This window comes from Streptomyces sp. NPDC101165 (genome assembly GCF_044768135.1).
In the GTDB taxonomy this organism is placed as follows: Bacteria; Actinomycetota; Actinomycetes; order Streptomycetales; family Streptomycetaceae; genus Streptomyces.
On record NZ_JBIWPG010000005.1, the window covers coordinates 135,847 to 193,021 of the forward strand.

51 protein-coding genes (1 of these 51 cut by a window edge) are annotated in these 57,175 nt (G+C 70.4%); 36 read left to right on the forward strand and 15 right to left on the reverse strand.

The window, feature by feature from the left end; all coding sequences use genetic code 11:
* The first annotated feature begins 171 nt into the window (after window positions 1-171).
* Window positions 172-1,206 carry a chaplin family protein gene (locus tag ACIRVH_RS12110; protein WP_403951284.1) on the forward strand — a complete coding sequence of 345 codons (1,035 nt, stop codon included), beginning with the start codon at window positions 172-174 and terminating at the stop codon, window positions 1,204-1,206.
* A gap of 71 nt (window positions 1,207-1,277) precedes the next feature.
* Here the strand turns inward: ACIRVH_RS12110 and ACIRVH_RS12115 are convergent, their stop codons facing one another.
* On the reverse strand, window positions 1,278-1,466 hold the full coding sequence (locus ACIRVH_RS12115) for a DUF5703 family protein (RefSeq protein WP_014671721.1): 189 nt from the start codon (window positions 1,464-1,466) through the stop codon (window positions 1,278-1,280).
* A 47-nt stretch (window positions 1,467-1,513) separates the two neighbouring features.
* On the opposite strand from ACIRVH_RS12115, the gene ACIRVH_RS12120 reads away from it, so the two are divergent.
* Window positions 1,514-2,218 carry a hypothetical protein gene (locus ACIRVH_RS12120; protein WP_403951288.1) on the forward strand — a complete coding sequence of 235 codons (705 nt, stop codon included), beginning with the start codon at window positions 1,514-1,516 and terminating at the stop codon, window positions 2,216-2,218.
* A 106-nt stretch (window positions 2,219-2,324) separates the two neighbouring features.
* Here the strand turns inward: ACIRVH_RS12120 and ACIRVH_RS12125 are convergent, their stop codons facing one another.
* Both ACIRVH_RS12125 and ACIRVH_RS12130 read right to left on the reverse strand, forming a co-directional pair.
* Complete coding sequence (locus ACIRVH_RS12125) at window positions 2,325-4,505, reverse strand: helix-hairpin-helix domain-containing protein (RefSeq protein WP_403951291.1); 2,181 nt, start codon at window positions 4,503-4,505, stop codon at window positions 2,325-2,327.
* Window positions 4,502-5,485, reverse strand: a complete 984-nt coding sequence (locus tag ACIRVH_RS12130; RefSeq protein ID WP_403951294.1) for an aldo/keto reductase — start codon at window positions 5,483-5,485, stop codon at window positions 4,502-4,504. Before ACIRVH_RS12130 ends, ACIRVH_RS12125 begins: the two co-directional genes overlap by 4 nt.
* A 174-nt stretch (window positions 5,486-5,659) precedes the next feature.
* Between ACIRVH_RS12130 and ACIRVH_RS12135 the strand changes: the two genes are divergently transcribed.
* A complete protein-coding gene (locus ACIRVH_RS12135; RefSeq protein WP_403951297.1) occupies window positions 5,660-6,715 on the forward strand; it encodes an LLM class F420-dependent oxidoreductase in 1,056 nt (351 codons plus the stop codon).
* A gap of 201 nt (window positions 6,716-6,916) precedes the next feature.
* Entirely contained in the window at window positions 6,917-7,705 is a 789-nt protein-coding gene (locus ACIRVH_RS12140) for a ferritin-like domain-containing protein (RefSeq protein ID WP_403951300.1), read from the forward strand.
* Window positions 7,706-7,712: 7 nt separating this feature from the next.
* Here ACIRVH_RS12140 and corA read toward each other — a convergent pair whose 3' ends face one another.
* On the reverse strand, window positions 7,713-8,708 hold the full coding sequence (gene corA, locus ACIRVH_RS12145; protein ID WP_403951303.1) for a magnesium/cobalt transporter CorA: 996 nt from the start codon (window positions 8,706-8,708) through the stop codon (window positions 7,713-7,715).
* A gap of 62 nt (window positions 8,709-8,770) precedes the next feature.
* Between corA and ACIRVH_RS12150 the strand changes: the two genes are divergently transcribed.
* The 4 genes from ACIRVH_RS12150 (at window position 8,771) to mshC (ending at window position 12,244) form a co-directional block, all read left to right on the forward strand.
* Entirely contained in the window at window positions 8,771-9,457 is a 687-nt protein-coding gene (locus ACIRVH_RS12150; protein WP_403951305.1) for a histidine phosphatase family protein, read from the forward strand.
* A 91-nt stretch (window positions 9,458-9,548) separates the two neighbouring features.
* A complete protein-coding gene (locus tag ACIRVH_RS12155; protein ID WP_403951308.1) occupies window positions 9,549-10,139 on the forward strand; it encodes a DUF3090 domain-containing protein in 591 nt (196 codons plus the stop codon).
* Window positions 10,103-10,921, forward strand: coding sequence for an SCO1664 family protein (locus ACIRVH_RS12160; protein ID WP_403951310.1), 819 nt, complete (start codon window positions 10,103-10,105; stop codon window positions 10,919-10,921). The genes ACIRVH_RS12155 and ACIRVH_RS12160 overlap by 37 nt, the downstream gene beginning before the upstream one ends.
* Window positions 10,922-11,014: 93 nt before the next feature.
* Window positions 11,015-12,244: a cysteine--1-D-myo-inosityl 2-amino-2-deoxy-alpha-D-glucopyranoside ligase gene (gene mshC / locus ACIRVH_RS12165; protein WP_403951312.1), complete on the forward strand. Its 1,230-nt coding sequence runs from the start codon at window positions 11,015-11,017 to the stop codon at window positions 12,242-12,244.
* A 70-nt stretch (window positions 12,245-12,314) separates the two neighbouring features.
* On the opposite strand, the gene ACIRVH_RS12170 is transcribed toward mshC, so the two are convergent.
* From ACIRVH_RS12170 to ACIRVH_RS12200, 7 genes are all read right to left on the reverse strand, one after another.
* Entirely contained in the window at window positions 12,315-13,364 is a 1,050-nt protein-coding gene (locus ACIRVH_RS12170) for a PAC2 family protein (protein WP_403951315.1), read from the reverse strand.
* A 168-nt stretch (window positions 13,365-13,532) separates the two neighbouring features.
* Window positions 13,533-14,204, reverse strand: a complete 672-nt coding sequence (locus ACIRVH_RS12175) for a FadR/GntR family transcriptional regulator (protein WP_094216795.1) — start codon at window positions 14,202-14,204, stop codon at window positions 13,533-13,535.
* 78 nt (window positions 14,205-14,282) lie between these two features.
* Window positions 14,283-14,735, reverse strand: a complete 453-nt coding sequence (locus ACIRVH_RS12180) for a phospholipase (RefSeq protein WP_403951317.1) — start codon at window positions 14,733-14,735, stop codon at window positions 14,283-14,285.
* A gap of 249 nt (window positions 14,736-14,984) precedes the next feature.
* Window positions 14,985-16,601: an FAD-dependent oxidoreductase gene (locus ACIRVH_RS12185; RefSeq protein WP_403951320.1), complete on the reverse strand. Its 1,617-nt coding sequence runs from the start codon at window positions 16,599-16,601 to the stop codon at window positions 14,985-14,987.
* 47 nt (window positions 16,602-16,648) lie between these two features.
* A complete protein-coding gene (gene glpK / locus ACIRVH_RS12190) occupies window positions 16,649-18,187 on the reverse strand; it encodes a glycerol kinase GlpK (RefSeq protein WP_403951322.1) in 1,539 nt (512 codons plus the stop codon).
* A gap of 81 nt (window positions 18,188-18,268) precedes the next feature.
* Window positions 18,269-19,063, reverse strand: coding sequence for an MIP/aquaporin family protein (locus ACIRVH_RS12195; protein ID WP_403951324.1), 795 nt, complete (start codon window positions 19,061-19,063; stop codon window positions 18,269-18,271).
* A gap of 368 nt (window positions 19,064-19,431) precedes the next feature.
* Window positions 19,432-20,196, reverse strand: a complete 765-nt coding sequence (locus ACIRVH_RS12200; RefSeq protein ID WP_145882783.1) for an IclR family transcriptional regulator — start codon at window positions 20,194-20,196, stop codon at window positions 19,432-19,434.
* Between the two features lie 298 nt (window positions 20,197-20,494).
* Between ACIRVH_RS12200 and metH the strand changes: the two genes are divergently transcribed.
* From metH to ACIRVH_RS12220, 4 genes are all read left to right on the forward strand, one after another.
* Window positions 20,495-24,010: a methionine synthase gene (metH, locus tag ACIRVH_RS12205; protein WP_403951327.1), complete on the forward strand. Its 3,516-nt coding sequence runs from the start codon at window positions 20,495-20,497 to the stop codon at window positions 24,008-24,010.
* A gap of 110 nt (window positions 24,011-24,120) precedes the next feature.
* Window positions 24,121-24,822: an HAD family hydrolase gene (locus tag ACIRVH_RS12210; protein WP_403951330.1), complete on the forward strand. Its 702-nt coding sequence runs from the start codon at window positions 24,121-24,123 to the stop codon at window positions 24,820-24,822.
* A gap of 433 nt (window positions 24,823-25,255) precedes the next feature.
* Entirely contained in the window at window positions 25,256-26,860 is a 1,605-nt protein-coding gene (locus ACIRVH_RS12215) for an ABC transporter substrate-binding protein (RefSeq protein WP_403951333.1), read from the forward strand.
* Between the two features lie 65 nt (window positions 26,861-26,925).
* Window positions 26,926-28,506, forward strand: a complete 1,581-nt coding sequence (locus ACIRVH_RS12220; protein ID WP_403951335.1) for an ABC transporter substrate-binding protein — start codon at window positions 26,926-26,928, stop codon at window positions 28,504-28,506.
* A gap of 82 nt (window positions 28,507-28,588) precedes the next feature.
* Here the strand turns inward: ACIRVH_RS12220 and ACIRVH_RS12225 are convergent, their stop codons facing one another.
* Together ACIRVH_RS12225 and ACIRVH_RS12230 are read right to left on the reverse strand one after the other, a co-directional pair.
* Window positions 28,589-29,260 (reverse strand): response regulator transcription factor, encoded by a 672-nt coding sequence (locus ACIRVH_RS12225; RefSeq protein ID WP_094216819.1) that lies wholly within the window; start codon window positions 29,258-29,260, stop codon window positions 28,589-28,591.
* 14 nt (window positions 29,261-29,274) lie between these two features.
* Entirely contained in the window at window positions 29,275-30,231 is a 957-nt protein-coding gene (locus ACIRVH_RS12230) for a RecB family exonuclease (protein ID WP_403951338.1), read from the reverse strand.
* Between the two features lie 177 nt (window positions 30,232-30,408).
* On the opposite strand from ACIRVH_RS12230, the gene ACIRVH_RS12235 reads away from it, so the two are divergent.
* From ACIRVH_RS12235 to ACIRVH_RS12245, 3 genes are all read left to right on the forward strand, one after another.
* Window positions 30,409-31,905, forward strand: coding sequence for a site-2 protease family protein (locus tag ACIRVH_RS12235; RefSeq protein WP_403951341.1), 1,497 nt, complete (start codon window positions 30,409-30,411; stop codon window positions 31,903-31,905).
* Window positions 31,906-31,943: 38 nt separating this feature from the next.
* Complete coding sequence (locus ACIRVH_RS12240) at window positions 31,944-32,846, forward strand: tRNA (adenine-N1)-methyltransferase (RefSeq protein ID WP_393476160.1); 903 nt, start codon at window positions 31,944-31,946, stop codon at window positions 32,844-32,846.
* A gap of 237 nt (window positions 32,847-33,083) precedes the next feature.
* Window positions 33,084-33,665, forward strand: coding sequence for a hypothetical protein (locus ACIRVH_RS12245; protein ID WP_403951344.1), 582 nt, complete (start codon window positions 33,084-33,086; stop codon window positions 33,663-33,665).
* 33 nt (window positions 33,666-33,698) lie between these two features.
* Here the strand turns inward: ACIRVH_RS12245 and ACIRVH_RS12250 are convergent, their stop codons facing one another.
* On the reverse strand, window positions 33,699-34,001 hold the full coding sequence (locus ACIRVH_RS12250; protein ID WP_403951345.1) for a ferredoxin: 303 nt from the start codon (window positions 33,999-34,001) through the stop codon (window positions 33,699-33,701).
* A 519-nt stretch (window positions 34,002-34,520) separates the two neighbouring features.
* Between ACIRVH_RS12250 and arc the strand changes: the two genes are divergently transcribed.
* From arc to prcA, 5 genes are all read left to right on the forward strand, one after another.
* Window positions 34,521-36,287: a proteasome ATPase gene (gene arc / locus ACIRVH_RS12255; protein ID WP_403951347.1), complete on the forward strand. Its 1,767-nt coding sequence runs from the start codon at window positions 34,521-34,523 to the stop codon at window positions 36,285-36,287.
* Window positions 36,288-36,519: 232 nt separating this feature from the next.
* Window positions 36,520-38,031: a depupylase/deamidase Dop gene (gene dop, locus ACIRVH_RS12260; RefSeq protein ID WP_403951350.1), complete on the forward strand. Its 1,512-nt coding sequence runs from the start codon at window positions 36,520-36,522 to the stop codon at window positions 38,029-38,031.
* 199 nt (window positions 38,032-38,230) lie between these two features.
* Window positions 38,231-38,449: a ubiquitin-like protein Pup gene (locus ACIRVH_RS12265; protein ID WP_403951352.1), complete on the forward strand. Its 219-nt coding sequence runs from the start codon at window positions 38,231-38,233 to the stop codon at window positions 38,447-38,449.
* A 202-nt stretch (window positions 38,450-38,651) separates the two neighbouring features.
* Entirely contained in the window at window positions 38,652-39,494 is an 843-nt protein-coding gene (gene prcB / locus ACIRVH_RS12270) for a proteasome subunit beta (RefSeq protein WP_403951354.1), read from the forward strand.
* A 61-nt stretch (window positions 39,495-39,555) separates the two neighbouring features.
* Complete coding sequence (gene prcA, locus ACIRVH_RS12275) at window positions 39,556-40,305, forward strand: proteasome subunit alpha (protein WP_403951357.1); 750 nt, start codon at window positions 39,556-39,558, stop codon at window positions 40,303-40,305.
* A gap of 60 nt (window positions 40,306-40,365) precedes the next feature.
* Here the strand turns inward: prcA and ACIRVH_RS12280 are convergent, their stop codons facing one another.
* A complete protein-coding gene (locus ACIRVH_RS12280; RefSeq protein ID WP_403951360.1) occupies window positions 40,366-41,382 on the reverse strand; it encodes a LacI family DNA-binding transcriptional regulator in 1,017 nt (338 codons plus the stop codon).
* Between the two features lie 143 nt (window positions 41,383-41,525).
* On the opposite strand from ACIRVH_RS12280, the gene ACIRVH_RS12285 reads away from it, so the two are divergent.
* The 16 genes from ACIRVH_RS12285 to ACIRVH_RS12360 all read left to right on the forward strand — a co-directional run.
* Window positions 41,526-42,785: an MFS transporter gene (locus tag ACIRVH_RS12285; RefSeq protein WP_403951361.1), complete on the forward strand. Its 1,260-nt coding sequence runs from the start codon at window positions 41,526-41,528 to the stop codon at window positions 42,783-42,785.
* A 9-nt stretch (window positions 42,786-42,794) separates the two neighbouring features.
* The gene (pafA, locus tag ACIRVH_RS12290; RefSeq protein WP_097255646.1) at window positions 42,795-44,156 is read left to right on the forward strand and encodes a Pup--protein ligase; all 1,362 of its coding nucleotides are present in this window, start codon (window positions 42,795-42,797) and stop codon (window positions 44,154-44,156) included.
* 143 nt (window positions 44,157-44,299) lie between these two features.
* On the forward strand, window positions 44,300-45,298 hold the full coding sequence (locus ACIRVH_RS12295; RefSeq protein WP_403951364.1) for an FKBP-type peptidyl-prolyl cis-trans isomerase: 999 nt from the start codon (window positions 44,300-44,302) through the stop codon (window positions 45,296-45,298).
* A 94-nt stretch (window positions 45,299-45,392) separates the two neighbouring features.
* Window positions 45,393-45,764, forward strand: coding sequence for an FKBP-type peptidyl-prolyl cis-trans isomerase (locus tag ACIRVH_RS12300; RefSeq protein ID WP_403951367.1), 372 nt, complete (start codon window positions 45,393-45,395; stop codon window positions 45,762-45,764).
* 147 nt (window positions 45,765-45,911) lie between these two features.
* Entirely contained in the window at window positions 45,912-46,889 is a 978-nt protein-coding gene (locus ACIRVH_RS12305; RefSeq protein ID WP_403951368.1) for a helix-turn-helix transcriptional regulator, read from the forward strand.
* A gap of 19 nt (window positions 46,890-46,908) precedes the next feature.
* Window positions 46,909-47,949, forward strand: coding sequence for a helix-turn-helix transcriptional regulator (locus tag ACIRVH_RS12310; protein WP_403951371.1), 1,041 nt, complete (start codon window positions 46,909-46,911; stop codon window positions 47,947-47,949).
* Between the two features lie 29 nt (window positions 47,950-47,978).
* A complete protein-coding gene (locus ACIRVH_RS12315) occupies window positions 47,979-48,239 on the forward strand; it encodes a hypothetical protein (protein ID WP_403951374.1) in 261 nt (86 codons plus the stop codon).
* 20 nt (window positions 48,240-48,259) lie between these two features.
* Complete coding sequence (locus tag ACIRVH_RS12320) at window positions 48,260-48,454, forward strand: hypothetical protein (RefSeq protein WP_403951377.1); 195 nt, start codon at window positions 48,260-48,262, stop codon at window positions 48,452-48,454.
* Between the two features lie 257 nt (window positions 48,455-48,711).
* Window positions 48,712-48,990, forward strand: a complete 279-nt coding sequence (gene tatA / locus ACIRVH_RS12325) for a Sec-independent protein translocase subunit TatA (RefSeq protein WP_403951379.1) — start codon at window positions 48,712-48,714, stop codon at window positions 48,988-48,990.
* A gap of 47 nt (window positions 48,991-49,037) precedes the next feature.
* A complete protein-coding gene (gene tatC / locus ACIRVH_RS12330; protein WP_403951381.1) occupies window positions 49,038-49,991 on the forward strand; it encodes a twin-arginine translocase subunit TatC in 954 nt (317 codons plus the stop codon).
* An 82-nt stretch (window positions 49,992-50,073) separates the two neighbouring features.
* Window positions 50,074-52,926 (forward strand): DEAD/DEAH box helicase, encoded by a 2,853-nt coding sequence (locus ACIRVH_RS12335; RefSeq protein WP_403951384.1) that lies wholly within the window; start codon window positions 50,074-50,076, stop codon window positions 52,924-52,926.
* Between the two features lie 429 nt (window positions 52,927-53,355).
* Complete coding sequence (locus tag ACIRVH_RS12340) at window positions 53,356-55,020, forward strand: sensor histidine kinase (RefSeq protein WP_403951387.1); 1,665 nt, start codon at window positions 53,356-53,358, stop codon at window positions 55,018-55,020.
* Window positions 55,017-55,421 carry a roadblock/LC7 domain-containing protein gene (locus ACIRVH_RS12345; RefSeq protein WP_145882813.1) on the forward strand — a complete coding sequence of 135 codons (405 nt, stop codon included), beginning with the start codon at window positions 55,017-55,019 and terminating at the stop codon, window positions 55,419-55,421. Before ACIRVH_RS12340 ends, ACIRVH_RS12345 begins: the two co-directional genes overlap by 4 nt.
* Window positions 55,418-55,834 carry a DUF742 domain-containing protein gene (locus tag ACIRVH_RS12350; protein ID WP_403951390.1) on the forward strand — a complete coding sequence of 139 codons (417 nt, stop codon included), beginning with the start codon at window positions 55,418-55,420 and terminating at the stop codon, window positions 55,832-55,834. The genes ACIRVH_RS12345 and ACIRVH_RS12350 overlap by 4 nt, the downstream gene beginning before the upstream one ends.
* The gene (locus ACIRVH_RS12355) at window positions 55,815-56,435 is read left to right on the forward strand and encodes a GTP-binding protein (RefSeq protein WP_403951393.1); all 621 of its coding nucleotides are present in this window, start codon (window positions 55,815-55,817) and stop codon (window positions 56,433-56,435) included. Before ACIRVH_RS12350 ends, ACIRVH_RS12355 begins: the two co-directional genes overlap by 20 nt.
* Window positions 56,436-56,479: 44 nt before the next feature.
* Window positions 56,480-57,175: the start of a cytochrome P450 gene (locus tag ACIRVH_RS12360; RefSeq protein ID WP_403951396.1), read on the forward strand. Its footprint extends 789 nt past the window's final position; the window shows 696 of its 1,485 coding nt (coding positions 1-696); it begins with the start codon at window positions 56,480-56,482; its stop codon lies beyond the right edge, outside the window.

Consider the following 57,175-nt stretch of genomic DNA (forward strand, 5'->3'; position numbering starts at 1 on the left):
CCCGGGGCCCACCCCCCCCACCCCCCCCGCCCGCCGACTGTCCCCGGGGCGCCCACGGCCGGGGGGCGGCCCGGGCCGGCCCGCCCGGCGCCCCGCGCCCGACGGGTCTTTTTCCGCGGAACTCATTTTCGTGGAATGCACGGAGAATCGAAGGCAGGGGGGAATCCAGAAATGCGACAGAGCACCCGCAAGGGTCTGATGACCATGGCGGCCGCCACCGGTGTGATCGCCGCCGCGAGTGGCTACGCCCAGGCCGACTCGGGCGCGGCCGGCTCCGCGACCGGCTCGCCCGGCGTACTGTCCGGCAACACGGTGCAGGCGCCGGTGCACGCGCCGGTGAACGTGTGCGGCAACACGGTGAACGTGGTCGGGCTCCTCAACCCGGCCGTGGGCAACAAATGCGCCAATGACGGCGGCAGCGACGCGGGAGGATACGGCGACTCGGGCGGCCACGGCGGCTCCGGTGGTTCGCACGCGAGCGGCCACACCAGTGACTCGCCCGGCGTACTGTCCGGCAACACGGTGCAGGCGCCGGTGCACGCGCCGGTGAACGTGTGCGGCAACACGGTGAACGTGGTCGGGGCCCTCAACCCGGCCGTGGGCAACAAATGCGCCAATGACGGCGGCAGCGACGCGGGGGGATACGGCGACTCGGGCGGCCACGGTGGCTCCGGTGGTTCGCACGCGGGCGGTCACACCAGCGACTCGCCGGGCGTCGGCTCGGGCAACACGGTCCAGGTGCCGATCGACGTCCCGGTGAACGTGTGCGGCAACAGCGTGGACGTCGTCGGGGCAGGCAACGCCACCACGGGCAACGACTGTGCCAACGGCGGCGGTCAGCAGAGCCGGCCGCCGGGTGGCGGGCACGGCAACCCAGGCGGTCCGGGCGAGCCGGGGCATCCCGGACATCCGGGTCAGCCCGGTCAGCCGGGCCACCCTGGGACCCCTGGCCACCCCGGCACGCCCGGTCAGCCCGGGCACCCGGGAACTCCGGGCCACCCGGGGACCCCGCCCGCCAACGGCGGCCACACCCCCCACGGCTCGTCCCAGGTCGAGCAGCAGGGCGGACACTCCAGCACGTACCTGAGCACCGACCAGCTCGCCCACACCGGTAGCGACCTGCCGCTGGGCCTCGCGCTGCCGGCCGGTGCGGGCGCGCTGCTCGCGGGCGCCGTGCTGTACCGCAAGGCACGGGCCTCGGCGTAGCGCGACAGCGGCCGGAAAACGGAGCGGGCCCTGCCAGGACGGCGGGGCCCGCTCCGTTCATGCGTGCTGTCTCACCACGTGGCCCGCACCTGGCGGATGATTCGCCGGCGCAACCGCACCCTGCGGCTGCCGTCTCGCAGCAGGCTCAGTCGGTCCAACTCCCAGTGTCCGTACTCGGCATGGTCCGTCAGCAGACGTGTCGCCTCCTTGCGGGACACCCCGCGCGGTACGTACACGTCGACAAATTCGTATTCCGGCATCGCATCTATTGTGCGGGCTGGTGCCCGGTACGGATAGCGTCTGCACTATGTCTGATGCTGCGCAGCCCACCGCTGCCGAGGTACGCGCCGCCGCCGAGGCGGTCAAGACCGCGCTCGACCGTCACCTGGCGGCGGTCGAACGCAGGTCGGGGGAGGACGACCCGGCCGTCTACGAGGCGTTCAACGAGCTGGCCGCGGCCGCCGAGGCGTACGACGAGCTGCTCTACGACCGCTACGACGAGGTCACGCCCTTCGAGATCCCCGGTGCGGACGACTCGCTGCCCCCGTACGCGGGCCCCGAGGAACCGAACGCGGTCAGTGTGCTGATCCGACGCGACTACTCCGTGGCGGAGCCCCAGCGGCTGCTGGCGCAGGCCCAGCGGGTCGAAGCGGTGGAGTACGAGGGCGCCGGCGGCGCGGGGGAGGACACCGCCGGTACGGTCCACGGGGCCCTGGGCGTCCTGTTCGGCGAGTTCGAACCGGACGAGATCGCTTCCCGGCACAAGGAGTTCGGCCTGGAGGAGGGCGACTCCACGCTCTGGGTCACGGCCGCGGACGAGCCGGCCGAGCCCGGGGAGTGGCTGGAGGCGCCGTTCGAGCAGGCCGACCCGCAGCGGGTGGTGTGCCGGTTCGACGTCAGCGCGGTGTTCGACGAGGACGTCTCCGACGACATCGACGAGGAGGACGACCTCGAGTTCGACGGCGAGGAGGACGAGGACGAGGACCTGGAGCCGATCGACGCCGAGCGGTGAGCTGAGGCGGCGGTGCCGTGGGGCCGGACATGCGTACGGCACCGCCGGAATCCGCCGCTGTGGACGATCGACCTTGTGACTGATCGCCGTTGCGGCGGAGAGGACGTCAGCCGGCCGACGGGACCTGCGTGCGCAGCAGCGACTGCAGCCGTGTCGTACGGGGCTTGGCCGAGACCTCGGCGACCGCCTTCGGCAGGGCCTGCTCCACACCGTGCACCACCGACAGGTGCCGCTCCGCCCGGCCGAAGGCCGTGTACACCCACGGTCTGCTGAGCGTCTGCGCGGCGTCGCCGGGCAGCACGACCACCGCGGCCGGCCAGCGGCCACCCACCGCCTGGTGCGCGGTCAGCGCCCAGCCGTGCCGTACGCACTGCTCCACCCGCTCCCGCGGTACGACGACGGGAGCGCCCGCGCACTCCAGGTGCAGCCCGTCGGCGTCGGCGTTCACCACCCGGCCCGGAACCGTACGGCCCGGGGCGGGGGAGTAGGCGATCCGGTCGCCGGCGTCGAAGCCGCCGAAGCGGCCGGGGCCCGGGTTGAGGCGTTCCTTCAAAGCGGAGTTGAGCTTCCGGGTGCCCGCCGCGCCGCCGTGGCCCGGGGTGATCACCACGGTCTGCTCGGCCGGAACACCGATGGCCCGCGGCACCGAGTCCGCGACCAATTGCACGGTGCGGTGCACGGCCTCGCCGGCGTCCCGCACCGGGACGATGACGATCTCCTTGCCGGGCGCCTCGACCTGGTTCAGCTCGCCGACGCCGATGCCGGAGACCAGCTCGCCGAGCGGACCGGGGTCCGGGGTGCGGGAGGCGATCTGCGGGCAGGCACGGGCCGCGAGCAGATCGGCGAAGACCCGCCCGGGTCCGGCCGACCACAGCACCACGGGGTCGCCGCTCAGCACCAGACGGGCGCCGTCGGGCAGCGACTCCACCAGCATCGCGGCGCTCTCCACGTCGAGTTGGGGCGCGTCGAGCACGATCAGCAGGTCGAGGTCCAGGGCGCCGTCCGCGTCCCGGCCGGGGCCCTCGGCACCGGACAGGAGACCGGCGACGGTGCCCACGGCCGCTTCCGCGCCCTCGCCCACCAGCGCGGCGAGGCGACGGCTGCCGTCGGCGGTGTGGCAGCCGGCGAAGGCCCGTAGACCGGCGGCGCGGGCGGCGCCGAGCAGGGCGGCCGGTTCGGCGCGGGCCGCCTCGGTGCCGGTGTGCAGCACCAGACCGTGCCCGGCAACCGCGCGGGCCAGCTCGGCAGCACCGCCGGACGCCCCGGCCGCGGCCGCCTCCCACCGCTCGGCAGCTTCCTTGGACGGCGAGTTGACCAGGCGGGCCAGGCCGTCGGCGAGGCTCTCCTCGGCGAGCGCGTACCGCTCCAGGCCGACGAGGACGCGGACCGGGCGCTCCGCCTCCTCGCCGTCCTCCTCCTGCGGGGCCGGGGCGCCGGGCTCCTCCAGGGCGTCCTGGAAGACCAGCGCCTCGCCCTCGGCAATCGTGTCCTGCACGGCCGCGTCCGCGTCGGGCACGCCCCGCTGGGCCAGGGCGGCGGTGAGCGCCGGCAGTTCCAGGGCGGTGTGCCCGGCCAGCGCCGCCTGCTCCAGCAGCCAGACGGTCACCGCGCGGACCCGCCGCTCGTCGTCCGGACCGCACGCCGCGCCGAGCAGCGCCCGGGCGAACCCGTCGGCCTGCTCCGGCCGTACGCCGTCGATCCGCAGCAGCTGCCAGGGGTCCTCCCGGAGCGCGGCGTCGGCGCCCTCGCCGAGGGCTGCCGCCACCTGGGCCGCGAGGGCCTCGGGCGCGCCGCCCTCGCGCAGCACGCTCCGCACGGTCTCGACGGCCTCGGCGGCGGGGGCAGCGGGTGCGGCGGCGGCCGGGGCGGGCTGCGGACGCCGTACGGGCTCCGGGGCGGGGCGGCGCGGGGCCGGCGCCGGCTCGGTGAAGGCCGTGGCGACCGGCTTCTCGCCGCTCTCCACCGCGCGGACCGCGGCGAGCAGGTCGGCGGCCTTGCCGCTCAGCTTGGTGCCGCTCTCGATGGGCCCCTTCCGCTCGGCCTTGCGCTGCTCGATCCGCTCCCGCTCGACCTGCTGCGCGGCCAGCTCTGCCTCGGCCTCCGACCGCCCGGGCGCGGCTTCGCCCTCGGCCGCCTCGCCGGCGGCGGTCTCGCCCTCCGCGGTCTCGGCGGCGGTGGTCCCACGGCTGTCGTCGGCCGCCGTGTCCTGCTCCGGGGTTTCCGGGCTCTCCGGCTTCTCCGGGGTCCCCGGCCCGGTGTCCTCCGTGGTCTCCGGCTCCGTGCTCACAGCGTGCTCCAGTCGTGATCGGGATAGCGGTGCACGGGCGCCGACACATCGTCGAGCGCCCGGCAGATCTCGTCAGGAAGACTAAGCGCCTCCACTGACAACGCCGCCGTGAGCTGCTGCGCGTTGCGCGCGCCGACGATCGGGGCGGCGACTCCGGGCCGGTCCCGGACCCAGGCGAGGGCCACCTGGAGCGGGGTGACCGCGAGCCCGTCGGCGGCCGTCTGTACCGCGTCCACGATGCGCGTCGCGGTGTCGTCCAGATACGGCGCGACGAACGGCGCCAGATGCTCGGAGGCGCCGCGCGAGTCCGGGGGAGTGGTGTGCCGGTACTTGGCGGTCAGCACGCCGCGGCCCAGCGGGGAGGAGGGCAGCAGGCCGACGCCCAGGTCGAGCGCGGCGGGCAGCACCTCCCGCTCGACGCCACGCTGCAGCAGCGAGTACTCCAGCTGTGTGCTGGCCAGCCGGGTGCGGGTGCCCGGTGCGGCGAGCTGCCAGGTGGCCGCCTTGGCGAGCTGCCAGCCGCAGAAGTTGGAGACGCCCGCGTACCGGGCGCGACCGCTGCTCACCGCCAGGTCGAGGGCCTGGAGCGTCTCCTCGAGCGGGGTGTCGGGGTCGAAGGCGTGGACGTGCCAGATGTCGACGTGGTCCGTGCCGAGACGGGCCAGCGAGGCGTCCAGCGCGGCGAGCAGATGGCCGCGGGAGCCGTCGAAGCGCCGGTCGGGGTCGGGGACGCTACCCGCCTTGGTCGAGACCACCAGGTCCCGGCGCGGCACCAGACCGTCCATCAACTGTCCGAGCAGATACTCCGCCTCGCCGTCGCCGTACACGTCCGCGGTGTCGACGAGGGTTCCGCCGGCCTCCCAGAACGCCTTCAGCATGTCCGCGGCGTCGTGCTCGTCGGTGTCCCGGCCCCAGGTGAGGGTGCCGAGTCCGATCCGGGACACGCGCAGGCCTGTGCGGCCGAGATGCCTCTGCTCCATGTGCGCGAGATTACTGGCCAGAACTGGTGCGGTGGGTTGCCTGTGGACAACTCCGTCCGGTGTGATCGGCCCGGCCGGGTGCCCTCCGATCCCCGGCATGCCCTGCCCGTCCGCCCCGAGCCCGCGCTATGGTCTCCGCCAAGGGACGTTACTCACGGGTAAGGGGAATCGGTCATGCAGCTCGGGATCAACCTCGGCTACTGGGGTGCCGGGATGGACGCGGACAATCTGGCCGTGGCGCAGGAGGCCGAACGGCTCGGGTACTCCGTGTGCTGGGCCGCCGAGGCGTACGGCTCGGACGCGGCCACGGTGCTCACCTGGGTCGCCGCCCAGACCGAGCGCATCGACGTCGGCTCGGCCATCTTCCAGATCCCGGCCCGCCAGCCGGCGATGACGGCGATGACCGCGGCGACGCTGGACTCGCTGTCCAAGGGCCGTTTCCGGCTCGGCCTCGGCGTCTCCGGGCCGCAGGTCTCCGAGGGCTGGTACGGCGTCAAGTTCGACAAGCCGCTGGCCCGTACGCGCGAGTACGTGGAGATCGTCCGGAAGGCGATGACGCGCGAGCGGCTGTCGTACGAGGGCGAGCACTGGACGCTGCCGCTGCCCGGAGGTCCGGGCAAGCCGATCAAGCTGACGGTGCACCCGGAGCGCGAGCACATCCCGCTGTACATCGCCGCCATCGGCCCCAAGAACCTGGAGCAGACCGGTGAGATCGCCGACGGCGCGCTGCTGATCTTCCCCTCGGCCGAACACCTCGAGGACACCGCCGTCAAGTACCTGCGGGCCGGCCGGGAGAAGGCCGGCAAGACCCTCGACGGGTTCGACATCTGCCCGACGCTGCCGCTCGCGGTCGGCGAGGACAAGGACGTGCCCCGGCTGGCCGACACCTTCCGCCCCTACACGGCGCTGTACGTGGGCGGCATGGGCAGCCGCAAGCAGAACTTCTACAACCAGCTCGCCCAGCGCATGGGGTACGAGAAGGAGGCCGCCGAGATCCAGGACAAGTACCTGTCCGGGGACAAGGAGGGGGCGGCGTCGGCCGTCCCGCAGGACCTCATCGACAAGACCACGCTGCTCGGCTCGGTGGAGCGCATCGCCGACCGCATGACGGCCTACGCAGCCGCCGGGGTCACCACCCTCACCCTCGCCCCCGCCGGCTTCACGCTGGACGAGCGGCTGGCCTCCCTGCGGGCCGGCACCGAGGCCATGGAGCGCGCCGGGCTCGCCTGACAGGGGGAGTTTTCTGCGGCCGTGGTGGGGGCTCGGGGGTCTTCCCCGCCACGGCCGTCACGGGGAACAACGCGCCGGGCGCCGCGCGGTTACGACCGCGGTGCTCCGCCTTTCGGCCGAGTCGATCCGCACAGCTGTTGCGGCTCCACTCTGTCCGCATTTGACTCGTTCTCTGCGGAATCCTGCAGAGAGGTGTCTGCCATGTTCTCGGCCAAGAGTCTGTTCCAGGAGATCCTCGAGGACGACGAGTCCTTCCGGCTCTTCTGCTCCGTCGCCGCCGGCGGGGAGTCCCAGGGCGGCTGGGAGAACGGCAGGATCTCCGCGCTGGTGCCGCAGAGCGAACGGGCGATGGCCCCCAAGATCGCCCGGCACGGCGCCGACGAGGACAAGCACGGGCGCATCTTCAACGCCCTGCTGAAGAAGCGCGGCCTCACCCCGGTCCCGGTCCCGCCCGAGACCGACTACACGATGCTCCTGGAGCGCGCGGGCATCGGTCTCGCCCACGAGAAGCTCCAGCGGGACGAGCCGCTCACCGTGCGGGACGTCATCGTCTACCTCTCGCACAGCCGGGTCACCGAGCAGCGGGCCTCCGAACAGATGGACATGCTCCGCAGGTACTTCGGCGACCATCCCGAGGTCGGCAGGGCGGTACGGATGATCTCGGACGACGAGGACAACCACCTCGCCTACGCCCACGAGGAACTGCTCCGCTTCGCCGCCGCCGGACACGGCCGGTTCATCCAGCGCACCCTGCGCGAATGCGCGCTCGCCGAGATCCGCGTCTACCGCGACGTCAGCCTCGCCGTGACGGCCCACATGGGCCGCGTCCTCGGCTGGCCGCGGGCCAAGTCTGCGGCCCTCGCGGCCGGTGTCCACGCCGTGTACGCCTACGACCGGCTGGCCGGCTGGCACCGCATGGTCAGCCTGCGCATGCCCGCGCGCCGCAACGCCCTCGGCGGGCCCGCCACCCCCGCCCCCGAGTACGCCTGAGCCGCGCTCACAGCCAGCCGCGCCGCTTGAAGGTCCGGTACAGCAGCACCTCCAGCGCGGCCATGAACAGGATCACCGCCGGATAGGACCACAGCCAGTGCAGCTCGGGCATGTGGTCGAAGTTCATGCCGTAGATCCCCGCCATCATGGTGGGGATCGCCGCCATCGCCGCCCAGGCCGAGATCTTCCGCATGTCGTCGTTCTGTCGCACGCTCATCTGCGCCAGATGCGCCGACAGGATGTCCGACACCAGTCGGTCCAGGCCCTCCACGGACTCGTTCACGCGCGCGAGGTGGTCGTTCACGTCCCGGAAGAACGGCCGCGCCTTCTCGTGCACGAAGGGCACCGCGATGCCGAGCGTTCCGGTACCCGCCAGCCGGGTCAGCGGCACCGCCAGCGGCACGGTGGCCCGGCGGAACTCCAGGATCTGCCGCTTGAAGGTGTAGATCCGGGACGCGGTGTGCCGGGTGCCGCCGCGCTCCGGCTGGAACACCTCGGCCTCCAGCTCTTCCAGGTCCGTCTGCAGCTCCGTCGCCACCTCCAGGTAGTGGTCGACGGTGGCGTCGGCGATCGCGTACAGCACCGCCGTGGGGCCCTTGGCCAGTATCTCCGGGTCCTCCTCCAGCCGGTGCCGCACGGCGGCGAGCGGCGAGCCCTCGCCGTGCCGCACGGTCACCACGAAGCCGTCCCCGATGAAGACCATGACCTCGCCGGCCGACACGGCGTCGCTCTCCTGCTCGTACACCACCGGCTTGAGGACCATGAACAGCGAGTCGTCGTACACCTCCAGCTTCGGCCGCTGGTGCGCCTTCAGGGCGTCCTCCACCGCCAGCGGATGCAGCGCGAACTCGTGGGTGACGAGATCGAACTCCCGCTCCGACGGCTCGTACAGCCCGATCCACATGAACCCGCCGGCCGCCCGCGCCTCGTCCAGGGCGTCCGACAGGTCCTCCGGGCCCTCGGTGCGGTGACCGTCCCGGTAGATGGCGCAGTCCACGATCACGGAGCGCATTCTCCCCTCGCCCGGCCGCCTGCGCATGTCGTGATGCGCTTACGCTGGGCGGCATGCCCACGCTGATCCTCGTCAGGCACGGACGGTCGACCGCCAACACTTCGGGTGTGCTCGCCGGGTGGACGCCAGGCGTCGCCCTCGACGAGCGGGGGGCCGCACAGGCCGCCGCGCTGCCCGGCCGCCTCCAGGGGCTGCCGATCTCCGAGGTCGTCGTCAGCCCCCTGGAACGCTGTCAGGAAACCGTACGGCCGCTGCTGGAAGCCCGGCCCGGGCTGCGCGCCCACACCGACGAACGGATCGGTGAGTGCCATTACGGCGACTGGTCCGGCCGCAAGCTCGCCGAGCTGAAGGACGAGCCGCTGATGGAGGTCGTCCAGGCGCACCCCTCGGCCGCGGCCTTCCCGGGCGGCGAGTCGATGCGGGCCATGCAGACCCGCGCCGCCGAGGCCGTACGCGAGTGGAACGCGCGCGTGGAGCGCGACCACGGCGCCGACGCCGTCTACCTGATGTGCTCGCACGGCGACATCATCAAGTCACTGGTCGCGGACGCCCTCGGACTGCATCTCGACCTGTTCCAGCGGATCTCGGTGGAACCGTGCTCCGTCACCGCGATCCGCTACACCCGCCTGAGGCCGTTTCTCGTTCGTCTCGGCGACACCGGCGATTTCGCCTCCCTTGCCCCGCGCGAGGAACCTCCGGGGGAAGACGCACCGGTCGGGGGCGGTGCGGGCGCACCGTGATCGTCGGGCGCAGTAGGGTGAAGCGACCCGCACAGTCCCCTTCACGCACGGCCCGCACCGCACCCACTCTCGAATCCAATGGAGACAGGACGTGTCCCGTCAGGTGTTCCTCTACGATCCGCCGGACCGCTTCGTGGCGGGCACGGTAGGACTGCCCGGACGCCGTACGTTCTTCCTCCAGGCCACCGCAGGCCCCAGGGTGACCAGCGTGGCTCTGGAGAAGACTCAGGTGGCCGCGCTCGCCGAGCGCATGGACGAGCTGCTGGACGAGGTCGTACGCCGTAGTGGCGGCAGCGCGGCCGTCCCCGCCATGGCCCCCACGGAGGTCGCCGACACCGCCCCGCTGGACACCCCCATCGAGGAGGAGTTCCGGGTCGGCACCATGGCCCTGGCCTGGGACGGCGAGGAACAGCGCATGATCGTGGAGGCCCAGGCCCTCGTGGAGCTGGACGCCGACACCGAGGAAGACCTCGCCGAGGCCGAGGAGCGGCTGCTCCAGGACGAGGAGAACGGGCCCCCCATGCTGCGGGTCCGGCTGACCGGCGTGCAGGCCAGGGCCTTCACCAAGCGCGCCCTGGACGTCGTCAACGCCGGACGGCCGCCGTGCCCGCTGTGCAGCCTCCCGCTCGACCCGGAAGGACACGTATGTCCGCGCCAGAACGGATACCGCCGCGGAGCGTGACCGCCGCCGAACTGCTCACCAGCGGTGAGCTGAAGGTGCGCGGCCGCATCCGCGAGGCGTCCAACGCGGCGCTGTTCTGCACGGTCGCCTACGACGGGCAGGAAGCTTCCTGCGTGTACAAGCCGGTCGCCGGCGAGCGCCCGCTGTGGGACTTCCCCGACGGCACCCTGGCCGGCCGCGAGGTGGCCGCCTACGAGGTCTCCGAGGCCACCGGCTGGGGGCTCGTCCCGGCGACCGTGCTGCGCGACGGTCCCTACGGCGAGGGCATGTGCCAGCTGTGGATCGACGTGAGCGCCGAGGCCGAGCTGCTCGCCCTGGTCGACGGCGAGGAGCCCGAGCCCGGCTGGAAGGCGATCGGGTTCGCCGAGGTCGGCGAGGGCCGCACCGCGCTGCTGGTGCACGCCGACGACGAGCGGCTGCGCCGCCTCGCCGTCCTGGACGCGGTGATCAACAACGCCGACCGCAAGGGCGGCCACCTGCTGCCCACCGCGGACGGCCGGCTCTTCGGCATCGACCACGGGGTCGCCTTCAACGTCGAGAACAAGCTCCGCACGCTGCTGTGGGGCTGGGCCGGTGAGCCGCTCACCCCGGACGCCGTCGAGGTGCTCCAACGGCTGAAGAAGACCCTTTCCGACGGCGGGGAGCTGGCCGTGCGGCTGGCCGGACTCATCACGACGGCCGAAATCGATGCCACGCGCGCGCGTGTCGAGGCGTTGCTGGCCGCCGGCCACCACCCCGAGCCGAGCGGGGAGTGGCCGGCGATCCCCTGGCCACCGGTGTGAGCACATCCGGGCCCGAGGTACAAGAGGGCCCGACAGGCCATCCGGCCCGATCCCGTTCGTATCGGCAGCTCGTGGCCGGTTAGGCTCATGTACATGCATGCCTGGCCCGCTTCCGAGGTCCCCGCCCTGCCTGGTCAGGGCCGCGACCTGAGGATCCACGACACCGCGACCGGCGGCCTCGTCACCCTCGACCCCGGTCCCGTCGCCCGTATCTACGTCTGCGGCATCACGCCGTACGACGCGACCCACATGGGTCACGCGGCGACCTACAACGCGTTCGACCTCGTTCAGCGCGTGTGGCTCGACACCAAGCGGCAGGTTCACTACGTCCAGAACGTCACCGACGTCGACGATCCGCTGCTGGAGCGCGCGGAGCGGGACGGCGTCGACTGGGTGGCCCTCGCCGAGCAGGAGACGACCCTCTTCCGCGAGGACATGACTGCCCTGCGAATGCTCCCGCCCCAGCACTACATAGGCGCTGTCGAGGCGATACCCGGCATCGTCCCGCTCGTGGAGCGGCTGCGCGACCTCGGCGCGGCCTACGAGCTGGAGGGCGACGTCTACTTCTCCGTCGAGTCCGACCCGCACTTCGGCGAGGTCTCCAACCTGGACGCGGCCGCGATGCGGCTGCTGTCCGCCGAGCGCGGCGGTGACCCGGACCGCCCGGGCAAGAAGAACCCGCTCGACCCGATGCTGTGGATGGCCGCCCGTGAGGGCGAGCCCAGCTGGGACGGCGGCTCGCTCGGCCGTGGCCGCCCCGGCTGGCACATCGAGTGCGTGGCCATCGCCCTCGACCACCTCGGCATGGGCTTCGACGTCCAGGGCGGCGGCTCCGACCTGGCCTTCCCGCACCACGAGATGGGTGCCTCGCACGCCCAGGTGCTCACCGGCGAGTTCCCCATGGCCAAGGCGTACGTGCACGCCGGCATGGTCGCCCTGCACGGCGAGAAGATGTCCAAGTCCAAGGGCAACCTCGTCTTCGTCTCGAAGCTGCGCCGGGACGGTGTCGACCCGGCCGCCATCCGGCTGTCCCTGCTCGCCCACCACTACCGCTCCGACTGGGAGTGGACCGACCAGGTGCTCCAGGACGCCGTGGACCGGCTCGGCCGCTGGCGCGCGGCCGTCTCCCGGCCCGACGGCCCGTCCGTCGACGCGCTGGTGGAGGAGATCCGCGAGGCCCTCACGAACGACCTGGACGCCCCCGCGGCGCTCGCCGCCGTGGACCGCTGGGCGGCCCGTCAGGAGGCGGAGGGCGGCACCGACATCGGCGCGCCCGGTCTCGTGACCCGGGCGGTGGACGCGCTGCTCGGCGTGGCCCTGTAACCGCAGGTACGACGAAGGGGCGGTTCCCGGCAAGGGAACCGCCCCTCTTTCGTTGTCCCGGTCCGTCGGCTCAGTCCTCCGACGTGTCCTCGTCGCCGCCCTCGGACGAGCCCTCCGCGGAGCCGCCGGCGGGACCGTCGGCGGAGCCCTCCGAGGAGCCTTCCGCGGCCCCGGAGGCTCCCGGCCTCGGCGGCCGGGGTGGCCGGGCCTTGCCGCCGGGGCTGTCCCGCAGGTACGAGGCGTCCCCGCCGTCCGCCGTGGCGTGCCCGCCCGGCGGGCTGACGTCCCGGCGCCGCAGATACCGCTCGAACTCGCGGGCGATCGCCTCGCCGGAGGCCTCCGGCAACTCGGCGGTGTCCCGGGCCTCCTCCAGCGTCTGGACGTACTCGGCGACCTCGCTGTCCTCGGCCGCCAGCTGGTCCACGCCCACCTGCCAGGCGCGCGCGTCCTCGGGCAGCTCGCCCTGCGGGATGCGCAGGTCCAGCAGGTCCTCCAGCCGGTTCAGCAGGGCCAGCGTGGCCTTCGGGTTGGGCGGCTGGGAGACGTAGTGCGGTACGGCCGCCCACAGCGACACCGCCGGGACGCCCGCGTGCGTGCACGCCTCCTGCAGGACACCGACGATGCCCGTCGGGCCCTCGTACTTGGTCTCCTCCAGGTCCATGCGGAGGGCCAGGTCCGGGTCGGACGTGACGCCGCTGACCGGGACCGGACGCGTGTGCGGGGTGTCACCGAGCAGGGCGCCCAGGACGACCACCAGCTCCACACCCAGCTCGTGCGCGAAGCCGAGCAGCTCGTTGCAGAACGAGCGCCAGCGCATGGACGGTTCGATGCCGCGGACCAGCACCAGGTCCCGCGGCTTCTCGCCGCCGACCCGGACCACCGACAACCTTGTCGTCGGCCACGTGATCTTGCGCACTCCGCCGTCCATGAACACCGTGGGGCGGTTCACCTGGAAGTCGTAGTAGTCCTCGGCGTCGAGCGCCGCGAACACCTCGCCCTTCCACTCGCGTTCCAGATGCGCGACCGCCGTGGAGGCGGCGTCGCCGGCATCGTTCCAGCCCTCGAACGCGGCCACCATGACTGGGTCGATCAGCTCGGGAACCCCCTCCAGCTCGATCACCCAGTGCCTCCTTCCGACGTGCCCTCGCCTGACGTCCCAACCTTACGGCGTCCGGCGGGGGCGTCCGCAGCCCCCCGGGCCGGGGGGATGCACGGATCACTGCCCCGTTCGCCACCTCGGAACACCCCGCCTGTCGACGGGGCGCCCGGCCCGCTTCGCACAGGAACGTCACAGGGTGCTGCGCAGCCACTGCTCAACGCTCGCGATGTGCACGGTGGCCCAGGAACGGGCCGCCTCCGCGTCCCGGTCGCGCAGTGCGGCGAGGATCGCCCGGTGTTCGCGCAGGGTGCGGCTCACCGCGTCCTCCTGGGTGAGTCCCCGCCAGATCCGGGCGCGGGTGGTCGGCCCCGACAGGCCGTCAAGCAGCGAGCACAGCACCGAGTTGCCCGCGCTCTGCACGATGCCCCGGTGGAACTCCAGGTCGCAGGCGACCAGCTCCTCCACCGAGGGCTCGGCGCCGAGCGCGTCCAACTGGGCCGACAGCGCATCCAGTTGCTGCTCGCTGATCCGCGAGGCCGCCATCGCGGTCGCGGCCGGCTCCAGGATCCGGCGCACGGCCAGGAACTCCAGCACCGTGTCGTCACGGTGGAAGTCCACGACGAAGCTCATCGCCTCCAGCAGCAACTGCGGATCGAGGCTGGTGACGTAGGTGCCGTCGCCCTGTCGCACGTCCAGGATCCGGATCAGCGACAGGGCCCGTACGGCCTCCCGCAGCGAGTTGCGGGACAGGCCGAGGTCGGCGGCGAGTTCGCTCTCCTTGGGCAGGCGGTCGCCGGGGCGCAGGGCACCGGAGACGATCATGTCCTTGATCTTCTCGATCGCCTCGTCGGTGACTGCCATGACCGGCCTCCCAGTGGCTCAGACATCGGATGTCTCAGCACATTATGGGGGCACTGGGGAGAGGGGCGACGAGGACCGTCAGCCGAAGGCCTTCACGGCCTGGTAGTACGTCCACGCCGTGCTGGTGCAGGCGGTCTTCGTGGCACCGCTGTAGTTGACGCACACGCGCTTGAGGTCCTCGTACAGGGCGCTGTCGAGGCGCGCCTTGTTGGCGCTGAAGGTGCCGGCCGCCTTGTAGTTGCGGTAGCCGAAGTCGTGGCGGGCGCAGGACATGGCGAAGGGGAAGCCGAACGGGTTGTCCGGCGAGGAGGAGCAGTAGTCGGTCGACCAGTCGAACCCGTAGGCGGACCAGGTCGACTGGTTGGCGCGCGCCGCGGCCCAGGCGTTGTAGCTGGACGCGGTGGTCTGGGTGAAGTTGGCGAGCACCTGGGGCTTGTCGGCCGGAGCCGCGGTGGCCGCGGTGGCGGTGGCGGTGACGGTGATGAGGGCCAGGGCCGAGGCGGCGAGGCCGGTGGCGAGTCTGCGGTGCATCCCACACCTCCATGAAGAACCGCGATCCGTCCGTCGGATCGCGGTTCATGACCATGGAGGTGGCGGCTATAGCCCGCCTTTACCGCCACGAGAGCGCGGCTTCACTGCTTCGCGGCGCACTGCGCGCACACGAAAGGGGCGGCTCCGTCGGCGCGGAGCCGCCCCTCTCTCGACACTCCGGCTCCTCGTGCGGGAGGAGCCGTCCCTCATCCGTTCCGGCCCCGGTCAGGGGGAGGGGCCGGCCGGGGCCTACTTCTTGTCGAGCAGGCCCTGGACCTTGTCGCGGACCTCGTCCGTGGCCACGCCACGGATGGTCAGCGTGGTGCGGCGGCGCAGCACGTCGTCCGCCGTCTCGGCCCACTCGTGGTCGCGGGCCCACACGACCTGCGCCCAGATCTCCGGGGCGTCCGGGTGAACGCGCTCGGCCAGCTCCGGATTCTCGTTCGCCATGCGGGCGATGTCGAAGGCCAGCGAGCCGTAGTGGGTGGCCAGGTGCTTGGCGGTGTCGGCGGCCATGCGCGGGCCGGGCGCCGGGTGGTCCACCAGGAGGCGGTGGGCGACCGCGCGCGGGTTGGCGACACCGGGCAGCGGGAGCTTCTTCGGCAGCGAGGCGATGGGCTCGAAGTCGTCACCGAGCGGGTGGCCCGGCAGCTCCTCCAGCTTCTGCATCACCGTGCGGCCGATGTGACGGAAGGTCGTCCACTTGCCGCCGGCGACCGACAGCATGCCGGCCTTGCCCTCGGTCACGACGGTCTCGCGCTTGGCCTTGGCCGTGTCACCGGGGCCGCCCGGCAGCACGCGCAGGCCGGCGAAGGCGTAGGTGATCAGATCGCGCTTCAGCTGCTGGTCCCGGACGGAGAACGCGGCCTCGTCCAGGATCTGGGCGATGTCCTTCTCGTTGACCGCGACGTCCGCCGGGTCGCCCTCGTACTCCTCGTCGGTGGTGCCGAGCAGCAGCATGTCCTCCCAGGGGAGGGCGAAGGTGATGCGGTACTTGTCGATGGGGGTGGCGAGCGCGGCCTTCCAGGGGGAGGTGCGCTTCAGGACCAGGTGCGCGCCCTTGGACAGGCGGATGGACGGGGCCGCGTTCGGGTCCTCCATCCGGCGCAGGTGGTCGACCCAGGGGCCGGTCGCGTTCAGCACCAGGCGGGCGTTGGCCCCGAACTCCTCGCCGGATATGCGGTCCCGGAGGTCGGCGCCGGTGACCCGGCCCTTGGTGAAGCGCAGGCCGGTGACCTCGGCGTGGTTGAGGACGACCGCGCCCGCCTCGACGGCCGCGCGGACCGTCATCAGCGCCATGCGTGCGTCGTTCATCTGGTCGTCGCCGTACACGGCCACGGCCTTGAGGTTCTCGGTGCGCAGTTCGGGCACGTCCTGCGCCGCCTTGGCGGGGGAGAGCAGGTGGCCGACGCCGTCGCCGAACGCGGAGAGCGCGGAGTAGGCGAAGACGCCCGCGCCGAGCTTCGCCGCGCCGTGCGGACCCCCCTTGTACACGGGGAGGTAGAAGGTGAGCGGGTTCGCCAGGTGGGGGGCCACCTGGCGGGAGACCGCACGGCGCTCGAAGTGGTTCTCCGCCACCAGCTTCACCGCGCCGGTCTGCAGGTAGCGCAGACCGCCGTGGAGCAGCTTGGAGGAGGCGGAGGAGGTGGCACCGGCGAAGTCGCCGGCGTCGACCAGCGCCACCCTGAGTCCGGACTGCGCGGCGTGCCAGGCGGTGGAGATGCCCAGGATGCCGCCGCCGATCACAAGAAGGTCGTACGACGCCTTGGAGAGCTGCTCCCTGGTCTCGGCCCGGCTCGGGTTGGAGCCGGACGCGGGGTGCGTCCCCAGGGCAGGCACGGACTGCAGGGTGGGCTGACTGGTCATTTCGGGTTCTTACTCCTAGTCAGAGTTGGCTGGGCGGTCCGGGCCGCTCAGTCCTCGTCCTCGATCCAGCCCATGGTCCGGTCGACGGCCTTGAGCCAGTTCTTGTACTCACGGTCGCGGATGTCCGCGTCCATCTGGGGGGTCCACTCGGCGGCCCGGCGCCAGTTGGCGCGCAGTTCATCGGTGCTGGACCAGAAGCCGACGGCCAGGCCGGCGGCGTAGGCGGCGCCGAGGCAGGTGGTCTCGGCGACCATCGGGCGCACCACCGGTGCGTCCAGGACGTCCGAGAGCGTCTGCATCAGCAGGTTGTTGGAGGTCATGCCGCCGTCGACCTTCAGGGCCACCAGCTCGTCGCCGGAGTCCTTGACCATCGCGTCGGCGATCTCCCGGGTCTGCCAGGCGGTCGCCTCCAGAACCGCACGGGCGAGGTGCGCCTTGGTGACGTACCGGGTCAGGCCGGCGATCACACCGCGGGCGTCGGAGCGCCAGTGCGGGGCGAACAGGCCGGAGAAGGCCGGCACGAAGTAGGCGCCGCCGTTGTCCTCGACCGAGAGCGCGAGCGTCTCGATCTCGGCAGCGGTGGAGATCAGGCCCATCTGGTCGCGCATCCACTGCACCAGGGAGCCGGTGACGGCGATCGAACCCTCGAGGGCGTACACGGTCGGCTGGTCGCCGATCTTGTAGCCGACCGTGGTCAGCAGGCCCGCGTAGGAGTTGATGATCTTGTCGCCGGTGTTCATCACCATGAAGGTGCCGGTGCCGTAGGTGGACTTGGTCTCGCCCTCGGAGAAGCAGGTCTGGCCGAACAGGGCCGCCTGCTGGTCACCGAGCGCGGAGGCGACCGGGATCCCGCCGAGCAGGTCGCCGAGCTTGCCGCCGGTGACCTCGCCGTAGACCTCGGCGGAGGAGCGGATCTCGGGCAGGATCTGGAGCGGCACGCCGATCGACTCGGCGATCTTGTCGTCCCACTCCATGGTGTGCAGGTTCATGAGCATGGTACGGGAGGCGTTGGTCACGTCGGTGACGTGCTTACCGCCGTTGACACCGCCGGTCAGGTTCCAGATGACCCAGGTGTCCATGGTGCCGAAGAGGATGTCGCCCGCCTCGGCGCGCTCCCGCAGACCGTCGACGTGGTCGAGCAGCCAGCGGGCCTTGGGACCGGAGAAGTACGACGCGAGCGGGAGACCGGTCTCGCGGCGGAAGCGGTCCTGGCCGACGTTGCGGCCGAGCTCCCGGCAGAGGGAGTCGGTGCGGGTGTCCTGCCACACGAGGGCGTTGTGGACGGGCTCACCGGTGTTCTTGTCCCACAGCACGGTGGTCTCGCGCTGGTTGGTGATGCCGATGGCCTTGATGTCGTCGCGGGTGATGCCGGCCTTCTGGATGGCTCCGGCGACGACCTCCTGGACGTTGGTCCAGATCTCGTTGGCGTTGTGCTCGACCCAGCCCGGCTTCGGGAAGATCTGCTCGTGCTCCTTCTGGTCGACGGAGACGATACGGCCGTCCTTGTCGAAGACGATGCAGCGCGAGGAAGTCGTGCCCTGGTCGATGGCCGCGATGAACGGGCCAGTGGTGTGAGCGTCGGTCACTGTGTGCTCCTGAAAGATCCGTGGTCTTGGGCTGTACGTACGGCGCTTGCTCGAAGACTCGTTGCTCGGGAGAGCTCGTTCTTAAGCAAAGGCGACGTTGTAGATGCCTGCAGCGATCGCCGCGCCGATCAGCGGACCGGCCACCGGGATCCAGGCGTAGCGCCAGTCGGAGCCACCCTTGTTGGGCAGGGGCAGCAGGGCGTGCACGATGCGCGGACCGAGGTCACGGGCCGGGTTGATCGCGTAGCCCGTCGGACCGCCGAGCGAGAGGCCGATACCGACGACGACCAGCGACGTGACCAGAGCGCCCAGGGCGCCCAGGCCGTTGCCCTTGTCGTTCAGGCCCTGCGTGAGGACGGCGAGCACCAGCACGATGGTGCCGATGATCTCCGTGGCGAGGTTCTGCACCACGTTCCGGATCTCCGGACCGGTGGAGAAGACACCCAGGACCGGGCCGGCGCCCGTCTCCTGGGCCTCGACGGCCTTGGTCTCCGTGGCCTGCGCACCCGGACCACCGACGATCTCCTTGTCGGTGAGGTGCGCACGGAACTGGCCGTAGTAGGCCACCCAGACCAGCGTCGCGCCGATCATGGCGCCGAGAAGCTGGCCGCCCCAGTAGACGGGGAGGTTGCTGAAGTCCTTGTCCTTGATCGCGAGCGCGAGCGTCACGGCCGGATTCAGGTGGGCGCCGGAGAGCGGCGCCGAGGTGTAGACGGCCGTCAGAACGGCGAAGCCCCACCCGAAGGTGATGGCGAGCCAACCGGCGTTACGGGCCTTGGAGGCCTTCAGGGTCACAGCGGCGCAAACGCCGCCGCCGAGCAGGATGAGTATGGCGGTACCGATGGTCTCGCCGATGAAGATGTCGGAGCTGGACACCCGCGACTCCTTTGTCCTTCGTCCAGGGGTAGCCGAACCCCGGGTCCCTCCGGGGATCTGGCGCCCTCGGGGGTGAGAGCGATGAGCTGGCCTCTGGCGTTGTCACACTCTAGCGCGTATTGCCGGTAGGTGTTCGACATTGCCGACCGATGGACGGGAGTCTTGCTTCGGCGTTACGCATGCGTCAAGGGTTCTGTTATCGAAAACAGGATCGTTATTGATCGCAGCCGGTTATCGCTCTTCGTGCGCTGACGTACCCGCTCGCCCTATATGTCCGTTTCAGGGTATGGCTAGAACCGGGACGCCGCCTAGCGTCCCGGTTCTCCCCGGTGGGTCATCCGCTGGTCAGCGGCACATCGCCCGGCTGCTCAGAACCGCCCCGCGCCCAGGTCGCGGGAGACCGCGCGGGCACAGTCCCGTACCGCCGCGATCAGTTCGGGGCGCAGTTCCCCGTCCCGGCCGAGCCGTTCCACGGCGCCCGTGATGCCGACGGCGCCCACGGGCATCCGGCGCCGGTCGTGGATGGGTGCGGCGACCGAGGCCACGCCCTCCCAGGTCTCCTCCACGTCCGCCGCGTACCCACGCGCGCGTGTGATGTCGAGGATGTGCTCGAAGTCCGCCTGCTCGCACACCGTGCGGTCGGTGAAGGGTTTGCGGTCGGCCTCCAGGGCCTCGCTGTGCGCCACCGGGTCGTACGCCGACAGCACCTTGCCCAGTGCCGTGGAGTGCAGCGGCTGCATGGCCCCTATCTCCAGCACCTGCCGGCTGTCGTCGGGCCGGAAGACGTGGTGCACGATCAGTACGCCCTGCTGGTGCAGGACACCGAGGTACACACTCTCCCCGCTGGCCCGGGCCAGGTCGTCGGTCCACACCAGGGCGCGTGCCCGCAGCTCGTGCACGTCGAGGTAGGTGGTGCCCAGGCGCAACAGCTCGGCACCCAGTTGGTAGCGCCCGGAGGCGTCGTCCTGTTCGACGAAGCCCTCCTGCTGGAGGGTGCGCAAGATGCCGTGGGCGGTGCCCTTGGCGAGGCCCAGCGACGAGGCGATGTCCGACAGACCGAGCCGCCGCTCGCCGCCCGCCAGCAGCCGCAGCATCGCGGCCGCCCGTTCGAGCGACTGGATGTTCCGTGCCATCGCCGTTCTGCCCTCCGTCCCCTTCGACCATCGACGAACAGCATCCAAGATGCCGTTCGGCAATGTCGAACACTACCGGTCCATGTCGGCCTCCCGCTAATGGGTGGTCGACACCTGTTACATCTCGCGTGGCCTGCACGTGGCGCCGCGGCCATCAGGTTCCACCACTCGAGTCCGCCTCGTGGACGCCGCTGCCCATCCAAGCCCACTGCCGGTTACTCTGACGCCGTGCCCCTTGCCCGGCAGCGTCCGGGGAAGCCGCATAGCCGACAGCCGTCGCACTCCAGGGAGCCCCTTCATGGCCTCGTTGCCAACGACCCCTTCCGCCGACAGCCGGACCCGTGCGTCCGCGCTCCGAGAGGCACTCGCCACCCGTGTGGTGGTCGCCGACGGAGCCATGGGCACGATGCTCCAGGCCCAGGAACCGACACTCGAGGACTTCCAGAACCTCGAGGGCTGCAACGAGATTCTCAACCTCACCCGCCCCGACATCGTCCGCTCCGTCCACGAGGCGTACTTCGCCGTGGGCGTCGACTGCGTCGAGACCAACACCTTCGGCGCCAACCACTCCGCGCTCGGTGAGTACGACATCCCCGACCGCGTGCACGAGCTGTCCGAGGCCGGCGCCCGCGTGGCCCGCGAGGTCGCCGACGAGTTCACCGCCGAGGACGGCCGGCCCCGCTGGGTCCTCGGCTCCATCGGCCCCGGCACCAAGCTGCCCACACTCGGCCACGCCCCCTACACCACCCTGCGCGACGCCTACCAGCGCAACGCCGAGGGCCTGGTCGCCGGCGGCGCCGACGCGCTGCTCGTGGAGACCACCCAGGACCTGCTGCAGACCAAGGCCGCCGTCCTCGGCGCCCGCCGGGGCCTGGACGCCCTCGGTCTGGACGTGCCGGTGATCGTGTCGGTGACCGTCGAGACCACCGGCACGATGCTGCTCGGCTCCGAGATCGGCGCGGCCCTCACCGCGCTGGAGCCGCTCGGCATCGACATGATCGGCCTGAACTGCGCCACCGGCCCGGCCGAGATGAGCGAGCACCTGCGCTACCTCGCCCGCAACGCCCGGGTCCCGCTGTCCTGCATGCCCAACGCGGGCCTGCCGGTCCTCGGCAAGAACGGCGCCCACTACCCGCTGACCGCGCCGGAGCTCGCCGACGCCCAGGAGACCTTCGTCCGCGAGTACGGCCTCTCGCTGGTCGGCGGCTGCTGCGGCACGACCCCGGAGCATCTGCGCCAGGTCGTCGAGCGTGTCCGGGGCCTCACCCCGTCCGAGCGGCAGCCGCGGCCCGAGCCCGGCGCCGCCTCCCTCTACCAGACCGTGCCGTTCCGCCAGGACACCTCCTACCTGGCCATCGGCGAGCGCACCAACGCCAACGGCTCCAAGAAGTTCCGCGACGCCATGCTGGAAGCCCGCTGGGACGACTGCGTCGAGATGGCGCGCGAGCAGATCCGCGAGGGCGCGCACATGCTCGACCTGTGCGTGGACTACGTCGGCCGCGACGGCGTCGCCGACATGGAGGAGCTGGCCGGCCGCTTCGCCACCGCCTCCACCCTGCCGATCGTCCTCGACTCCACCGAGGTCGACGTCATCCAGGCGGGCCTGGAGAAGCTCGGCGGCCGCGCGGTGATCAACTCGGTCAACTACGAGGACGGCGACGGCCCCGACTCCCGCTTCGCCAAGGTCACCCGGCTGGCCCAGGAGCACGGCGCCGCCCTGATCGCGCTGACCATCGACGAGGAGGGCCAGGCCCGCACCCCCGAGAAGAAGGTCGAGATCGCCGAACGGCTGATCGACGACCTCAGCGGGAACTGGGGCATCCGCGAGGAGGACATCCTCGTCGACACCCTGACCTTCACCATCTGCACCGGTCAGGAGGAGTCCCGCAAGGACGGCATCGCCACCATCGAGGCGATCCGTGAGCTGAAGAAGCGGCACCCGGCGGTGCAGACCACGCTGGGCCTGTCGAACATCTCCTTCGGCCTCAACCCGGCCGCCCGCATCCTGCTGAACTCCGTCTTCCTGGACGAGTGCGTCAAGGCCGGCCTGGACTCGGCGATCGTGCACGCCTCCAAGATCCTGCCGATCGCCCGCTTCGACGAGGAGCAGGTCAACACCGCCCTCGACCTCATCTACGACCGCCGCAGCGAGGGCTACGACCCGCTGCAGAAGCTCATGGCCCTGTTCGAGGGCGCCACCGCCAAGTCCCTGAAGGCCGGCAAGGCCGAGGAGCTGGCCGCCCTCCCGCTGGAGGAGCGCCTCAAGCGCCGCATCATCGACGGCGAGCGCAACGGCCTGGAGGCCGACCTGGACGAGGCCCTCCAGGACCGGCCCGCCCTGGACATCGTCAACGACACCCTCCTGGACGGCATGAAGGTCGTCGGCGAACTCTTCGGCTCCGGCCAGATGCAGCTGCCGTTCGTGCTGCAGTCCGCCGAGGTGATGAAGAGGGCCGTCGCCCACCTCGAACCGCACATGGAGAAGTCGGACGCCGAGGGCAAGGGCACCATCGTCCTCGCCACCGTGCGCGGCGACGTGCACGACATCGGCAAGAACCTCGTCGACATCATCCTGTCCAACAACGGCTACAACGTCGTCAACCTGGGCATCAAGCAGCCGGTCTCCGCGATCCTGGAAGCCGCCGAGGAGCACCGGGCCGACGTCATCGGCATGTCCGGCCTCCTGGTGAAGTCCACGGTGATCATGAAGGAGAACCTGGAGGAGCTGAACCAGCGCGGCCTCGCCGCCCGCTTCCCGGTCATCCTCGGCGGCGCCGCCCTCACCCGCGCCTACGTCGAGCAGGACCTGCACGAGATCTACGAGGGCGAGGTCCGCTACGCCCGCGACGCCTTCGAGGGCCTGCACCTGATGGACGCCCTGATCGGCGTCAAGCGGGGCGTGCCCGGCGCGCAGCTGCCCGAGCTGAGGCAGCGCCGCGTCCGCGCGACGGCCGCCGTCCAGGTCGAGGAGCGGCCCGAGGAGGGGCACGTCCGCTCCGACGTCGCCACCGACAACCCGGTGCCGACCCCGCCGTTCTGGGACACCCGCGTCATCAAGGGCATCCAGCTCAAGGAGTACGCGAGCTGGCTGGACGAGGGCGCGCTGTTCAAGGGCCAGTGGGGGCTGAAGCAGGCCCGCACCGGGGACGGCCCGACGTACGAGGAACTGGCGGAGACCGAGGGCCGCCCCCGCCTGCGCGGCCTGCTCGACCGGCTCCAGTCGGAGAACCTGCTGGAGGCGGCCGTGGTCTACGGCTACTTCCCGTGCGTCTCCAAGGACGACGACCTGATCATCCTGGACGAGCGGGGCAACGAGCGCACCCGGTTCACGTTCCCGCGCCAGCGCCGCGGCCGCCGCCTGTGCCTCGCCGACTTCTTCCGCCCGGAGGAGTCGGGGGAGACGGACGTCGTCGGCCTCCAGGTGGTCACCGTCGGCTCCCGCATCGGCGAGGAGACGGCGAAGCTCTTCGCGTCGAACTCCTACCGCGACTACCTCGAACTGCACGGCCTGTCCGTGCAGTTGGCGGAGGCCCTGGCCGAGTACTGGCACGCCCGCGTCCGCGCCGAACTCGGCTTCGCCGGCGAGGACCCGGCCGAGATCGAGGACATGTTCGCCCTGAAGTACCGGGGCGCCCGCTTCTCCCTCGGCTACGGCGCCTGCCCCGACCTGGAGGACCGCGCCAAGATCGCCGAACTGCTCCAGCCCGAGCGGATCGGCGTCCACCTGTCCGAGGAGTTCCAGCTCCACCCCGAGCAGTCCACCGACGCGATCGTGATCCACCACCCGGAGGCGAAGTACTTCAACGCCCGGTGAGGCGCGTCGCACAGCACACTGATCGGATAAGTCGTACACTGGTCGGTCCACCGCAGGCCGGTTCCCTGTCCGGGAGCCGGCCTGGTCGTCCCTCAAGGAGGTGCGCCAGGATGACCAGTACGGTCCCCGCGCTCGGAACCCGTACGGCCGAAGGCTCAGCCCTGCAGGCCGTGCTCCTCGACATGGACGGCACCCTGGTGGACACCGAGGGCTTCTGGTGGGACGTGGAGGTCGAGGTCTTCGCCGCCCTGGGGCACACCCTGGACGAGACCTGGCGCCACGTCGTGGTCGGCGGCCCCATGACCCGCAGCGCGGGGTTCCTGATCGAGGCCACCGGCGCCGACGTCACCCTCGCCGAGCTCACCACGCTGCTCAACGACGGGTTCGAGGGCCGCATCGGCCACGCCCTGCCGCTGATGCCGGGCGCCGGCCGGCTGCTCGCCGAGCTGTACGAGCAGGAGATCCCGACCGCCCTGGTCTCCGCCTCCCACCGGCGCATCATCGACCGCGTGCTGGCCGCCCTCGGCCCCCAGCACTTCGCCCTGACCGTGGCCGGCGACGAGGTGTCGCGCACCAAGCCGTACCCGGACCCGTATCTGCTCGCCGCCGCCGGGCTCGGTGCCGATCCGGCCCGGTGCGCGGTGATCGAGGACACGGCGACCGGCGTCGAGTCCGCGGAGGCCGCGGGCTGCCGGGTGGTCGCCGTGCCCTCGGTGGCACCGATCGCGCCGATCGACGGGCGTACGGTCGTGAGCTCGCTCGAAGAGGTCGACCTGGCATTTCTGCGCGGCCTGATGACGGAAATGCGCTAGACGTTCACCCAGCGTGCAAAGTCCATTGGACGTGGTGGACAGATTTCCGGGGAAGTACACCGGGGTGGAATTCGAAGCGGGCCGCCCGACCTAATTCCGGTAACCGCCAACCCAGTTGGAAGTGTGACGTTCCCCACGTGTGACGGGCTCGACAACGTTGCCAAGCTGTGCTGATCCCCCCGGTTCGAGGTCGCCGGGCGTGCCCATGTGTCCTGATTGATGGGATGCTGCACCAAACCTGCCGCTGTCGGGTTTTCGGTGTGTCCACACCCGGTTTCACTGCGTGATGGGGTCTCAACTCGCGCGGCTGTGAATCCTCCTGCGGGCGCGGTCTAATCTCGTCGCGAGAACATCGCCGCAACCCCCGTGATCCGCCGCAACCACCCTTGCATGCCGGGTACACGGATTCGAACAGTCCTGGAGAAAGTCCCGCATGAACCGCAAGACTTTGGTGCTGCCGGCAGTCGCCGGCCTGCTCACACCGGTTCTCGCCGCGTGCGGCGGATCCGGCAGCGGGAGCAAGAGCGGGAACGCCATCGTCGTGGGCACCACGGACCGGTTCACCGTCACGAACGACATCCCCGCGCCCCTCGACCCCGCCTACGCCTACGACGTCGGCACCTGGAACATCCTGCGCCAGACCGTGCAGACCCTGATGACCCAGCCCAAGGGTGAGGGTGTCCCGGTGCCCGAGGCGGCCGAGAGCTGCGCCTTCACCGACAGCGGCAACGAGCGTTACGCCTGCAAGCTGCGGGACGGCCTGACGTTCGCCGACGGCGACCAGGTCACGGCCGGGGACGTCAAGTACTCCATCGAGCGTGCCCTGCGCATCAACGCCGACAGCGGTGTCGCCACCCTGCTGAACACCATCGACACGGTCGAGACCCAGGGCGACCGCGAGGTCATCTTCCACCTCAAGACGGCCGACGCCACCTTCCCGTACAAGCTGTCCACCCCGGTCGCGGGCATCATCGACCCGAAGGACTACGACCGGCGCAAGCTGCGCGACGGCTTCGAGGTCGACGGCTCCGGCCCGTACACCTTCAAGGCCGACGTCAAGGACAACGCGATCGTCAGCGCCACGTTCACCAAGAACCCGTCCTACAAGGGCAGCGTGCAGGTGAACAACAGCGAGGTCGTGCTGCGCACCTACCACGACGCGGACGCCATGGGCGAGGCGATCGACAAGGGCGACATCGACGTCATGACCCGCGCCATGTCCCCGGCGCAGATCACCAAGCTGGACAGCGGCTCCGACTCGAACGTCGACCTGGTCGACATGCCGGGTCTGGAGATCCGCTACCTGGCCTTCAACACCAACGCGCCGACGGTGAAGAGCAAGGCCGTCCGCCAGGCCATGGCCCAGGTCGTCAACCGCGGCGAACTCGTCTCCAAGGTCTACGGCACCGAGGCCGAGCCGCTGTACTCGCTGGTCCCGGCGACCCTCACCGGCCACTCCAACTCGTTCTTCAACAAGTACGGCGACCCCAACGTCGGCAAGGCGAAGGACCTGCTCGCCAAGGCCGGTATCACCACCCCGGTGAAGCTGACGCTGCACTACACCACCGACCACTACGGCTCGGCCACCAAGCAGGAGTTCCAGATCCTGCAGCGGCAGCTCAACGCCAGCGGTCTGTTCGACGTCAGCATCCAGGGCCACCTCTGGTCGTCCTTCCGGCCCGCCGAGAAGAAGGGCCAGTACGACGTCTACGGCATGGGCTGGTTCCCGGACTTCCCGGACGCCGACAACTTCATCGCGCCCTTCCTCGACAAGGGCAACTTCCTGGGCTCGCCGTACTCCAACGGCACCGTCCAGCGCACGCTGATCCCGGAGTCCCGCCGCGAGGCCGACCGACTCAACGCCACCAAGACCCTGACCGAGATTCAGGACATCGTCGCCGAGGACGTCCCCGTGCTGCCCCTGTGGCAGGGCAAGCAGTACGTCGCCGCACGGAACGACATCACGGGCGTCTCCTACGCCCTCAACTCCTCCTCGACGCTTCAGCTGTGGGAGCTCGGCCGCGGTGTGAGCGGCTGACGTTTCTCCTTGTCCGGGGCACGGAACGGGGGCCTCGGATCGACGAACCGACGACAAGGCACACAGTGAACATGCGCAACCAGTGGCCCCTTCTTCCCATCGTGGCGGGGTTGGCCTCCGGCCTGCTGACCGGCTGCGGCTCGGAAGACGGTGCATCCGGGGGTACCGGCTCCTCCGTGGTGATGGGGATGTCCGACGACGTCCTCGCCACGGACCCGGCTTCCGGTTACGACCCCGGCTCCTGGCTGTTGTTCAACAACGTCTTCCAGTCGCTGCTCAGCTTCCCCAAGGGCGGCACGGAGCCCGAGCCGGAGGCGGCGAAGCAGTGCTCCTTCACCGACACCCGGGCGATGGTGTTCCGGTGCGAGCTCAAGGACGGGCTGACGTTCAGCAACGGTGACGCCCTCACCTCCGAGGACGTGAAGTTCTCCTTCGACCGCATGCTGAAGATCAACGACTCCGCCGGCCCGGCGATCATGTTCCCGATGCTCCGCAAGGTCGAGGCGCCGGACGCGAAGACCGTCGTCTTCCGGCTCAAGGTCCCCGACGCCACCTTCCCCAGCAAGATCGCCTCCGGTGCCGGCTCCATCGTCGACCACCGGCAGTACGACGCGAACGGCCTGCGCACCGACGACAAGGCCGTCGGCTCCGGGCCCTACAAGCTGGACTCCTTCGACAAGGACGAGGCGGTCTTCTCCGTCAACTCCGACTACAAGGGCACCGCCGAGGTCAAGAACTCCGGCGTCACCCTGAAGTTCTTCCACGGCGACCAGGCCGGCCTGAAGAAGGCCCTCGAGAGCGGTGACGTCGACATCGCCTACCGCGGTCTGTCCGCGAGCGACATCGCCGACCTCGACCAGCAGGACGGCAAGAAGGGCGTCGACGTCGTCGAGGGCAGCAGCGCCGAGGTCCAGCACCTGGTCTTCAACATGAAGGACCCGGTCGCCGGCAAGCTCGGCGTCCGCAAGGCCATGGCCTACCTGCTCGACCGCGACGCTCTGGTCAGGAACGTCTACCAGGGCACCGCCACCCCGCTGTACTCGATCATCCCGGCGGGCATCGCGGGCCACAACACGGCGTTCTTCGACACCTACGGCGCCCGCCCCTCCAAGGAGAAGGCCGCCGCCGCGCTGCGCGCCGACGGCATCACCGGCAAGGTGAAGCTCACCCTGTGGTCCACGCCGTCCCGTTACGGCCCCGCCACCGACCAGGAGCTGAAGGCCATCGCCGGCCAGCTCAACGCGAGCGGACTGTTCCAGGCCGACGTCAAGTCCGTCGGCTTCGACCAGTACGAGAAGGACATCGCCCAGGGCAAGTACGGCGTGTACGTGAAGGGCTGGGTGCCGGACTACCCGGACGCCGACAACTTCACGGCGCCCTTCTTCGGCAAGGGCAACGTGCTGGGCAACAACTACAGCAACAGCACCATCACCGGCTCCCTCATCCCCGGCACGGCCGCGCAGAGCGACCGTTCCGCGACCGACAAGGACTTCGGGAAGCTGCAGGACATCGTCGCCGACGAGCTGCCCGTGCTGCCGGTCTGGCAGGCCAAGCAGTACGCGCTCGCCCGCGACGGCGTCTACGGCCTGGAGTACTGCCTGGACGCCTCGACGGTGTTCCGGTTCTGGGAACTGAGCAAGAGCTGACGGTCCCGGTCCCGGCCGAGCGAAAGGGCGCCCTTCCCCACGGGGGAGGGCGCCCTCGGCGTTTCGTACCGCGCCGTACGCGCTACTGCGCGCCGGGCCGCACCAGGCCGCTCTCGTACGCGTACACCGCGGCCTGCACCCGGTCCCTGAGGCCCAGCTTGGTCAGGACGTGCCCGACGTGCGTCTTGACCGTGGTCTCGCTGACGAACAGGTCGGCGGCGATCTCGGCGTTGGACAGCCCGCGCGCCACCAGCTTCAGCACCTCCACCTCGCGGTCGGTGAGGGTGTGCAGGGTGTCCGGCACGGGCTCCTCGCCGGAGGGCAGGTGCGTGGCGTACTTGTCCAGCAGACGGCGGGTGATGCTCGGCGCCAGCATGGCCTCGCCGGCGGCCACGACCCGGATCGCCTGCACCAGCTCGTTGGCGGGCGCGTCCTTGAGCAGGAAGCCGCTCGCCCCGGCCCGCAGTGCCTCCACCACGTACTCGTCGAGATCGAACGTGGTCAGCACGAGCACCTTCGCCGGGCCGTCCCGACCCGGACCGGAGATCTGCCGGGTCGCCTCCACCCCGTCCATCCGCGGCATCCGGATGTCCATGAGCACGACATCGGGCTGCAGGGCGCGCACCTGGTCGAGGGCCTGCAGGCCGTCACCGGCCTCGCCCACGACCGCGATGTCCTGCTCTGCCTCCAGGATCATGCGGAAACCGGTACGCAGCAGGGGCTGGTCGTCGACCAGTAGGACGCGGATGGCCACGTGACACTCCTTCGCTAGTCCCGGCCCATTCTGCCCTGCTGCCCGGCCTCCGACTCAGGCGCCCTCAGCGGCAGCGGATAGGGCGGGGGAGTGCCGCCGAACTCCGGGCAGTGCGCCTGGTGATCGCACCAGCCGCACAGCTTGGTCGGCCGGGGCCGCCACTCCCCGGTGTCCGTGGCCTGCCTGATGGCCTCCCACAGGGCGAGCAGCTTGCGCTCCACGCGCTCCAGGTCGGCGAGGACGGGGTCGTACGTGAGGACGTCCCCGCTGCCGAGATAGACGAGCTGGAGCCGGCGCGGGACCACCTGCTTCAGCCGCCACACGACGAGGGCGTAGAACTTCATCTGGAACAGCGCGCCCTCCGCGTACTCCGGCCGCGGCGCCTTGCCCGTCTTGTAGTCGACGATCCGCACCTCGCCCGTGGGCGCCACGTCCACCCGGTCGATGATCCCGCGCAGCCGCAGCCCCGACTCCAGCTCGGCCTCCACGAACAGCTCCCGCTCGGCGGGCTCCAGCCGGGACGGGTCCTCCAGCGTGAACCAGCGCTCCACGAGCTGCTCGGCCTCGCCGAGCCAGCGGGCCAGCCGCTCACCCTCGGGGTCCTCGGCGAACAGCTCGCCGACCTCGGGCCTGCTCTCCCGCAGCCGGTCCCACTGGCCCGGGATCAGGGCCTTGGCCTGCGGCGCGGTCCGCTCCCCGGCAGGCGCGTCGAACAACCGCTCCAGCACGGCATGCACCAGCGTGCCCCGCGTCGCCGCCTCGCTCGGCTTCTCCGGCAACCGGTCGATCACCCGGAACCGGTACAGCAGCGGACACTGCATGAAGTCACTGGCGCGCGACGGGGACAACGACGTGGGCGCCATCGCGGCACGCTCACCCGCCGACCCGGCGGCGTCACCGCTGACGCCGGCTGTCCCTGTGTCCTCGACCGCGCCAGGCTGTGCCCCCGCGTCCTCGATGCTGCTGTCCATGACCCCAGACCATACGGCCCGGCACTGACAGTCACCCAGCCGTGGGCCGCGTCGGGCGCGCTACGACGGGGCAAACACAGGGGGTGCCGGGGCGGAACGTGTCACCACGGCCGCATACCATCGACCCAGACCCTTCCGCCCGGTTGGCGCGGAAGACGCTTCGAACGAGGGGACAGCGTGGACGTGAGCGGCGGGAGCGGGCAGCCGCGGTCCGGCAACGACGAGCCGGCCGAGCACCCCGCAGGTCCTACGGCCCCGACGACCGGAACCACCGACCACCCCGGGCCGGAGCCCCACGACGCCCCGAAGCCCCCGCCTCCGGCGGACCGGGACCCCGACACCGCCGAAGACACCCCGGCCGAGCCCCCGCACCCGAAGACCGGCGAGGACACCGGGGACGCCGGGGACACCGGGGCCGACGAAGAGGCACCCGCCGCAGGCACCCGCACCGGGGCGGGCGAGCACCGGACCCTCGCCCACTCCGGGATCGCCAAGGGCGAGCCGCCCCGGCCGCCGGCCAAGGAACCCGGTGGCGGCCTGCTCATGGGCCGGCCCTTCGGCGTGCCGGTGTACGTCGCGCCGAGCTGGTTCCTGGTCGCCGCGCTGATCACCTGGGTCTTCGGCGGCCAGCTGGACCGTGTGCTGCCGGAACTGGGCGCCGCCCGCTACCTGGTGTCCCTGTTCTTCGCCGTCGCCTTCTACGCCTCCGTGCTGGTCCACGAGCTGGCCCACACGGTCGCCGCGATCCGCTTCAAGCTCCCGGTCCGCCGCATCCAGCTCCAGTTCTTCGGCGGCGTCTCCGAGATCGAGAAGGAGGCCGAGACCCCGGGCCGGGAGTTCGTCCTGGCCTTCGTCGGGCCGCTGCTCTCCCTCGTCCTCGCCGGGATCTTCTACCTGGCGATGAAACCGGTGGATCCCGACACCGTTCCCGGCGTCCTGCTGGCCGGCCTGATGATCTCCAACCTCATCGTCGCCGCCTTCAACCTGCTGCCCGGCCTGCCCCTGGACGGCGGCCGCATGCTCCGCGCCGTCGTCTGGAAGATCACCGGCAGGCCCATGAGCGGCACCGTCGCCGCCGCCTGGGTCGGCCGTGCCCTCGCCATCTCGGTCCTCATCGGTCTCCCGCTGCTCAACCAGTCCGGCGTCATCGGCGGGGGCAGCGAGGAGGTCAGCGGCATGGACACCGTCACCGACGCCCTGCTCGCCGCGATCCTCGCCGCGATCATCTGGACCGGCGCCGGCAACAGCCTGCGCATGGCCCGGCTGCGCGAGCACCTCCCCGAGCTGCGGGCCCGCAGCCTGACCCGGCGGGCCGTACCGGTGCAGACCGACACCCCGCTCTCCGAGGCCCTGCGGCGCGCCAACGCCGCCGGTGCCCGCGCCCTGGTCGTCGTCGACGCGGAGGGCCACCCCCTCTCGCTCGTCCGTGAGGCCGCGATCGTCGGCGTACCCGAGCACCGCCGCCCCTGGGTCGCCGTCAGCGGCCTCGCCCAGGAGCTGACCGACGGCATGCGGGTCTCCGCCGAGCTGTCGGGGGAGGAGCTGCTGGACGTCCTGCGGGCCACCCCGGCGACCGAGTACCTGGTGGTCGAGGAGACCGGCGAGATCTACGGCGTCCTGTCCGCCGCGGACGTCGAACGCGCCTTCGTGAAGGCCATGGCGAGGCCGTCCTAGTGGTCGGCGGCCCCCTCAGGTGCCGGTAGGCTGGTCACATGTCCGAACCGACCGGTGCCGCCCGCAGGCGCGGGCCCTTCAAGGTCGGGGACCAGGTTCAGCTGACCGACCCCAAGGGCCGCCACTACACGTTCACGCTCGAAGCCGGGAAGAACTTCCACACCCACAAGGGCTCCTTCCCGCACGACGAACTGATCGGTGCTCCCGAGGGCAGCGTTGTCCGCACCACCGGCAACGTGGCCTACCTCGCGCTGCGCCCCCTGCTCCCCGACTACGTCCTGTCCATGCCCCGCGGGGCAGCCGTCGTGTACCCGAAGGACGCGGGGCAGATCCTCGCCTTCGCCGACATCTTCCCCGGCGCCCGCGTCGTGGAGGCCGGTGTCGGCTCCGGCTCGCTCAGCAGCTTCCTGCTGCGCGCCATCGGCGACCAGGGCATGCTGCACTCCTACGAGCGCCGCGAGGACTTCGCCGAGATCGCCCAGCAGAACGTGGAGCGCTACTTCGGCGGCCCGCACCCCGCCTGGCAGCTCACCGTCGGCGACCTGCAGGACAACCTGTCCGACGCCGACGTCGACCGCGTCATCCTCGACATGCTCGCCCCCTGGGAGTGCCTGGAGGCCGTCTCCAAGGCGCTCGTGCCCGGCGGCATCCTGTGCTGCTACGTGGCCACCACCACCCAGCTCGCCCGGACCGTCGAGTCCATCCGGGAGATCGGCTGCTTCAACGAGCCGACCGCCTGGGAGACGATGATCCGCAACTGGCACATCGAGGGCCTGGCCGTCCGCCCGGACCACCGGATGATCGGCCACACCGGCTTCCTGCTCACGGCCCGCCGCCTCGCGGACGGTGTCGAGCCGCCCATGCGCCGCCGCCGCCCCGCCAAGGGCGCCTACGGCGAGGACTACGCCGGTCCCAACGCCGACGGCGGCTCCGGCCGCTGATCCGCTCCCACCGAGCACAACGCAAGGGCGCCGTGCCCGAGTTTCCGGCCGATCCGGGGAACTCGGGCACGGCGCTCTTCCGTTGACAGGGCACCAGGACGGGAACGGCCCCACGCGCGCGTGTGCACTTCGCCGGCGGAAATCCCGTACCGACCCTGCCGTTCCCCCGCACTGTGACGTGTGGCACCATGCAGGCCACCCCCCCCACCGGCACAGCCCTCACAGGAGACACTCCTAGTGCAGCAATCCGCCGTTCCGGAGCTCGCCCACACGCACGCCGGGCCCATCCACTGGGTCGCCACGGCCACCGCGGTCGCCGGCGTGATCGCCCTGTCCTCCGTCGTGCAGCCCAGTTCGGCCACGGCCGCCCAGCCGGCCCCCGGCAGCGAGGTCAAGTCCGCCCCCGCCGCCGTCGCGCCGCCCAGCACGACGGGCGTGGACTTCCCCCTCGACTGCGGACCGGTGAAGGCGTTGGTGGTGAAACAGGCCGCCGGCGACCTGGACGGCGACGGCAGACCGGAAACCGTCGCGGTCGTGCACTGCGACGCCCCCATGGGCACCCCGCCCGACGGCGTCTACGTCCTCACCCGGGGCACGGACGGCGGCAAGACCCGCGTGGTCGCCACGCTCGTCGATCCCAAGGACCGCCTCACCGTCACCGAATTCACCCTGCGCGCGGGTGCCGTCGGCGCCACCCTGCTCGGCTACTCCTCGTCCGACGTGCCCAGTTGCTGCCCCGACGTGAAAACCCCGGCCAAGTGGCGGTGGAACGGCACCGCGTTCCTCCGCTCCACCCCGGCCGGGGCCCACAGCGTCTGACCCGGGGCCGGTCCGACCGGCCCCGGGCCCGACTCACTCCGCGTCGGGCCCGTACACCTCGACCTTGTCCGAAACCCGGCGCACGTGGATGCACTCGCCGGGGCACTCCTTCGCCGAGTCCACGACGTCCGTGAGCAGCGGCAGCGGCACCGGGGTCGTGGCCCCCGTGTGCAGGAGCAGCTCGTCGTCCGCGCCCTTCACATAGGCCAGCCCGTCGATGTCCAGCTCGAACACCTCGGGGGCGTACTGGGCGCAGATCCCGTCGCCGGTACACAGGTCCTGGTCGATCCAGACCTCCAGCGCCTCGCCGCCCGGGGCCTCCTGCTGCACGGTCATCTCTCCTGCCTTCGGTTCGCCGGGCGGTGCCCGAGGCGCGAAGGCCAGCCGGGTCCGCTCCAGCGGCTGTTGAACACCTCGACCCTACCTCCGCCCGCTTTGCGCCACTGTTCGGCGGGGGCCGGGGTTTCCTCCCGGGGCCCCTCGGGTACGACCGCCCGACCGGGGAAGGGAGCCCCGGTGGACCGGGGGAGCGCTTCAGGCCACCCCGACGGTGACGCCGATCGTTCGTATCGTCGCTCTGCGTGATGATCACGGGAGCGTCCGTAGGCCTGCCCGCGTACCGGCCGACCGGCCCGGAAGGGACAACTCCGGCCAGTCCTGAAGGCTTTTGACCGTCCCCGACAAGGAACAACCCGCTTCTGAATCACGTTGAGTGGGTATTCCCTCCGTGCGAGAGGGAGCGCACCGGGTGACCGACGACACACCTTGACAGTCTCTGTGATCTAGGGGTTTCAATCGTCACCCACCCAGGTAGGGTCTGGAAGCGTCCAGCTCCCCTTGGAGGAGGTGAGGACCGTGGCAGCCCACGACGACGACATGAACCGCGGCATCCGCCCGGGACGAGGGTCCGACGACCCGGCCGGGCAGATTGCCTACCTTGAGCAGGAGATCGCCGTCCTGCGACGTAAGCTCGCCGACTCTCCGCGACACACGAGGATTCTCGAAGAGCGGATCGTCGAGCTGCAGACGAACCTGGCCGGCGTCTCCGCCCAGAACGAGCGACTGGCCAACACGCTCCGCGAGGCCCGCGACCAGATCGTGGCCCTCAAGGAGGAGGTCGACCGGCTCGCCCAGCCGCCGGCCGGCTTCGGTGTCTTCCTGCAGGCCAACGAGGACGGCACGGCCGACATCTTCACCGGCGGTCGCAAACTGCGGGTGAACGTCAGCCCGAGCGTCGAACTCGAAGACCTCAGGCGCGGCCAGGAGGTCATGCTCAACGAGGCGCTCAACGTGGTCGAGGCCATGGAGTACGAGAGCGTCGGTGACATCGTCACCCTCAAGGAGATCCTCGAGGACGGCGAGCGCGCCCTCGTGCTGGGGCACACCGACGAGGAGCGGGTGGTGCGGCTCGCGGAGCCGCTGCTGGACGTCACCATCCGCCCCGGCGACGCCCTGCTGCTCGAGCCCCGCTCCGGCTACGTCTACGAGGTCGTGCCCAAGAGCGAGGTCGAGGAGCTCGTCCTCGAAGAGGTCCCCGACATCGGCTACGAGCAGATCGGTGGCCTGGGCAACCAGATCGAGGCGATCCGCGACGCGGTCGAGCTGCCGTACCTCTACCCGGACCTGTTCAAGGAGCACGAGCTGCGGCCGCCGAAGGGCGTCCTGCTCTACGGGCCTCCCGGCTGCGGCAAGACCCTGATCGCCAAGGCCGTGGCGAACTCGCTGGCCAAGAAGGTCGCCGAGGTGACCGGCCAGGCCGCCGGCAAGAGCTTCTTCCTCAACATCAAGGGCCCCGAGCTGCTCAACAAGTACGTCGGCGAGACCGAGCGGCAGATCCGCCTGGTCTTCCAGCGTGCGCGTGAGAAGGCCAGCGAGGGCACCCCCGTGATCGTCTTCTTCGACGAGATGGAGTCCCTCTTCCGCACTCGTGGCTCCGGTGTCAGCTCGGACGTGGAGAACACCATCGTCCCGCAGCTGCTCGCCGAGATCGACGGCGTGGAGGGCCTGCAGAACGTGGTCGTGATCGGTGCCTCCAACCGTGAGGACATGATCGACCCCGCCATCCTGCGCCCCGGCCGGCTCGACGTGAAGATCAAGATCGAGCGTCCGGACGCCGAGGCGGCGAAGGACATCTTCGGCAAGTACCTCACCGAGCGGCTCCCGCTGCACGCCGACGACCTCGGCGAGCACGGCGGCAGCAAGGAGACGACCGTCCAGAGCATGATCCAGACGGCGGTCGAGCACATGTACGCCGAGACCGAGGAGAACCGCTTCCTGGAGGTCACCTACGCCAATGGCGACAAGGAAGTCCTGTACTTCAAGGACTTCAATTCCGGCGCCATGATCGAGAACATCGTGGGCCGCGCCAAGAAGATGGCGATCAAGGACTTCCTGGAGAAGAGTCAGAAGGGTCTCCGCGTCTCCCACCTGCTCCAGGCCTGTGTGGACGAGTTCAAGGAGAACGAGGACCTGCCCAACACCACCAACCCGGACGACTGGGCCCGGATCTCCGGAAAGAAGGGCGAGCGGATCGTGTACATCCGTACGCTCATCACCGGAAAGCAGGGTGCGGACACCGGCCGCTCGATCGACACGGTGGCGAATACCGGTCAGTACCTGTAAAGGCAGGGCGGCTGCGGGTGCCCTCGGCGGGTACCCGCAGCCGACTGTTTTTCTGGCCACGACCGGAGCAGGCAATGACGCAAATGATCTCCCCACCAGCGCAAAGGCGTTCTAGGCTCTTTCCTACCGCCGAGTCGCGCAGTGCGGGGACGGGCACCGCACACGCACCGGAGCTCCAGCGGTACTTGAGCGGCGCCCACGACCGAGGGTGCCGCCGGGCAAGGAGGGCCGCATGACCGTACGGCGAGTAATGGGCATCGAGACGGAGTACGGGATCTCCGTCCCCGGCCACCCGAACGCCAATGCCATGCTCACCTCGTCCCAGATCGTCAACGCCTACGCCGCGGCGATGCACCGGGCCCGCCGGGCCCGCTGGGACTTCGAGGAGGAGAATCCGCTGCGGGACGCGCGAGGGTTCGACCTCGCCCGGGAGGCCGCCGACGCCAGCCAGCTCACCGACGAGGACATCGGCCTTGCCAACGTGATCCTCACCAACGGTGCGCGCCTGTACGTGGACCATGCCCACCCCGAGTACAGCGCCCCCGAGGTGACCAATCCCCGCGACGCCGTCCTCTGGGACAAGGCCGGCGAGCGGATCATGGCCGAGGCCGCCGAGCGGGCCGCCCAGCTGCCCGGCGCCCAGCCGATCCACCTCTACAAGAACAACACCGACAACAAGGGCGCCTCCTACGGCACGCACGAGAACTACCTGATGAAGCGGGAGACCCCCTTCTCGGACATCGTGCGCCACCTCACGCCCTTCTTCGTCTCCCGTCAGGTCTTCGCGGGAGCGGGCCGCGTCGGCATCGGTCAGGACGGGCACGAGCACGGCTTCCAGATCAGTCAGCGTGCGGACTACTTCGAGGTCGAGGTGGGTCTGGAGACCACCCTCAAGCGCCCGATCATCAACACCCGGGACGAGCCCCACGCGGACGCGGAGAAGTACCGCCGCCTGCACGTGATCATCGGCGACGCCAACCTCTCCGAGATCTCCACCTACCTCAAGCTGGGCACGACCGCGCTGGTCCTGTCCATGATCGAGGACGGCTTCATCGCGGTCGACCTCGCGGTGGACCAGCCCGTGCGCACGCTCCACCAGGTCTCCCACGACCCGTCCCTCAAGCGCGTGGTCACCCTCCGCAGCGGCCGGACACTGACCGCGGTCCAGTTGCAGATGGAGTACTTCGAGCTGTCCCGCAAGTACGTGGAGGAGCGCTTCGGGGCGGACGCCGACGAGCAGACCAAGGACGTGCTCTCCCGCTGGGAGGACACGCTCAACCGGCTGGAGAACGACCCGATGAGCCTGGCCGGAGAGCTGGACTGGGTCGCCAAGCGGGAGCTCATGGAGGGCTACCGCCGCCGTGACGGCCTCGACTGGGACGCCGCCCGGCTGCACCTGGTCGACCTGCAGTACGCCGACGTACGGGCCGAGAAGGGCCTCTACAACCGTCTGGCGGCCCGCGGGCGCATGAAGCGGCTGCTGGACGAGTCCGAGGTCGACAGGGCCCGTACCAAGCCGCCGGAGGACACGCGCGCGTACTTCCGCGGCCGCTGCCTGGAGCAGTACGCGGACGACGTGGCCGCGGCCTCCTGGGACTCGGTCATCTTCGACCTGCCCGGCCGGGACTCCCTCCAGCGCGTTCCAACCCTCGAACCGCTTCGCGGAACGCGAAATCACGTCAAGGAGCTGCTGGACCGCTGCCGCACGGCGGAAGACCTGGTCAGGGTCCTGTCAGGCGGCTGACCGCGGCCGGCCGGTACGCGTACCGGCCCGGGCGGGGCAGGGTGGAAAGCCCGCCGCCCGGGAATCATCGAGGTGGTCCCCGCATGTTGTCGAAACTGCGGGGCCGATGTCGGACCCGGCTTGTAGGGTCTGATCATCACCGATCGGCAGGAATGCCGACCCGTCGACCATGTCGGGCGAACTGAGCGGGGTGAGGGTTATGGCAACCAAGGACACCGGCGGCGGCCAGCAGAAGGCGACGCGCTCCACCGAGGAGGTCGAGGAGCAGGCGCAGGAGGCGCAGGATCAGGGCGACCTCAAGGAGCGGCACGAGAAGCTGTCCGACGACGTGGACTCCGTCCTGGACGAGATCGACGACGTCCTGGAGGAGAACGCAGAGGACTTCGTGCGTTCCTTCGTGCAAAAGGGCGGGCAGTAGACCGACCTTACCTTCGAATCCAAGGTTCGAGGGTGGGGGAGTCGTGAGTGGCCGATGAGCGGACGACGAAGCGCTGCTCGCGGCCGGAGGAGTCCGGTCCGCGAGCAGTCTTCGTTCTGGATGTCGGCTCCGGCCGAGCATGTGGATCACCGTCACGAGCCGGGTAAGGTCCGTGACATACCGCTTACTTGGAAGGAAACTTGTGGAAGCCAATACTCGTGGCACCGGGCGTCTACCAGCTGCCTTCCTGACGCCGGGCTCTTCTTCGTTCATGGACTTCCTCGCCGAGCACCAGCCCGAGATGCTGCCCGGCAAGCGGCAGCTGCCCACCCAGGGGGTGATCGAGGCGCCGCACGGCACGACCATCGTGGCCGTCACGTTCCCCGGCGGTGTGGTGCTGTCCGGTGACCGCCGCGCCACCATGGGCAACGTCATCGCCCAGCGGGACATCGAGAAGGTGTTCCCGGCGGACGAGTACTCGGCCGTCGGTATCGCCGGCACCGCCGGTCTCGCCGTCGAGATGGTCAAGCTCTTCCAGCTCGAGCTGGAGCACTTCGAGAAGGTCGAGGGCGCCCAGCTGTCGCTGGAGGGCAAGGCGAACCGGCTGTCGACCATGATCCGTTCCAACCTCGGCATGGCCATGCAGGGCCTGGCTGTGGTGCCCCTGTTCGCGGGGTTCGACCTGGACCGGGAGAGGGGACGCATCTTCTCCTACGACGTCACGGGCGGCCGCTCCGAGGAGCACAACTTCGCCGCGACGGGCTCCGGCTCGATCTTCGCGCGGGGTGCCATGAAGAAGCTGTTCCGTGACGACCTGACCGAGGAGCAGGCCACGATCCTGGTGGTCCAGGCCCTGTACGACGCGGCAGACGACGACTCGGCGACCGGTGGTCCCGATGTCGCCCGCCGGATCTACCCGATCATCACCGTGATCACCGAGGACGGCTTCCGCCGGCTCTCCGACGACGAGTCCTCCGAGCTCTCCCGCGCGGTGCTCCAGCGCCGCCTGGAGGAGCCCGACGGTCCCAAGGCCGCCCTGCTCTGAGCGCGGGCCCGGTTCTTATCAAGGTGATCCAGTGACCATGACAGAAAGGGACGGATAACCGGTGTCGACGCCGTTCTATGTCTCACCCCAGCAGGCCATGGCCGACCGGGCCGAGTACGCCCGCAAGGGCATCGCCCGCGGCCGCAGCCTGGTCGTGCTGCAGTACGCCGACGGCATCGTCTTCGTCGGCGAGAACCCGTCCCGCGCGCTGCACAAGTTCAGCGAGATCTACGACCGGATCGGCTTCGCGGCCGCCGGCAAGTACAACGAGTACGAGAACCTCCGCATCGGCGGCGTCCGCTACGCCGACCTGCGCGGTTACACCTACGACCGGGACGACGTGACCGCCCGCGGTCTCGCCAACGTCTACGCCCAGACCCTCGGCACGATCTTCTCCAGCGCCGCCGAGAAGCCGTACGAGGTGGAGCTGGTCGTCGCCGAGGTCGGGGTCACCCCCGAGGGCGACCAGATCTACCGGCTGCCGCACGACGGCTCGATCGTCGACGAGCACGGCTCGGTCGCGGTCGGCGGCAACGCCGAGCTGATCAGCAACTACCTGGACCAGCGTCACCAGGACGGCATGAGCCTGGCCGAGGCGCTGAAGCTGGCCGTGCAGGCCCTGTCCCGCGAGTCGAACGGCTCCCAGCGGGAGATCCCCGCCGAGCGCCTGGAGGTCGCGGTGCTGGACCGCACCCGCCCGCAGACCCGCAAGTTCAAGCGCATCGTCGGCCGTCAGCTCGCCCGCCTCCTGGAGGAGAACGGCGCTGCCACCGAGGCGGAGAGCTCCGAAGAGGAGAGCTCCGAGGAATAGCCCCGTCCACATCCCGCTCCCGTGTGCCCCGACCGGTCCGCCGGTCGGGGCACACGGCGTTCAGGACGCGCGAGGCGGCGCCGTGGACCCCCGTACGACCAGTTCCACCGGAATGTCCCCACGCTCGGGCTCGCGGCCCTCCAGGACCGCCAGCAGGGCCTCCATCCCGCGCTCCCCGAACAGCTCGGCGTCCAGTCGCACCGTTGTCAGCTCGGGGTCGAGGGCCGTGGCCAGGGCCAGGTCGTCCAGGCCGGTCACCGAGACGTCGTCCGGAACGCGCAGGCCCAGGCGGCGCAGGGCCTTGTAGGCGCCGGCGGCCAGCTTGTCGTCGTCGCAGACCACCGCCGTCGGCCGGGGGCCGGGCGCGGTGAACGCGGCCTCGGCGGCGGCCAGGGCGCCCTCGATGGAGATCGGCGCGGGTGCCGTACGGATCTCCGTCCCCGGCACGGCGGCCAGGCGCGCCGCCAGCTCCCGCGCACGCATCTCGAACGTCCAGGAGGGCACGTCGGCGGCCAGGTGCAGGACGCGGCGGTGGCCGAGGCCCAGCAGGTGCTCGGCGACCTGCCGGACGCCGTCGGCGATGTCCAGGTTCACCGTCGCCGCGCCCAGGCTGCCCTCGGGGTCGCTGTCGAGCATGACCAGCGGCAGCTGGTCGCCGCGGATCGCGGTGAGCGCGTCGGCCGCCATCGAGGAGGCGATGACGCCGTCCAGGGCGGCCTGCGCGGAGGCGAAGGGGTCGCGGGCCGGGCCGATGCCCTCGGGGGAGGGGTACAGCACGACGCCGAAGCCGTGCCGGGCGGCCACCCGTGCCGCGCCCGTGTAGACACCGGCGAAGAACTCCGTGGTCAGCGCCGGCACCACGAGCAGGACCGTGCGGGTGCGGCCCAGGCGCAGGTTGCGGGCGGCCAGGTTGGGCCGGTAGCCCAGCTCGCGCGCGGCCTCCCGGACCCGCTCGGCGGTTGCCTCCGAGACCCGGCCGCGCCACTTGTCGCCCAGCACGAGCGAGACGGCCGCCTGGGAGACCCCGGCCGCCTGTGCGACGTCACGGCTGGTCGGGCGCGTACTACTGCGTGCCACGGCGGGGGCCTGCTTCTCTTCTGTCCGGTCGTTCACCTCCGGGCGCTCCGGCCCTTCGGCTCACTCCCGGTCATGTGGACGTGTGAACAGCGCACATGGTACGTATGAGTGGCGACGTTATACGTAACACTTGGAGGCGGGACATGGCCGCGGGATACCTGGAGATCCTCAGGGCGAGACACGCGGCCCGTCTGCTGACCGGCACCCTGGTGGGCCGGCTGCCCAACGCGACCGCCGCGATCGCCCTGGTGCTGTTCGTGCGCGGCGAGGGTGGCACGTACAGCCTGGCGGGCGCCCTCGCAGCCGTGTACGGCGTCGCCAACGCGGTGGGCCAGCCGTTGCTGGGCCGCCTGGTGGACCTGTACGGCCAGCCGCGCGTCCAGTTGCCCGCCGTCGTCCTCTCCGCCCTCGCCATGACGGCCTTCGCCTTCTCCGGCACCGACCCGCTGCCCTTCGCTTACGCCGCGGTCGCGGCCGCCGGCCTCTTCACGCCGCCCCTGGAGGGCGGCCTGCGCGCCCTGTGGCCCTCCGTACTGCGCCGCCAGGAGCAGGTGCACACCGCGTACGCCATGGACGCCGTCGCCCAGGAAGTCATGTTCACTGTCGGCCCGTTGCTGGTGACCCTGTGCGTGTCCCTGTGGTCGGAGCGTGCGGCCCTGCTGGTGCTCAACGCCGTCGGCGTCCTCGGCGCCCTCTCGGTGGTCGTCTCGCCGCCCTCGCGCGCGTGGCGCTCGGCCCCGCGCGAGGCGCACTGGCTCGGCGCCCTGCGCTCGCCCGGCCTGCTCGTGCTGCTCGGCGCCTTCCTGTTCGTCGGCATCGCGCTCGGCTCCATCACCGTGGCCTCGGTGCCGTACGCCGACGACCACGGCGGTGACGCCGTCTACGGCTGGCTGATGGCCGCGCTCGGCCTCGGGGCCCTCGTCGGCGGCACCGTCTACGGCGCGCGCCGGTGGAGCGGCACGCCCGAGCGGCGACTGCGGGTCCTGGTGGCGCTTCTGGCGGTGTGTTACCTGCCGCTGATGCTGATGCCGGGCGCGGTCGCCATGGTGCTGCTCACCGTGGTCTCCGGAGTGTTCCTCGCCCCCTGCATCGCGTGCGCGTTCATCATCGTCGACCGGCACGCGCCGAGCGGCACCGTCACCGAGGCGTTCTCCTGGCTTGTGACGACGTTCACCGTGGGTGCCTCGGTCGGAACGGGGCTGGCGGGCCCGGTGGTCCAGGCCGGTGGCGCGCTGTGGGGATTCGCCCTCCCGGGTGTCGCGGGGGCCGTGTCCCTGCTGGTCCTGCTCGCCACCGGACGGGTCCTCGCAGCTCCCGCGCGGAGCGGGGTTGTTGCGGCTTCATCGGAAAATGATCCAAATCGTGCTGCCGAACCCCGTTTCAGCTCAGGGGATCGGGCGTAATGTTCAGTCATGGACCGCCGCATTTTCGGGCTGGAGAACGAGTACGGCGTCACGTGCACGTTCAGGGGACAGCGGCGCCTGTCTCCTGACGAGGTGGCGCGGTACCTCTTCCGCCGTGTCGTGTCATGGGGCCGCAGCAGTAATGTCTTTCTGCGAAACGGCGCCCGGCTCTATCTCGACGTGGGGTCACATCCGGAATACGCGACACCCGAATGTGACAACGTGATCGAACTGGTCACCCACGACAAGGCCGGCGAGCGCATTCTCGAAGGACTCCTGGTGGACGCGGAACGACGCCTGCACGAGGAGGGAATCGCGGGCGACGTCTACCTCTTCAAGAACAACACCGACTCGGCGGGCAACTCCTACGGCTGCCACGAGAACTATCTGGTGGCGCGGCACGGGGAGTTCTCCCGACTCGCGGACATCCTCATCCCCTTCCTGGTGACCAGACAGCTGCTGTGCGGCGCGGGCAAGGTCCTGCAGACCCCGCGCGGCGCCGTCTACTGCGTCAGCCAGCGCGCGGAGCACATCTGGGAGGGCGTCTCCTCGGCGACGACCCGCTCCCGGCCCATCATCAACACCCGCGACGAACCGCACGCGGACGCCGAGCGCTACCGCCGCCTGCACGTCATCGTGGGCGACTCGAACATGTCCGAGACGACCATGCTGCTCAAGGTCGGCGCCACCGACCTGGTGCTGCGCATGATCGAGGCGGGCACCGTGATGCGCGACCTCACCCTGGAGAACCCGATCCGGGCGATCCGCGAGGTCAGCCACGACATCACCGGCCGGCGCAAGGTGCGCCTGGCCAGCGGCCGGGAGGCCTCCGCGCTGGAGGTGCAGCGCGAGTACTTCGACAAGGCCGTGGACTTCTGCGACCGCCGGGGCATCCGCACCGGCACCGTCGCGCAGGTCCTGGAGCTGTGGGGCCGCACCCTCGACGCGATCGAGACCGAGGAGCTCGACCGCATCGGCACCGAGATCGACTGGGTCATGAAGTACAAGCTCATCGAGCGGTACCGGGCCAAGCACAACATGACCATGTCGCACCCGAGGGTCGCCCAGATAGACCTCGCCTACCACGACATCCACCGCCGTCGTGGTCTGTACTACCTGCTGGAGAAAAGGGGCCAAGCCGCCCGTATCTGCAACGACTTGAAGATCTTCGAGGGTAAGTCGGTTCCCCCGCAGACCACTCGGGCCCGGCTGCGCGGCGACTTCATCCGCAGGGCACAGGAACAGCGCCGGGACTTCACGGTCGACTGGGTGCACCTGAAGCTCAACGACCAGGCGCAGCGCACCGTGTTGTGCAAGGACCCGTTCCGTTCGGTGGACGACCGGGTGGAGAAGCTCATCGCCGGAATGTGACAAAGGTACGTGAGTCAAGCGTTTCCGCATCGAATTGCCGGAACGCCACACGGGCGTCGTACGTTTCCCGTACGGCGCCCTTCTCGCGTCGTAGAGTTGCGCGCACGCCAATCCACAAGATCGACCGATTACGAGGCATCTCCGTGCGCCGACGCTCCCTCCTCCTCGCCGCTGTACCCGCAGGACTGGTCACGCTCGCCGCGTGCGGCGACGGCAAGTCCGACTCCAGCAAGGCCAGTGCGTCACCGTCGCCCTCGGCGTCCACGCCCCCGCCCAAGATCGTGGAGGGGCCGCTGCCGGCGATCACGGCGGGCACGAAGTTCGGCGAGAAGCCCACGGTCGCCAAGGGACCGGGCGAGCCCTCTAAGAACCTCGCGGTGAAGACGGTCATCCCGGGCAACGGCCGCACGATCGCGGAGAACGACTTCATCCAGGCGAACTACCTGGGCCAGATCTGGAGCACCGCCAAGGTCTTCGACAACTCCTACGACCGCAACCCGCTGGTCATCCAGCTCGCCCAGGGCGGCATCATCGACGGCTGGCGGTACGCGATCGCGGGCAAGAAGGTGGGCAGCCGGATCGAGCTCGCCGTCCCGCCGGAGCTGGGCTACGGCAAGGCGGGCAACCCGAAGGCGGGCATCAAGGGCACCGACACCCTGGTCTTCGTCATCGACCTGATGGACTCCTTCAACTCCAAGAGCTCCGCCCAGGGCAAGCCGGTCCCGCAGACCGACGCCGCCCTGCCCAAGGTCGGCACCAACACCGACGGCAAGGCGCCCGAGATCACCGTCCCGAAGTCCGAGCCGCCGAAGAAGCTGGTGTCGACCTACGTCCTGGAGGGCGACGGCGACGAGGTCAAGGCGAACCAGGCGATCCTGTGCCAGTTCAAGGCCGTGGTCTGGGACGGCGGCAAGACGTTCCAGCAGACGTACGGCTCCGGGCGGCTCAGCCAGTTCTCCCTGGAGCAGATGCAGCAGGCCGTCAAGGGCCTGGCCCAGGGGCTGACCGGCAAGAAGGTGGGCAGCAGGGTCCTCGTCGTCATCCCGCCGGAGCTGGGTTACGGCGACAACCCGCCGAGCGGCGGTGTCGTCAAGAAGGGCTCCACGCTGGTGTTCTCGGTGGACATCCTGGCCGCGATGTAGCCGTGCCGCGCCGTGGTGGCGATGGCAGGCGACAGACCGTCGGGGATGAAAGACTGTCCGTGTTTCGTGTCGTACACAAGCAGGAGCTTTTGACGTGAGCATCGACAAGCCCGAGATCGACTTCCCGGGCGGCGAGCCCCCGGCGGACCTCGAGATCAAGGACATCTGGGAGGGTGACGGCGCCGTTGCGGAGGCGGGCCAGACCGTCACCGTCCACTACGTGGGTGTTGCCTTCAGCACGGGCGAGGAGTTCGACGCCAGCTGGAACCGCGGCACGCCGTTCCGCTTCCCGCTGGGTGGCGGCCGGGTCATCAAGGGCTGGGACCTCGGCGTGCAGGGCATGAAGGTCGGCGGCCGCCGCCAGCTGACCATTCCGGCGCACCTCGCCTACGGCAACCAGAGCCCGACCCCGGCGATCAAGCCCGGTGAGACGCTGATCTTCGTGGTGGACCTGATCGCGGTCTGATCGTCGTACGGCCTGTTTTTCGGGATGAGACCGGACCCGATCGACTGGGGCCCATGCCTGTCCGGGCATGGGCCCTCGGCTTTGCCAGGCCACTTCTGAGCGGTACGGTCATCGTCCGTAAGCACCATAGGGAGGCGAAGGGCGTCGATGGCCATTGCCAAGGCGGAGCGGCTGATGAACCTCGCGCTGTGTCTGCTCGGGACACGGCGGCCGCTCAGCAAGCGGGAGCTTCGCGACTCCATCGAGGCTTACGTGGAGGCCGCCAGGCCGGAAAAGGGCGCTGCCGGCTCGGAAGACTCCTTCAACCGGATGTTCGAGCGGGACAAGGACGACCTGCGCGAGCTGGGCCTGGTCATCGAGACCGTCGAGAACATCGACGGAGAGGTCGGCTACCTCGCCCGCCGTGACAGCAACCGGCTGCCTCCCATCACCCTGGACGCCGAGGAGGCCGCCGCCCTCGGTCTCGCCGCCAAGGTCTGGCAGCAGGCCCGCCTGGCCGGAGCGGCCAGTGGCGCCCTGCAGAAGCTGCGTGCGGCGGGGCTGCCAGAGGACGTCGACCCGTACGAGGCCCATGGTGCCCTGGAGCCGCGCATCCCGGTGCACGAGGCCGCGTTCGAGCCGCTGATGCTGGCGTGCCGCGACCGCCGCCCGGTCGTCTTCGACTACCGCAAGGCTTCCGCCGCCCACCCCGAGCCCCGGCACGTCGAGCCGTGGGCGCTGGAGTGCTGGCGCGGCCACTGGTACCTGGCCGGCTGGGACCGCGACCGGGGCGCCGAGCGCGTCTTCCGGCTCTCCCGGATCACCGGCCGGGTGCGCTCGCGGGGCACCGGCTTCACCGCGCCCGTTCCGGACGTCGTCACCGTGCGCGAGACGGTGGCGGGCTGGGCGGGCGAGATCGCCGACCGTTCGGCGCTGATCAGGCTGCGTTCCGGCGCCGGTTACCCCCTTCGGGCGAAATCCACCGAGGTCCGGGAACTCGGTGACGGCTGGGACGAGTTGGAGATTCCGTACGGGCACGGCCTGGACGCCTGGCTGGTGGAGTTCGGGCCGGACGTGATCGTCGTGGAGCCGGCCGAGCTGCGGGCCGACGTGGTGGACCGGCTGCGTGCCGTGGCCAAGGGCTGAGGAGGAGCGGAGCAGAACCATGGCAGGCAAACCGGTCAGGCCCGTGAACGCCATCGACCAGACCCGGCGAATGCTCTCGCTGGTCACCTACCTCAGGGAGCGCCCCGGCGCCAGGATCGCGGACGTCGCGCGCGCCTTCGGCATCACCGAGGACGAGCTGGTCTCCGACCTCGATCTGCTGCCCATGTGCGGCACCAGCTTCCGCGGCGGCGATCTGCTCGACATCGACACCGACGGCGAGCGCATCTGGTGGCACAACGCGGCCGCGCTCGGTGAGGAGGCGGCCGAGCCGCTGCGGCTCGCCGCCGACGAGGCCACGGCCCTGCTGGTGGCCGCCCGCGCGGTGTCGACCCTGCCCGGCCTGCGGGAGGGCGACCGCCAGGCCCTGCTGCGCGCGACGGCCAAAGTGGAGACGGCGGCCGGCGAGGTCGCCGGCGCCAGCTCCCGTCTCTCGGTGACCTTCGAGTCCGAGGGCGGCGTCTTCGCCGACGTCGACCGGGCCATCTCGGAGCGTCGCCGGCTGTGGATCCGCTACTACTCACCCGCCCGTGACGAGGTCACCGAGCGTGAGATCGACCCCATCCGCCTGGTCAGCGTCGGCCACACCTATGTGGAGGCCTGGTGCCGCCGCTCGGAGGCCCGGCGCACCTTCCGGCTCGACCGGGTCGCCGAGATCAGGATCCTGGACGAGCCCTCGGCACCGCCGGAGATCGAGCTGCGGGACCTCTCCGAGGCGCTGGTGCAGCCGGCCGCCGAGGACCCGGAGGTCGTGATCGAGGTCGGCCCCGGCGGCCGCTGGGTGGCCGAGTACTACCCGCACGACAGCGCCGATGAGCTTCCCGACGGCGGGCTGCGTATCACTCTGCGCACCCCCGATCCGGCCTCCCTGCGCCGGCTGGCCCTGCGCCTCGGCCGCGACGGCAGGATCGTCTCGCCGTCCGAGCTGGCCGACAGCGCCCGCACGGCGGCCCGCGAGGCGCTGGCGGCGTACGACACACCGCCGACGGCGGCGCACGGTGGTCACGACGGGCAGGACGACAGGCAGGAGCGAGGGCTTTGAACGAGTCTGCGGGGTCCGGTGCTGGGGAAATGACGGTGGCGGCCGCCTTCGCGGGGATGAAGAGAGTGGTCCCCGTGGTGTTCAAGGCCGGCTGCCCGAACTGCCGGGGCCGCTTCGAGCTCGCCGCGAGCGCCCTGCGCCTGGCCATCGGTGCCACGAGCCGGACGACGTTCTACTCCTTCACCTGCCCCGACTGCGGCTCCTCGGTGCGCAAGCCGGCCGGGGAGCGCATCGTCGAGCTGCTCACCGGCGGCGGCGTCAGGACCCTGCGGCTGCACTCCACCGTGTAGGACCGTCTAGGCTCGACGTCATGTTCTGGCCGATGTTCGCGGTAGCCGTGGGTTTCCTGAGTCTGGCCGTCCTGGGGGTGCTCGCCGTACGGGTCTTCCTGGAGGCGCGGCGTCTCGGGGAGCAGGTCTCGGCCTCCGCCCGCCGTATCAACAGGGCGGCCGAGGATCTGGAGCGGGCGGCGGTCAGCGCGGCCCGCGCCGCGGACACGCTGTGAACGACACTCCCGGAACCTGTGAGTCGCTCACGGGATGCGCTTTGGGCCACTTCGCCCTGTCATGCTGACTGCCGGGACAGGTACGCTCTGATCGCGGTGCGAAGAGCGAGGCGCGTACCGCGGACCGGGAGTACGCACGGGGATTGCCTGACGTTCACCCCTGAGCGTTACGATCGCTGTCAGCACGACCATCGGACACATGTCCGACTGGTCGGACAGCACCCCATCCAGTCGCCTCGGTGAGAAGGTAAAGACTTATGTTCGGAAGGCTCGGAGCCCCCGAGATCATTCTCATCCTCGTCGTCATCGTGCTGCTGTTCGGCGCGAAGAAGCTTCCGGACATGGCCCGCTCGCTCGGCAAGTCCGCGCGCATCCTGAAGAGCGAAGCCAAGGCGATGAAGGAGGAGGGCAACGCCTCCGCACAGGCTCCCACCTCCAACGAGCAGCCTGCGGCCCAGCGCACCATCCAGGCGGCCCCCGGCGACGTGACCAGCTCGCGGCCGGTCAACGAGCCGACGGACACCACCAAGCGCTGACGCAGCGCCGGAACCCTCCGGCCTGCCGCACGAGATGAGGACGTGGGTTGCTCAAGCCTGCCCGCAAGAAGGAGAAGGATCCCGAGGGGCGGATGCCCCTTGCGGATCACCTTCGTGAGCTCCGCAACCGGCTCGCGAAGGCACTGCTGGCCATCGTCGTCGTGACGGTCGTCGCCGCCTTCTTCTACAACGACATCATCAACTTCCTGACCCAGCCGATCCTCGATTCGGTCGGATGCGGGAAGACCTTCGAGGAACTGGCCCGTTCGACCGCCAAGTCGCAGCCCTGCGCGCGGATCACCATCAACGGCCTCCTCGCCCCGTTCACCCTGGCCCTGCAGGTCTCGCTGACGGCCGGCGTCGTCTTCGCCTCGCCGATCTGGCTGTACCAGCTGTGGGCGTTCGTGGCTCCCGGGTTGCACAGGCACGAGAAGAAGTACGCCTACGCCTTCGTCTTCACCGGCGCCCCGCTGTTCCTCGCCGGTGCGTTCTTCGCGTACAAGGTGCTTCCCACCACCGCGAAGGTGCTGATCGACTTCACGCCGAACGGCAACATCGACAACCTGCTGCCGCTGGACGACCTGCTCCAGCTGGTCACGCGCATGGTGATCGTCTTCGGTCTCTCCTTCGAGCTGCCGCTGCTGCTGATCATGCTCAACCTCACCGGGGTGCTCAGCGGCGAGCGCATGCTCGGCTGGTGGCGCGGCATGATCCTCGGCATCACGGTCTTCGCGGCCGTGGCCACGCCGAGCACCGACCCGCTGTCGATGCTGGCGCTCGCCGGACCGATCTGGGTGCTGTACTTCGGAGCGGTCGGCTTCTCGCTGCTCAACGACAAGCGCAAGCGCCGCCGCGAGGCCGCGGGTCCGGCCGACGACGAGGCCTCCGACCTGGACCTCACGCCCGAGGACATCGGCGACGTCGAGCCCGTCCCGGCACACCGGGCCCTGCCCGAGCAGTCGGGCACGGAGCGGGTCAACGGTTACGACGACGTCACCTGAGCGTCCACCGAGCCGCACCGCGATGCCCCCGTCCCCGAGGACGGGGGCATCGTGCTGTGTCGATCAACGCACGTTCGGGATAATGATCGTCCTGTTGTCAGTGCCGCCCGGTACGCTCGAAAGCACGATGACAGAGGATCTCTCACCGGCCGAGCGGTACGCGGCAGCCCGGAGGCGGGCAGCCGAGCAGGCCACCGCGCTCGCGTCCTTCCGCGAGATGTACGACTTCGGCCTCGACCCCTTCCAGATCGAGGCCTGCCAGGCCCTCGAAGAGGGGAAGGGCGTGCTGGTGGCCGCCCCCACCGGCTCGGGCAAGACGATCGTGGGCGAGTTCGCCGTCCACCTCGCCCTGCAGCAGGGCAAGAAGTGCTTCTACACGACACCCATCAAGGCGCTGTCGAACCAGAAGTACGCCGACCTGTGCCGCCGCTACGGCACGGAGAAGGTCGGCCTGCTCACCGGCGACAACAGCGTCAACTCCGACGCCCCGGTGGTCGTGATGACCACCGAGGTGCTGCGGAACATGCTGTACGCAGGCTCGCAGACCCTCCTCGGCCTCGGCTACGTGGTCATGGACGAGGTGCACTACCTCTCCGACCGCTTCCGCGGCGCCGTCTGGGAGGAAGTGATCATCCACCTGCCCGAGTCGGTGACCCTGGTGTCGCTGTCGGCGACCGTGTCCAACGCCGAGGAGTTCGGCGACTGGCTGGACACCGTCCGTGGTGACACCGAGGTGATCGTCTCCGAGCACCGGCCCGTGCCGCTGTTCCAGCACGTGCTCGCCGGGCGCCGGACGTACGACCTGTTCGAGGAGGGCGAGGGCCACAAGAAGGCCGTCAACCCCGACCTCGTCCGGCTCGCCCGCATGGAGTCGACCCGGCCGTCGTACCAGGACCGCCGGCGCGGCCGCGCGATGCGCGAGGCCGACCGCGAGCGGGAGCGCAGACAGCGCTCGCGCGTGTGGACGCCGGGCCGGCCCGAGGTCATCGAGCGCCTCGACTCCGAGGGTCTGCTGCCCGCGATCACCTTCATCTTCAGCCGCGCCGCCTGCGAGGCCGCCGTCCAGCAGTGCCTGTACGCGGGCCTGAGGCTCAACGACGAGGAGGCGCGGGAGAAGGTGCGCGCGCTGGTCGAGGAGCGCACCGCCGCGATCCCGTCCGAGGATCTGCACGTCCTCGGCTACTACGAGTGGCTGGAGGGCCTGGAGCGGGGCATCGCCGCCCATCACGCGGGCATGCTGCCGACCTTCAAGGAGGTCGTCGAGGAGCTGTTCGTCCGCGGACTGGTCAAGGCCGTGTTCGCCACCGAGACCCTCGCCCTGGGCATCAACATGCCCGCCCGCTCGGTGGTCCTGGAGAAGCTCGTCAAGTGGAACGGCGAGCAGCACGCCGACATCACGCCCGGTGAGTACACCCAGTTGACGGGGCGTGCGGGCCGGCGTGGCATCGACGTCGAGGGCCATGCCGTGGTGCTGTGGCAGCGCGGGATGAGCCCCGAGCACCTCGCCGGTCTCGCGGGCACCCGTACCTATCCGCTGCGCTCCAGCTTCAAGCCGTCGTACAACATGGCGGTCAACCTGGTCGATCAGTTCGGCCGGCACCGCTCGCGCGAGCTGCTGGAGACCTCCTTCGCGCAGTTCCAGGCCGACAAGTCGGTCGTCGGGATCTCCCGACAGGTGCAGCGCAACGAGGAGGGACTGGAGGGCTACAAGGCCTCCATGACCTGCCACCTCGGCGACTTCGAGGAGTACGCGCGGCTGCGCCGCGAACTGAAGGACCGTGAGACCGAGCTGGCCCGGCAGGGCACCAACCAGCGGCGGGCCGAGGCGGCCGTGGCCCTGGAGAAGCTCAAGCCCGGCGACGTCATCCATGTCCCCACGGGCAAGTACGCCGGGCTGGCCCTGGTGCTGGACCCCGGCCTGCCCGCCGGCCGCTCCAACGGCCACCGCGGCTTCGACCACCACGACGGCCCGCGCCCGCTGGTGCTGACCGCCGAACGGCAGGTCAAGCGGCTGGCGTCGATGGACTTCCCGGTCCCGGTCGAGCCGCTGGACCGGATGCGGATCCCGAAGTCCTTCAACCCGCGCTCGCCGCAGTCCCGTCGGGACCTCGCCTCGGCACTGCGCAGCAAGGCGGGGCACATCCCGCCGGAGCGGGCCCGCAAGAAGCGCTCGCAGGCCGCCGACGACCGCGAGATCGCCCGGCTGCGCACGGACATCCGGGCGCATCCGTGTCATGGGTGCAACGACCGTGAGGACCACGCCCGTTGGGCCGAGCGCTACCACCGGCTGCTGCGGGACACCTCGCAGCTGGAGCGGCGCATCGAGGGCCGCACGAACACCATCGCGCGGACCTTCGACCGGATCGTCGCGCTGCTCACCGAGCTGGACTACCTGCGCGGCGACGAGGTCACCGAGCACGGCAAGCGGCTCGCCCGGCTCTACGGCGAACTCGACCTGCTGGCCAGTGAGTGCCTGCGCGAGGGCGTGTGGGAGGGACTCGACCCGGCCGAACTCGCCGCCTGTGTCTCGGCGTTGGTGTACGAGGCCCGGGTCGGCGACGACGCCATGGCACCCAAGCTGCCCTCCGGCAAGGCGAAGGCCGCGCTCAGCGAGATGGTCCGGATCTGGGGCCGGCTGGACGGTCTGGAGGAGGAGTTCCGGATCACCCAGACCGAGGGCGTCGGCCAGCGCGAGCCGGACCTCGGCTTCGCCTGGGCCGCGTACATGTGGGCCTCGGGGACGGGGCTCGACGAGGTGCTGCGCGAGGCGGAGATGCCCGCGGGTGACTTCGTGCGGTGGTGCAAGCAGGTCATCGATGTCCTCGGGCAGATCTCGGCGGCATCTCCCGTGGCGGGCTCGACCGTGGCCAAGGCTGCGCGCAAGGCTGTTGATCAGTTGCTGCGAGGGGTTGTCGCCTATTCGTCGGTGGGTTGATGTTCCGTCGGCGTGTGCCGACGCCAGAAGGGCGCCGAGCCTGGCTCGGCGCCCTTCTGGCGTCTCGACGCCCCATGTGCGCTCTTCGGCCCGGCATCGAGGGTGTCGGTCCGACCGCCGGAGTCTGAGCCGTCTTTTCACTCATCACGGTGAGTAGTTTTCGTACACCCATACGCCATCACGTGTTGTGTTCGAGTGATCACCGAGCGTGTAAATGGAGTCGAGCGTACTCCTGTTGCGTTGGCGATTTCAGGTGCTTGCCGAATATGACACGGCGATGATCCGGTCGGACTAAGCTCGCCCGCGGCGCACCGAGTTGAGGTGAATTCGTGCGTCTGTTCCCAAACTTCCCGATGATCCCTTCGGTTCCATGACTCTTCCCCCCGCAAGCTCTCCTGACACCCAGCCGACTCGTCTCAGAAGGCATCCATGGTGAGTGTTCAAAAGCCTCCCGGTGGCCGTGAACGTCCTTATGCGCGCGTGCTGTTGCTGCCGGCCATAGCGATGGCCGCGGCGACCGCGGCGGCGGTCGCCCTGGCTCCGGCCTCGGCCCGGATCGCCGTCGGCGGGTGCGGGGCTGTGGCCCTGCTGCTGGTCCTCGCCACGGCCTCCGAAGCCGTCCGCCGCGGACGCAGACTCCGCGAGGCACAGGCCGAGCACGCCCGTCACACCGCGTATCTGGAGCGCCGCCTCGCCGCTCACGACGCGGAGATCGTCCGCCTCGGCGGCGACGTCCTGCCCACCGCGCTTCTCCGGCTGCGGCACGGAGAACCGCTCAGAGAAGTGATGCGCAAGGTCGTCGACAACGACCGCGAACTGCGCCACATGCCCGAGTCGCAGCGCACCCTGCTGCGCACGGCGCTGAAGGGCGCCGACTTCGAGATCTCGATGCGCGACGCCACCGAGCGCTCCTACGTCAGCATCGCCCGCCGCATCCAGGCCATCGTCCACCAGCAGGCCAACGAACTGCGGGAGATGGAGGAGGACCACGGCCGCAACCCCGAGGTCTTCGACGACCTGCTGCGCATCGACCACGGCACCGCGCTGATCGGCCGTCTCGCCGACACCATCTCCGTGCTCGGCGGCGGCCGCCCCGGCCGTCAGTGGCCGCTGCCCGTCTCGCTCTACAGCGTGCTGCGCGGTGCGATGTCCCGGATCCTGGAGTACCGGCGCATCGAGCTGAACTCCATCGTCAACATCAACATCAAGGGCACGTCCGTCGAGCCGCTCCTCCACGCGGCCGCCGAACTCCTCGACAACGCCACCCGCTACTCGCCGCCGTCGACCAAGGTGCACGTCACCGCCGCCGAGGTGCAGTCGGGCCTCGTCATCGAGATCGAGGACGCCGGCGTCAGCCTCAGCGAGGAGGGCCGCGCCCGCATCGAGAAGGCGATCTACGACGCCATGGCGGGCGACGACGCGGAGAACCTGGGCTCGAACCCGCGCCTCGGCCTCGCCGTCGTCGGCCGGCTGTGCAAGGCGTTCGACATGCAGGTCTCGCTGCGCGCCTCCGCCTACGGCGGCGTCCGCGCGATCCTCGTCGTACCGCGCGTGATGACCACCACCGAGCCCGGCGTCGGCGCCGCCCACGGCATCGGTGCGACCGGTGTTCCCAAGCCCGAACTCGGCGCGGTGGAGGGCCCGAAGCGCAGGCCCAAGAAGCGCCGCCCCACCAGCCCCCGCATCCCCGCCGGGATCTCGATGGAGGACGACGTCCCCGAGGTCACCGAGTGGACGGCGGGCGGTCTGCCGCAGCGCCGCAGCCGGGTGAAGACCCCGCTCAGCCAGCGGTACGCCGAACAGGCCGCCATCGAGCGCGCCGAGCGCGAGGGCAAGCCGACCATCTGGTCCCAGCACAAGCCCGAACCCGAGCCAGAGCCCGAGATCGACCCCGAGATCCAGAAGCTCCGGGACCGGCCGCCGGGCATGTGGGTCGACGACTTCTGGAACGGCCTGCGGAAGGGCATGCCCGAGGACGCCACCGCGCCCGAGCTGACCGACTTCACGCGGAACCCCACCAAGTACCTGCACCTGCTCAACGATTCGGACACCGCCATCGAGGGCGCCACCGACGACGAGGGGAACCTCAAGTGATCCAGCAGCGAGGCAACTTCGACTGGATGCTCAAGCAGCTCAACGACGGCGTACCGGGCGTCCAGATGATCGTGGTCCTCTCCGCCGACGGTCTGCGCATCGCCCGCTACGGCGGCGACCCCGACGCGGCCGACCGGGTGGCCGCCGCCTGCGCGGGTGTTCAGAGCCTCGCCGGTGCCATCATTCAGGAGATCGAGGGTGCCGGCGACATGAAGCTCGTCGTCATCGAGATCGAGGGCGGCTACTTCTACCTCATGGACGCCGGCGCCAACGCCTACCTGGCCGTGCTGGCCGACGTGACCTGCGAGCCGGGTCGGATGGCCGGCATGATGCGCGACCTCGTCGTCCGGATCGGAGCCCATCTCACCAGTCCGCCCCGGCGGAACGGGCAGACCGTATGACTCCTCCGCAACGCAAACGGCGCCTGCCGCAGCAACTGCCGCCTCCACCGCCGCCGCCCCCCGCACCGGCGGACGGCGAGGAGAAGCCCGGGAACCCCGAACGGCTGTACGCCATCGCCGACACCGTCGACGGCGGCCGCGCCGAACTCGACCTGGTCACCTTAATCGTGGCGCGATCCGCGCCTCCTCCGTCGGCCTCACCGGAGGAGGCGGCCGTGATCCAGCTCTGTGCCTCCCCTCTGTCCGTGGCCGAGCTCTCGGCCTACCTCAACCTGCCGTTCAGCGCGATGACCGTCCTGATCACCGAGCTGATCACGAACGAACTGGTGCAGGCACGCGCCCCGATCGTCCGCAAGGCGCTCCCGGACCGTTCTCTCCTCGAAGCGGTGATGCATGGACTTCAACGGCTCTGACACCATCCCCGGCCCACGCACCGGGGATCACCTCCCGCAGACGGCCCAGGCCGCGGTGAAGATCGTGATCGTGGGCGGCTTCGGCGTCGGCAAGACCACCATGGTCGGTTCGGTCAGCGAGATCAGGCCGCTGACCACCGAGGAGACCATGACCCAGGCCGGGATCGGGGTCGACGACAACTACGGCTCCGAGACCAAGACCGCCACCACCGTGGCCATGGACTTCGGCCGCATCAGCATCACCGACAAGCTGGTGCTCTATCTCTTCGGCACCCCCGGCCAGGAGCGCTTCTGGTTCCTGTGGAACGGCCTGTTCGAGGGCGCGCTCGGCGCGGTCGTCCTGGTCGACACCCGCCGCCTGGAAGTCAGCTTCGACGTCATGGGCCGCCTGGAGGAACGCGGCGTCCCGTTCGTCGTCGCCGTCAACTCCTTCCCCGACGCTCCTCGTTACCCGACCGAGGAACTGCGCACCGCCCTGGACCTGGCCCCGGAGATCCCGATCATCGACTGCGACGTGCGCCGCCGGGCCTCCAGCAAGGACGTGCTGATGACCCTGATGCGCTTCCTGCACTCGCTCGCCATGTCCGGCGCCCTCACCTGACCCGCATCCGACCCGCCCCCCACCTTCCGCTCCGGAGCGACACTGTGACGCCTGAATCCCCATCCCTCACCGGCACCGACGCCACCGCCGGCCCGCCGCCCGGCTGCCCGGCGCACGGCCTCGGTCCCGGAGGAGTGCACCGGCTCTACGGCCCCGACGCGGCGGACCTGGACGACCTCTACGAACGGCTGCGGGAGGAGCACGGCAGCGTCGCGCCCGTGCTGCTCCACGAGGACGTACCGGTGTGGGTGGTCCTCGGGCACTCCGAGAACCTGCACATGGTCCGCAGCCCCTCCCAGTACGCCCGCGACAGCCGGATGTGGACCGCACTGCAGGAGGGCCTGGTCAAGCCCGACCACCCGCTCATGCCGCACATCGCCTGGCAGCCCATCTGCGCGTTCGCCGAGGGCGACGAGCACCAGCGGCTGCGCGCGGCGGTCACCGGCGCCATGTCGACCATCGACCACCGCAGCATGCGTCGCCACATCGGCCGCTACACCCAGGAACTCGTCAACGACTTCTGCGAACGCGGCCGGGCCGACCTGGTCTCCCAGTTCGCCGAGCACCTGCCGATGGCCGTCATGTGCGAGCTCCTCGGCATGCCCGAGGAGTACAACGACCGGATGGTGCAGGCCGCCCGTGACGCGCTCAAGGGCACCGAGACCGCCATCGAGAGCCATGGGTACGTCATCGACGCGCTGAGCCGGCTCACCACCCGCCGCCGAGCCCGGCCCGACGAC

What these genes read in the sequence shown, in the direction of transcription:
- ACIRVH_RS12110 (WP_403951284.1), top strand. Translation starts at nt 172, where the DNA reads ATGCGACAGAGCACCCGCAAGGGTCTGATGACCATGGCGGCCGCCACC.
- ACIRVH_RS12115 (WP_014671721.1), bottom strand. Translation starts at nt 1,466, where the DNA reads ATGCCGGAATACGAATTTGTCGACGTGTACGTACCGCGCGGGGTGTCC.
- ACIRVH_RS12120 (WP_403951288.1), top strand. Translation starts at nt 1,514, where the DNA reads ATGTCTGATGCTGCGCAGCCCACCGCTGCCGAGGTACGCGCCGCCGCC.
- ACIRVH_RS12130 (WP_403951294.1), bottom strand. Translation starts at nt 5,485, where the DNA reads ATGGAGCAGAGGCATCTCGGCCGCACAGGCCTGCGCGTGTCCCGGATC.
- ACIRVH_RS12135 (WP_403951297.1), top strand. Translation starts at nt 5,660, where the DNA reads ATGCAGCTCGGGATCAACCTCGGCTACTGGGGTGCCGGGATGGACGCG.
- ACIRVH_RS12140 (WP_403951300.1), top strand. Translation starts at nt 6,917, where the DNA reads ATGTTCTCGGCCAAGAGTCTGTTCCAGGAGATCCTCGAGGACGACGAG.
- ACIRVH_RS12150 (WP_403951305.1), top strand. Translation starts at nt 8,771, where the DNA reads ATGCCCACGCTGATCCTCGTCAGGCACGGACGGTCGACCGCCAACACT.
- ACIRVH_RS12160 (WP_403951310.1), top strand. Translation starts at nt 10,103, where the DNA reads ATGTCCGCGCCAGAACGGATACCGCCGCGGAGCGTGACCGCCGCCGAA.
- mshC (WP_403951312.1), top strand. Translation starts at nt 11,015, where the DNA reads ATGCATGCCTGGCCCGCTTCCGAGGTCCCCGCCCTGCCTGGTCAGGGC.
- ACIRVH_RS12175 (WP_094216795.1), bottom strand. Translation starts at nt 14,204, where the DNA reads ATGGCAGTCACCGACGAGGCGATCGAGAAGATCAAGGACATGATCGTC.
- ACIRVH_RS12180 (WP_403951317.1), bottom strand. Translation starts at nt 14,735, where the DNA reads ATGCACCGCAGACTCGCCACCGGCCTCGCCGCCTCGGCCCTGGCCCTC.
- ACIRVH_RS12185 (WP_403951320.1), bottom strand. Translation starts at nt 16,601, where the DNA reads ATGACCAGTCAGCCCACCCTGCAGTCCGTGCCTGCCCTGGGGACGCAC.
- ACIRVH_RS12200 (WP_145882783.1), bottom strand. Translation starts at nt 20,196, where the DNA reads ATGGCACGGAACATCCAGTCGCTCGAACGGGCGGCCGCGATGCTGCGG.
- metH (WP_403951327.1), top strand. Translation starts at nt 20,495, where the DNA reads ATGGCCTCGTTGCCAACGACCCCTTCCGCCGACAGCCGGACCCGTGCG.
- ACIRVH_RS12210 (WP_403951330.1), top strand. Translation starts at nt 24,121, where the DNA reads ATGACCAGTACGGTCCCCGCGCTCGGAACCCGTACGGCCGAAGGCTCA.
- ACIRVH_RS12215 (WP_403951333.1), top strand. Translation starts at nt 25,256, where the DNA reads ATGAACCGCAAGACTTTGGTGCTGCCGGCAGTCGCCGGCCTGCTCACA.
- ACIRVH_RS12230 (WP_403951338.1), bottom strand. Translation starts at nt 30,231, where the DNA reads ATGGACAGCAGCATCGAGGACGCGGGGGCACAGCCTGGCGCGGTCGAG.
- ACIRVH_RS12240 (WP_393476160.1), top strand. Translation starts at nt 31,944, where the DNA reads ATGTCCGAACCGACCGGTGCCGCCCGCAGGCGCGGGCCCTTCAAGGTC.
- ACIRVH_RS12250 (WP_403951345.1), bottom strand. Translation starts at nt 34,001, where the DNA reads ATGACCGTGCAGCAGGAGGCCCCGGGCGGCGAGGCGCTGGAGGTCTGG.
- dop (WP_403951350.1), top strand. Translation starts at nt 36,520, where the DNA reads ATGACCGTACGGCGAGTAATGGGCATCGAGACGGAGTACGGGATCTCC.
- ACIRVH_RS12265 (WP_403951352.1), top strand. Translation starts at nt 38,231, where the DNA reads ATGGCAACCAAGGACACCGGCGGCGGCCAGCAGAAGGCGACGCGCTCC.
- ACIRVH_RS12285 (WP_403951361.1), top strand. Translation starts at nt 41,526, where the DNA reads ATGGCCGCGGGATACCTGGAGATCCTCAGGGCGAGACACGCGGCCCGT.
- pafA (WP_097255646.1), top strand. Translation starts at nt 42,795, where the DNA reads ATGGACCGCCGCATTTTCGGGCTGGAGAACGAGTACGGCGTCACGTGC.
- ACIRVH_RS12305 (WP_403951368.1), top strand. Translation starts at nt 45,912, where the DNA reads ATGGCCATTGCCAAGGCGGAGCGGCTGATGAACCTCGCGCTGTGTCTG.
- ACIRVH_RS12310 (WP_403951371.1), top strand. Translation starts at nt 46,909, where the DNA reads ATGGCAGGCAAACCGGTCAGGCCCGTGAACGCCATCGACCAGACCCGG.
- ACIRVH_RS12315 (WP_403951374.1), top strand. Translation starts at nt 47,979, where the DNA reads ATGACGGTGGCGGCCGCCTTCGCGGGGATGAAGAGAGTGGTCCCCGTG.
- ACIRVH_RS12320 (WP_403951377.1), top strand. Translation starts at nt 48,260, where the DNA reads ATGTTCTGGCCGATGTTCGCGGTAGCCGTGGGTTTCCTGAGTCTGGCC.
- tatA (WP_403951379.1), top strand. Translation starts at nt 48,712, where the DNA reads ATGTTCGGAAGGCTCGGAGCCCCCGAGATCATTCTCATCCTCGTCGTC.
- ACIRVH_RS12335 (WP_403951384.1), top strand. Translation starts at nt 50,074, where the DNA reads ATGATCGTCCTGTTGTCAGTGCCGCCCGGTACGCTCGAAAGCACGATG.
- ACIRVH_RS12340 (WP_403951387.1), top strand. Translation starts at nt 53,356, where the DNA reads ATGGTGAGTGTTCAAAAGCCTCCCGGTGGCCGTGAACGTCCTTATGCG.
- ACIRVH_RS12350 (WP_403951390.1), top strand. Translation starts at nt 55,418, where the DNA reads ATGACTCCTCCGCAACGCAAACGGCGCCTGCCGCAGCAACTGCCGCCT.
- ACIRVH_RS12355 (WP_403951393.1), top strand. Translation starts at nt 55,815, where the DNA reads ATGGACTTCAACGGCTCTGACACCATCCCCGGCCCACGCACCGGGGAT.